Genomic DNA, 46,447 nt, shown 5'->3' with positions numbered 1-46,447 from the left:
GGTCAGGCGCTGATCGATCAGGTCGAGATCGTCTCGGAGGCGCGCGCCGTGGAGGCCTGTGGCGCCCTGGCCGCCAAGTACGGTCTGTACGCGGGGGGTTCGACGGGCAGCACCTATGCCGCCGTCCAGGACTACTTCGCTCGTGACCGTCCCGGCGCACACCGCCCCGGCGCACACCGCCCCGGCGCGCACTGTCCCCGGGTCGCCTTCATCGCCGCCGACCGCGGCCATGCCTACGCCCAGACCGTCTACGACCCCCTGTGGGCCCAGCAGCTGCGCGCGGAAGCGGTACCGCCCCCCGGCGTCGAAACCGTGGCCGTCAACTGAAGAAGCACCACCCCGTCTCCGGCGCCGGGTTCCGCCGGCCCTGGTCTTCACAAACCCCACCGTCGCGGGCCTCGCCAAGGCCCTGCAGGAGAACACACAGCGATGAGCAGCACCAACAGCACGAGCGTCGTCCTGGTCGACGCTTATCCGTCGAGTCACGCGCTGGCGTAGGCGTTCATGGACCGCGCTTCGTGACCCGGCGGGTCCGGGGACCTTGAGCCGCTCGCCTTCTCCCAGTCCCGGCTCCGTGAGAGCAGTGGTGTACGCGTGAAAGAGAGAGAACAGATGCAGCAGAGCAAGATACGGCTGAGCGGACAGCAGGCCGATCCGGAGTTCTTCCGCTTCGAGGAGCGGAGCGAACTGGACTACGAGCTCGTTCTGGACGTCATGCACGGCCGCAGGCTGGGAGTGATCTTCCGGGACGTCATACCGACGGCGGCGCGCAAGGAGCTGACCGAACGATTCTGGGCCAGCCCCGCCCGGCAGCATCGCGAGGGCGAGCCCTCGCACTACGTCGGCGCCTACCACTGGAACAAGGACGCCGACACCTATCTCGACGAGTCCGCCGAGGTCGCCGAGCACGTCCGCCAGGTGATCGACGCCCCGAACTCGCCCTGGCACGTGTTCCGCCAGGGCGTGGACGAGGCACTGCGGCAGGAGGGCGCGTCCCTGCGGGTGGCACAGATGAACGGCCGCTCGGCGTGCGCCGCGCTGATCCGCGCGTGGGACAAGGAGGGGGACTTCTCCCTCGACCCGCATGAGGACGAAGCGCAGTGCAAGGACCCCCGACAAAGCGGCTTCGAGATCCAGCGGGTCCTGGACCACCAGATCTGTGCGGTAAACATGTGCACCGAACACAGCGTCGGGGGACGGCTGGTGATTTGGAACATCCGCCCCGACGACGCGACCCGGCGCTCGCTCGGCATCGAGCTGACGGGGCTGCCCTACAAGGCCGAGGACCTGGCGGACTTCGAGGAACTGCGCCTGGACATCCGGGAGGGCGACGTCTACGCCTTCAACGGTGCTTTCGTGCACGCGGTGGACGCCAACACCGGCAACCGCACGACGGTGTCCTTCATCATGGGGTTCACCGATCCCCAGACGGTCGTGAGCTGGACCTGAAGCCGACCGGGCCGGCGGCGTGACCGACCGTCGCAGACGTCCAGGGCCCGCCTCTCCCCGAGCGTTCGCCGGCTCCGTGCGAGGCCGTCGATGCCCCGACGCGGGAGGCAGGCCCTGGCAACGCCCACGGTGCGGTCACACCGGACGGATATGTCCCCCTACGCCTATCAAGAGCTTCGCAAGTCCGCCGTCACATACTTCGCGGTGGAGTGCAATTTGGGTTGTCCGAGGTGAGGTGGTGCCTGCCATGGAGTGCTATGAACTGGACGCCCGCGATGGCGAGCTCAGAAGACTGCAGGAGGCTGTAGACAAGGCGGGCAACGGCCGGGGTGTGGTAGTCACCATCACCGGACCGATCGCCTGCGGCAAGACCGAACTGCTCGACGCGGCCGCTGCGAAGGGCGACGCCATCACGCTGCGTGCGGTCTGCTCCGCGGAGGAACGGGAGCTCCCGTACGCCCTGATCGGGCAGCTCATCGACAACCCGGCGCTCGACTCCCTGACGCCGGAGCTGGCCTGTATGACCTTCCCGGGCGAGCACCTGTCGCCGGAGGCCGAGAACCGGCTGCGCAGCGACCTCACCCGTGCCCTGCTGGCCCTCGCCGCCGAACGGCCGGTGCTGATCGGCATCGACGACGTGCACCACGCCGACACCGCCTCTTTGAACTGCCTGCTGCACCTGGCCCGGAGGGTCGGCTCGGCCCGGATCGCCATGATCCTCACCGAGTTGCGCCGGCTCACCCCGGCCCACCCACAGTTCCAGGCCGAGCTGCTCAGCCTGGGGCACCACCGCGAGATCGGGCTGCGCCCGCTCAGCCCGAAGCACACCGCCGAGCTGGCCCGCGCCGGCCTCGGTCCCGACGTCGACGAGGACGTGCTCACCGGGTTGTACCGGGCGACCGGCGGCAACCTGAACCTCAGCCGCGGGCTGATCAGCGACATGCGGGAGGCCTGGGCGACAGGGGAGACGGGCATCAACGCGGGCCGCGCGTACCGGCTGGCGTACCTCGGTTCCCTCTACCGCTGCGGCCCGGTCCCGCTGCGGGTCGCACGGGTGGCCGCCGTGCTGGGCCAGAGCGCCAACACCACCCTGGTGCGCTGGATCAGCGGGCTCAACGCGGACGTGGTGGGCGAGGCAACCGAGATTCTCACCGAAGGCGGCCTGCTGCACGACCTGCGGTTCCCGCACCCGGCGGCCCGTTCGGTCGTACTCAACGACATGTCCGCCCAGGAACTGCGCCGCCTGCACCGGTCCGCTCTGGAAGTGCTGGATGACGTACCTGTGGAAGTGGTCGCGCACCACCAGGCCGGCGCCGGTCTCATTCACGGCCCGAAGGCCGCAGAGATATTCGCCAAGGCCGGCCAGGAGCTGCATGTGCGCGGCGAGCTGGACGCCGCGTCCGACTATCTGCAACTGGCACACCGGGCCTCCGACGACGCCGCCACCCGGGCCGCGCTGCGGGTCGAGGCCGTGGCGATCGAGCGCCGCCGCAACCCGCTGGCCTCCAGCCGCCACCTCGACGAGCTGACCGTCGCCGCCCGTACCGGTCTGCTTGCCCCCGAGCACGCGGCGCTGATGATCCGCTGGCTGGCTGTCGGCGGGCGGTCCGGCGAGGCGGCCGAGGTGCTGGCCTCGCAGCGCCCACGTGCGGTCACCGACCAGGGCAGGGCCCATATGCGGGCAGCCGAGGTATCGCTCGCGCTGGTCAACCCGGGCGCGTCCGGCCCGGAGCGGCAGCCGCGTCCGCTCACGCCGGATGAGCTCGCGAACCTGCCGCAGGCGGCCCGGCTTGGTGCGATCGCCGATAACGCCGTCGTGTCGGCCCTGCGCGGTCGTCCCGAGCTTGCCGCGGCCGAGGCGGAGAACGTCCTGCAGCACGCCGACTCGGCGGCGGCCGGCACCACTGCCCTCGCCGCGCTGACGGCCTTGCTGTACGCGGAGAACACCGACACCGCTCAGCTCTGGGCCGACAAGCTCGGCTCCGAGACCGGGGTGTCGAACGAGGAGGAGGCGGGCTACGCGGGACCGCGCGCCGAGGCCGCGCTGCGTCGCGGCGACCTGGCCGCAGCGGTCGAGGCGGGCAGCACCGTTCTGGACCACCGGCGGCTGTCGTTGCTCGGCATCACCGCCGTGCTACCGCTGAGCAGCGCGGTAGCCGCCGCCATCCGGCTGGGCGAGACCGAGCGGGCGGAGAAGTGGCTCGCCGAGCCGCTGCCGGAGGCCGTCCAGGACAGTCTGTTCGGCCTGCACCTGCTCTCGGCGCGCGGCCAGTACAGCCTCGCGACGGGCCAGTACGAGTCGGCGTACACCGCGTTTCGCACCTGCGGGGAACGTATGCGGAACTGGGGCGTTGACGTGCCGGGTCTGTCCCTGTGGCGCGTCGACGCCGCCGAGGCGCTGCTGCACGGCCGGGACCGAGACGAGGGCCGACGGCTCATCGACGAGCAGCTCACCCGTGCGATGGGACCCCGTTCCCGCGCTTTGACGCTGCGGGTGCAGGCGGCGTACAGCCCGCCGACGAAGCGGGTCGACCTGCTCGATGAAGCGGCCGACCTGCTGCTCTCCTGCAACGATCAGTACGAGCGGGCGCGGGTGCTCGCCGACCTGAGCGAGGCGTTCAGCGCGCTCCGGCAGCACAGCCGGGCGCGGGGACCGCTTCGGCAGGCCCGGCACCTGGCCGCCCAGTGCGGCGCGATCCCGCTGCTGCGCCGACTCGGGGCCAAGCCCGGAGGCCCCGGCTGGCTCGAGGAACCCGGTCCGCGGATCGAGTTGCTCACCGACGCGGAGCGGCGGGTGGCGTCGATGGCCGCCGGCGGACAGACCAACCGCGTGATAGCCGACCAGCTCTTCGTCACGGCCAGCACGGTGGAGCAGCACCTCACGAACGTCTTCCGCAAGCTGGGAGTCAAGGGCCGCCAGCACCTGCCGACCGAACTCGTCGACGCGGAATAGCCGCGGAAGACACGGGGCCGCGCCGCTCGGAAGGGGGAACGGGCGGCGTGCGGTCAGGCGTTCCCGCGGCGGGCGACGACCTGGTAGATGTCGGTCCCGGCGAAGAGCGGCTCCTGCTCGCTGAGGACCGTGAAGCCCTGCCCGCGCAGCAGGGTGAGGACCTCGTCGAGCCTGCCGTCGATGTCGTGCACCTCGGTCACGAGCTGGCGGATGCGCGGCCAGTCGGCCGCGTCGATCCCGGCCATCACCTGCCGCTCGTTCTTCTCCACATCGATCTTGAGAAGGCCGATCGAGGTGATGCCCCGCTCGGCGATGACGTCGGAGAGGCGTACGACGGAGGTCTCGATCACCTGGCTGGTGTCCGGCAGCTCGGCCAGCATCCGGTCGGCGGCCTCGGCACTGTACCCGCCATTGATGGCGAGCCTGCGCAGCAGCTCCGTACGGGTCGCCGGATCCGGGTGGAAGCCCGACATCATCGTGGTATCCGTGTAGAACGTCATCTTGCTGCGGCCGGCCACGTCCGAGACCGCGCACTGCTCGAACCGGCCCGCGATGCCGTACCGCTCGGCGTTGGCCCTGAGCGCGGCGTACGGCACCGGCGCCGGCTCGAAGGCGTGCACCGTGACATCGGGGCACTCCAGGTGGGCGAAGAGCGAGAACATGCCGATGTTCGCGCCGACGTCGAAGACCACGTCACCCGCTCGCAGCTCAAGGCCGCGCCGCAAGTAGCACCGCTCGGCGAAGATCTCCTGGTAGAGGAACTGCGCCTCGCCCGGGTTGACGTGTGCGACGGTCTTGCCGTTCGGCAGCTTGATGGTCTGCACGGATGCGCTCACTCCGCTCCCCAGGTGACCCGCAGCTCGGCCGGGCTGAACAGGCCCAGGCCCTCGTTCATCGGCACATCGCCGGCCAGCCGCACGTCCGGGAAGCGCTCGAACAGGCGCAGCGCGGCGACCTTGATCAACACGCGGGCGAGGTGCTGCCCCGGGCACTTGTGGATGCCGTACCCGAAAGCGAAGTTGTGTTCGGGCTTGCGAGTGACGTCGAACGTGTCGGGGTCGGCGAAGGCGCCGGGGTCGCGGTTGGCCGTCGAGTAGAGCGGGATGACGTTGTCACCGGCGCGGATGATCTGGCCGTGCAACTCGACGTCCTCCACGCAGACCCGCGGCACGCCGAGCTGGTTGAGCGGCAGGTAGCGCAGCAGCTCCTCGACCGCCCCGTCGATCAGATCCGGGTTCTCCCGCAGAGCCGCCCGCTGCTCGGGATGGGAGAGCAGTGCGTACAGGCAGTAGCCGACCATCTGCTGCATCGAGTCGTGCCCGGCGAACAGCAGCGTGGCGAACACCCCGGTCGCCTCGTCGTCGCTGAGCAGGATCTCGTCCTCGCCGGCCTCGGCCAGCCGGTGCAGCAGCTTGTCGCCCGCCTGCTCCCGCTTGGCACGCACCAGTGCCAGCACGTGACCGAAGAATTCGTCGGTCAGTCTCTTGATGCTCTCGAGGTCGGTGCCGCCTTCCATGGCCCGCATCTGGCCCTCCAGTACGGGCCCTTCCTCCTCGTTCAGGCCGTAGAGGTCGTGGATGGCCAGGGAGGCGAGGCGCTTGGCGTACCCGGGAACCAGGTCGGTGCCGGGACCGGACGCCTCGATGTCGTCGAGGCAGGCGTCCGCCGCCTGGATGATGAACTCCTCCTGCTTGCGGGCGGCCCGCAGGGTGAAGTCCCGGGCGATCTTCTGCCGATAGCGGTTGTGCTCCGGCGAGTCCATCCCGGAGAACCAGCCCGGCCGCCGGTCGCCGAGCACCCCGGACGGCGCCGCCGAGCTGAACCGGGGGTCGTTGGTGACCAGCTTGACGTCCTCGGCCGCGGCCACGAGCCACTGCTTGACGCCGAAGAGTTCCTGCGAGCCGATCGTGCCGGTCTCCAGGATCGCGCGGTGCCCGTCCTGGATCGAGAAGGGGCAGCGTGCGGTGGGCGTGCTCTCTTGCTGAGCTTCGGTGCTCATCGGTGGTCCTTCCGGGTCAACTCGGCGGGGTCACGCCACCACACCCTCGATCTCGACCAGCAGATCGGTGCGCGCGATGTCGGTGTGCAGTACGGCGACCGTGGCCTCGCGGGAGAGGCGCTCGGCGCAGATCCGACGTACGGTCGAAATATCCTCGCGGTGGCGTACGTAGACCTTCAAATGGTCGACGTCGGCGAGGGTGTAGCCCCGGCGGAGCCCGTGCCGTCCCAGGTTCTCGGCACCGATCACCCGGGCGATGTTCTCAAGCGACACCTCGCATTGCGCGGCGACGTCGCCGTGGTGCACCGTCTCGTGACCGAGGATGCCGGCGGTCGCGGAGACGAAGAGCCGGCCGTCGTCCGTCCCCGGCGGTGAGAGCCAGGTGGCTCGGGCGAAGACCGGCGGACGGGGGCCGTACTGCTGCGGGTAGCGATGAGCCGTGAGCACAGCCGGGTTCTCTATGTTGACCCGGTCACCGGCGCGTGCGGCGATGAAGTAGGACGTGATGCCGCCGCCGTGGGTGCCGATCCCGGTCGCCGCCGGCATGGTCGCCGGGTCGATCCCGCGGGCGTCCAGCGCCTCGGCGCGGCCCACGCAGAAGTCCCGGTAGACCTCGAGGCCATCGGCGTTCGGCGTGTTGATTCCGCTGACGTAGTTCCAGGTGCGGGCCAGAGTGGGGTACCCCAGTGTCCCGATCAGGTCGAAGATTCCGGTGTAGACGGCCGCGGTGCCGGCCGCGTACCGGCCGCCCTCGGGCACCCGGGCGACGCCGAAGAGGTAGTCGGCCGTCCGAGCCCACGCGACGCCCCCGTGGCTGCCCGACTCTTCTCGCCCCTCCGCGTGCCACGCCTCGGCGAACGACTCGTCCTCGCGAGTCGTTGTGTGTACGGCCGTCCGGGGATAGCCATCGGCCAGTGAAACTCCGGTGTGTCCAGTGCCATGTTCGATGACGCCGAGAAGTGTCTCGTCGCCGTCGAGGTCGGACGCCCCGAGCTTCTCGAAGCAGCTGTACGGTGCCGTGACCGGCGGAGTCAATTGCCTCACCCTTCCCCGCCGTTGCCTGGCGCGTACCAGGAAGAAAATACGGGCGCGCCAGATCCCGCAACCCCCTATGAACGGGCACCCGGAGCTGCGAAATCTCCAGGGGGGACGTTGGGGGGTGATCGTTGTCAGCTGACTGCTAGCGTCGCCGATGTCCGCTCGTGACCTGCCTTGCGTGCCGGCGGGCGGAGGCCGGCAGGGGAGGTGTGCCGAGGCTGCGGCGACCGTATCGCCCACACCGGTGGCGGCGCGACCGGGCCGTCGGCCGAGGCCGGTCGCAGCGACGTGGGCCGGCGCCGGTGAGGACGAGGTCCCTGAGACCCCGCCGGGCCACGCTCACGAAAGAGAGGTGACATGCAGACCAAGGTTCTGTGCCAGCGTGACATCAAGCGGATCCTCTCGGTGGTCGGCCGCGACGTCATAATGGATCGGCTGATCAGCGAACTTCACAGGGGCTTCGCGCGGTTGGGCCGCGGCGAGACCGACGAGCCGCCACCGCGTACCGGCTTTGCCCGCGGCGGCGACGTTCCGGGCGTCATCGAGTTCATGCCGTACCGCGCGTCGGGTATCGGTGTGACGATGAAGACGGTCAGCTACAGTCCGCAGAACTTCGAGCGCTTCAATCTGCCGACCATCGTCGGGACCGTGTCGCGGCTCGACGACGACAGCGGAAGCATGGTCGCGCTCGCCGACGCCGGCACCATCACCGCCATGCGGACCGGCGCGGTCGCGGCCGTCGCCACCCGGCTGCTCGCCCGGCCGGGCAGCACCACCCTCGCCCTGATCGGCGCGGGCGCCCAGGCGGTCACCCAGGCACACGCCCTCAGCCGCGTCCTCCCGCTGGAACGCATCCTGATCAGTGACATCAAAGCCGAGCACGCGGAGTCGTTCGCCGGCCGGGTCGCGTTTCTCAAGCTGCCCGTCGAGGTCACCGACGCGGCGGCCGCGATGGCAACCGCGGACGTCCTGTGCACCGTCACCTCGGTACCGGTCGGCGGTGGGCCGGTGGTGTCGGCCGGACCGCGCCTGGCACATCTGCACGTCAATGGCATCGGCGCGGACGAGCAGGGCAAGACCGAGCTGCCCAGGGCGTTGCTTGACGACGCGTTCATCTGCGTCGACCACCCCGGGCAGGCCCGCGCCGAGGGTGAGTTCCAGCAGCTGCCCGATCGGGAGCTCGGCCCGTCGCTGGCCGACCTGTGCGCAGCGCCCGAGATCGCCGCTCCGCACCTGGAGAGCGTGAGTGTCTTCGACTCGACCGGCAGCGCGTTCGCCGACCACATCGCCCTCGACGTACTGCTCGGCTTCGCCGACGAGCTCGGCCTCGGCCGCAAGATGGCGATCGAGTCGACGCCCGAGGATGTCCTCGACCCGTACTCGCTGTAGTGGCGGCCGACCATCTCGCGCGCGTTTATCCACAGTGGAATCATTTGCCGCGGGCGGCCGGTTCAATCCTTTAACGGCGCCGTTACGGTATACCACCTCGAGTTCGACGCGTGCCAGGTTCCGTAGGTTGAAGTACCCGAATCCGCCAACGGCCCGATGCGTGACGATACCTTTAGAGCAATGATCGAACCGATCCGGCGAATTCGGAGACCCGCATGATCCAACCCGACGTCGTGACCGCCTTCACCAGCGGTGTCGCGGACATCAATCTCGATGAATCCGGCACCCCGCAGGCGGAGACGAAGGCCGCCACCTTCAAGTCCGCCAGCTCCTCCATCTACGACTTCGCCGCCGGTATGTCCGCGAAGGGCCAGCTGTGGAACTGGGGCGTGTACGATTCCGAGTTCGTCGCCGAGATCGAGGCCAGGCTACCCGGTTTCACCGAGTACGGCACCGACGGATTCAGCGAGCAGCTCTACTACCTGGCCCTGCGCGACCTTCCGAAGGGCTTGGAGAGCTGCGACGGCCAGGCGGTCCTGGAGGTCGGCTGCGGGATGGGGGAGGGGCTCAACTTCCTTTCCCGCCTCGTCCCCACCGCCCGGATGACCGGGCTGGACCTGGCACCGAAGGCGATCGCCAGCGCCACCGCCACGCTGTCCCGCGGCGATACCCTGCGGTTCGTTCAGGGCGATGCCGAGGAACTGCCCTTCGAGGACTCCTCGGTGGATGTGCTCGTCAACATCGAGAGCTCGCACACCTACCCGAATCTGGGACGTTTCCTGCAGGAAGCCGCGCGCGTGCTGCGCCCGGGTGGTGCGCTGTCGCACATCGACGTGTTCACGCGGCAGCGCCTCCAGGCGATGCGGCGGATCACAGCGGAAATACCCGAGCTGCAGTGGGTCAGCGATCACGACATCTCCGATCGAGTCCGTGCCGCGGTGCGCCGGCGGATGGCCCCGGGCAGTCACCTCCGCAGCACCCTGAACAAGCAACGGATGAACCGGCTTGCGCGTACCCTCGCCCTGCACAGCCAGATCACGGTGTTCGGCGGTACGTTCGCGGACTACCAGCCGCCTGCTTCGGTCAAAATGCTCAGCCGACTCGGCATCGTGCCGCCGATGGACAGCCTGCCGATGGAAAGCTACCGGCACCAGATCGCCGTCCGCGCGTGAGCCCGAATCCCCTATTCTGAAGATCTCCGCCCGAGTGTTTCTCCTGACGCTCGGCGGCCTTGACGGTCGCGCCCGGCGATATGGCGGCGCCATCGGCCGGCGCGAACGTCCAGGAGGTTTTCAACGATCCGGAACGGAGACGAAGAATGTCGACGACCGATCAGGGTGAGACCCCCAAGGCCTGCCCTTATCCTTTCGCCGAAATGCAGCGACTCGAGATCCACCCCGAGTACAACCGGCTACGGGACGCCGGTGAGCTCGGCCGGGTCCTGATGCCGTACGGCGGGGAGACCTGGCTGGCCACCAGCTGGGAGGACGTCGCCAAGGTGTTCGTGGACCCGCGGTTCAGCCGCAGCGCGACGCTCGGCAAGGACGTGCCCCGGGTCCTCCCGGCGATCCAGGACCAGCCCGTCATCATGCTGATGGACCCTCCGGAACACACCCGCCTGCGCCGGTTGGCGACCAAGGCGCTGACCAGCCGCCGGATGGAGGCCCTGCGCCCGCGCACCCAGGAGGTCGCCGACGATCTGATCGACAAAATGCTGGCCAAGGGCGCCCCGGCCGAGCTGATGGAGGACTTCGCCCTGCCTCTGCCGATCATCATGATCTGTGAGCTGCTGGGCGTGCCGGTCGAGGACCAGACCAAGTTCCGGACCTGGTCGGACCAGATGCTCTCGAACGGCGCCTACCCACAGGAAGTCGTGATGGCGGCCGGCCAGTCGCTCTACCTCTACCTCTCCGAGCTGATCGCGGAACGCCGCAAGCAGGACACCAACGACCTGCTCGGATCACTGGTGCGGGCCCGTGACAAGGACGACCGGCTCAGCGAGACGGAACTGGTCGGCTTCGCCGTCACGCTGCTGATAGCGGGATACGAGACCACCGCCAACGCGATCGGCAACAGCGTCTACACCCTGCTGACCCACCCGGAGAAACTCGCCGAGCTGCAAAGGGACCTCTCGCTGATCCCGAAGGCGGTCGACGAGTTGCTCCGGATCATCCCGATCGCCAAGCAGGCGAGCTGGGTCCGGATGGCGGTGGAGGACGTCGAGCTCAGCGGCACGATCGTCAAGGCCGGTGAGGCGGTGGCGATCCAGACGCATGCGGCCAACACCGACCCCAAGATCTACGACCATCCGGACGAGATCGACTTCCACCGGACGAGCAACCCGCATATGTCCCTCGGGCACGGCGCGCACCACTGCATGGGCGCTCAGCTCGTCCGGGTGGAGATGCAGACCGCGCTCGGCTCGCTCATCTCCCGCATCCCGGCGCTGCGGTTCGCGGTGCCGGAGCCGCAGATCAAGTTCCTGCGCGGGCGGCTGGTGCCCAGCATCGAAGCGCTGCCTCTGACATGGTGAGTGGCATGGCGCGATGGGAGCTGTGGATCGACCGGACCGAGTGCATCGGCTCGGCCGTCTGCGCGGCCAGCGCGGGCGCGTACTTCGAGATGCACGGGCACCAGTCGCGCGCCCGCGCGAGCGAGATCGACGCGGACGAGCACGTGATCGCGGTCGCGCAGGCCTGCCCGTCGGGGGCGATCCACGTCCGGGTCAAGGAGACCGGCGAACTGCTCGAACCCCAGGACTGAGGAATCGAACCCCAGGACTGAGGAAGCCGTCCGTGCAGCTTGTCGACATACGTCCGAGGGGCGGTCTTACAGAGGCCGCCCCTCGGACGTATGACGACGGCTCACGCCTCCAGGGTGGCGACGATCGACTGTGTCCATCCGTTCGGCCCGGCCGACTCGTGATGGTCGATGGTGAAACCGTTCTCTTTCAGCCGGTCCACCAGGCCGGTTCCGAATACCTCGGGGGCGAACTTCGGCTCCATGACCTTCATGAAGAGATCCATCGTCCACCCGTACTTTGTCCGGCGGTCCAGATCGACGATGACGAAGCGGCCTCCGGGCTTGAGCACTCGCACGGACTCGCGGATCGCGCTGAGTCGGCCCGCGGTCGGGACCTCATGCAGACCGAAGGCCGACATCACGGTGTCGAACGAATCGTCCGGGTAAGGCAAGGCGGCGACGTCACCCTCGACCAGGGTGACGTTATCGACCCCCCGCGAAGCCAACTTGCGGCGGCCTACCGCGGTCAGTTCGGGTGACAGATCGATGGAGGTGGCCTGTACCTTCGAATGCCTTTCGGCCAGCATTCGCGACGCGAATCCGGTCCCGCCGCACAATTCCAGTACGTTCTCGATGCGGCCGCCCTCGAGGAGGCGCATCAGTACGTCGTAAGGGTGGCCCTGTAGGCGCGGGTTGACAGCTTCGAGGAGCGGTCCGGTAAATCTGAACTTTAGGCGGTTACCCAATTCCAACATCACCTTAAATTATTCTTGCCCAACCGATATGTCGAGTGTCGGTAGACACGCCACGTGTGACACCCTCTTATTCGTCCCCGGTCCTCCATTTTGCCGAGAGCTGTTCCAGTAGTTCGGAGATGGCCTTGTGTTCCGCCGCGGTCATGTCGACGGCTTCTTTGTCCAGTTCGTTGATCTCTTCCAGAAGGGCATAAACGCCGGCCGCGTCAATATCGGAATCGAGCAACGCATCCAAGTGCGAGGCCAATTCGGCCGACGTCGGGTGCTCGAACAGAAGAGTGGACGGCAGGTCGAGTCCGGTGGCCTTCGACAGCCGGTTGCGTAGCCGAACGGCGCTGAGCGAGTCGAATCCCAAATCGAGGAAGGACGAGTCGTCGAGTATGACGCTGGGGTCGGTCATGCCCAGGACGCTCGCCACCTCCATATGAACGAGCTCCAGCATGGTGCGAGGCTCATCAGCATAGGAGGGCTCGTCATACTCACCGTCCTCCTCCGCGACCACGGGCGTCACAGCTGTGACATCCGGGGCGGCCGGGGCCAGCCAGTAGGACTCGTGCTGGAACGGATAGACCGGCAGATCCACCGCCCGGCCGCCGGACAGGACCTTCGTCCAGTCGATCGCTGTCCCGCCCGCATGCAGCTCCGCGATGGCCGTCATCAGACAAACGTCCTCTGGGGATCGCGGGCGTAGCACGGCGTGGAACGAGGCGTCGCCGCCCAGACACTCCATTCCGGCCGACGCCAGCGCCCCCGAAGGCCCTATCTCGACGAACGTGCCCACACCGTGTTCGGCCAGTTCGCGGACGGCGTCCTGGAAGCGGACGGGTTGCCGGACCTGGCGCAACCAATACTCCGGCGTGCCCATCTCATCCGGATCGATCAGATGCCCGGTCACCGTCGATACCACCGGCAGCGCCGGGGCACGGAACTTAAGGGATTCCAGTGCCGTACGGAACTCATCGAGCACCGCCTCCACATGGCGGGAGTGGAAGGCATGGCGGACCTTCAGCCTCCTGGCCTCCCGCCCGGACGCCGCCCAGGCGGCTTCGAAGGCTGCCACCGTGTCCGGCTCACCCGACACGACGACGGCCTCGGGGCTGTTGACCGCCGCCAGATCCAGCGCCGCACCGGTCTGCTCGAGGAACTCCCTCACCTCTTCCTCGCCTGCCCGCAGTGCGACCATGGCTCCCGGCGGTGTCGCCCGCAGCGCTCGCCCCCGGGCGACGATCAGAGTGGTGACGTCTTCGAGCGAGAGCATCCCGCTGGCGTACGCGGCGGTTGCCTCACCGATGGAGTGCCCGGCGACGAAGTCGGGGCGCACGCCCCAGTCCTCCAGCAGCCCGAACAGCGCGACCTCCATCGCGAAAATGCCCGCTTGCGCGTAGAGGGTGTCATCCACGAGCTCGGCCGTCGTCGAACCGCCGGCACCGAAGTAGACGTCCGTCAGCGAGTGGTCGAGGTGCTTGTCGAACCCGGCGCTCACCGTGTCCCAGGCGCGCGCGAAGGCGGGGGAGCTGTCGTACAGCTCCTTGCCCATTCCCAGCCGTTGAGTGCCTTGCCCGTCGAACAGGAAGGCTACGCGCCGGGACTTGGCGGTCGCGGTCGTGAGTCCGGGCCAAGAGGCGCCGTCCGCCAGCTTTGACAGCGCGCGCAGGAAGTCCTCCCGGCCGGATCCCACTGCGACTGCCCGGTAGGCGAAGTCCGATCGTGTGGTCGCCAGGGAGTATCCGATGTCCAGCGAGTTCCACTCCGAGTCGTCGGCGAGGGAGGTGTACAGTCGCCCGGCTTGCTCTCGCAGCGCTTTCGGGCTCTGCGCGGACAAGACCCACGGCAGCGGCCTGGGCACGTTCGTCGTGACTGGCGTAACTGACGTGACCGGCGTGACTGACGTGACCGGCGTGACTGACGGGGCAGGCGCCTGATACTGCTCCAGCACAACGTGCGCGTTGGTGCCGCTGAGCCCGAACGACGACACGCCGGCCCTGCGCAGCTTGGTGTCGTCCGGCCATGGCTGGTGCTCCGTCAGCAGCGCGACGCTTCCCGATGTCCAGTCCACATGAGGCGACGGGGCGTCCACGTGGAGCGTACGGGGGAGCGAACCGTGCCGCATCGCCTCCACCATCTTGATCACGCTGAGCACGCCCGACGCCGCCATGGTGTGGCCGATGTTCGACTTCAGCGAGCCGAGCCAGGCGGGCGTCGACCGTTCTTGCCCGTACGTCGCCAGAATGGCCTCTGCCTCGATCGGGTCGCCGAGTTTCGTGCCGGTGCCGTGCGCCTCCACCACATCCACGTCTGACGCGGTGAGACCGGCGCCGGCCAGTGCCTGCCGGATCACCCGCTGCTGGGAGGTGCCGTTCGGTGCGGTCAGCCCGTTCGACGCACCGTCGGAGTTCACCGCGCTGCCCCGGACGACGGCGAGAACCCGGTGCCCCAGCCGACGGGCATCGGAAAGTCGTTCCACCACCAGGACACCCACGCCCTCAGACCAGATCGTGCCGTCCGCCGATGCGGCGAACGACTTGCACCGGCCATCGGACGACAGGCCGCGCTGGCGGGAGAATTCCACGAACATCGCGGGCGAGGACATCACCGAGACCCCGCTCACCAGCGCCAGTGAGCACTCGCGCTGCCTCAACGCCTGGCTCGCGAGGTGCAGCGCCACCAGGGAGGAGGAGCAAGCGGTGTCCACGGTGACCCCCGGCCCCTCCAACCCGAGCGCGTATGACACCCGCCCTGACAGCAGACTGACCGAGCTACCGGTGATCCCGTTGTCGTGCTGCTGGTCGACGCCCACTCCGTAACCCTGTGCCGCGCCACCCACGTACACGCCCACATCGCGGCCGCGGAGGGACTTCGGATCGATCTGTGCGCGCTCGATCGCCTCCCAGGTGGTTTCCAGCAACAGCCGCTGCTGCGGATCCATGCCCAGCGCCTCACGCGGGCTTATACCGAAGAAGGGAGCGTCGAAGTCGGCCGCGGTGTCCAGGAAGCCGCCCTGCACGCAGTACGACTTACCAGGGGCGTCCGGGTCCGGATCGAACAGGCCCTCGACGTCCCAGCCACGGTCGGTGGGGAAACCGGAGATCGCGTCAGTACCGGACTCCACAAGGCGCCACAAACCCTCCGGCGAACTGACCCCGCCCGGCAGTCGGCACGCCATCGCCACGATGGCGATCGGCTCATTAGCCGACGGCTCACCCGCGACCGGTTCGGCCGGGCCGGTGTCCGCGCTCGGCGCCGGCGGATCGAGGCGTTGCTGTACGGGCGGGATATCGAGCTTGTCCAGCAGATGCGCGCCCAGAGCGTTCGCCGTCGGGTAGTCGAACACCATCGTGGCGGGAAGCTGCAACCCGGTTTCCGCCACGAGGCGATTACGGAGTTCGATCGCCGTCAGTGAATCCATACCCAGATCCTTGAACGACGTGTCCGTCGCGATCGCATCCGGCGAACTGTGGCCGAGTACGGAGGCGGCCTCTCCCAGCACGAGTTCGAGCATGATGCGGTGCTGCTCGACGCTCGTACGGCCGGTGAGACGGGCGCTCAGGGGCTGCGAGCCGACGTCGTCGCGTGCCACGGTCCTGGTCTGCGGACGCTTCACCGTCTGAAGTCCACGCAGCAGCGCGGGGACCTCGACGTCCCGTATCGGAGACATCGCCGCGGCGAACAGGACCGGCTCGCCGTGGCGTGACGCGCTGTCGAACAGCCGCATTCCATGCTCGGCGGTGATGGTTCGCATGCCGCTGCGCCGGATCCGATCGTGGTCCGTGTCGGTCAGTCCGGAGGTGAGGCCACTGGTGTCGTCCCACAGGCCCCAGGCGAGTGCGAGTGCGGGCAGGCCCTCGGCTCGGCGTTGTCCGGCCAGGGCGTCGAGGAAGGCGTTGGCCGCCGCGTAGTTGCCCTGCCCTGCGCCACCGATGACACCGGCGGCGGAGGAGTACATGACGAACGCTGCCAGGTCGGCGTCCCGGGTGAGTTCGTGCAGGTGCCAGGCGCCGTCGGCCTTGGGCCGCAGTACCGTGTCCAGCCGTTGCGCGGTCAGGGATTCCACCACCCCGTCGTCGAGTGCGCCGGCGGTGTGGATCACCGTGGTGAGGGGGTGTTCGGGGGATACGTCCGCCAGTGCCCGCGCCAGCGCGGGGCGGTCCGATACGTCGCACGCTGCTGTGTCGACGTGGGCGCCCAGCTCGGCGAGTTCGTTGAGCAATCCCTCGTCGGGGGTGGTGCGGGAGAGCAGCAGCAGATGGCGTGCGCCGTGTTCGGCTGCCAGGTGGCGGGCGAGGATGCCTGCCAGGACGCCGGAACCGCCGGTGATCAGGATGGTGCCGTTGGGGTCGGGCTTGCGGGGGATGGTGAGGACGATCTTGCCGATGTGGCGGGCGCGGCTCATCCAGCTGAACGCATCGCGGGCCTGACGGATGTCCCAAGTTTGTACGGGCAGTGGCTGTAGGGCGCCTTGTGCGAACAGGCTGAGGATTTCGGTGATGATTTCCCGCAGGCGGTCCGGGCCGGCGTCCATCAGGTCGAATGCCTGGTAGCTGGTGCCCGGCCGGTCGGCGGTGACCTGGTGTGGGTCGCGGATGTCGGTCTTGCCCATCTCGACGAACCGGCCGCCGCGGGGGAGCAGGTCGAGGGAGGCGTCGACGAAGTCGCCGCTGAGGGAGTTCAGGACGACATCGACGCCCTGGCCGTGTGTGTTGTTGAGGAAGGTTTCCTGGAAACTCAGCGTGCGGGAGTCGGCGATGCGGGTGTGTTCCAGACCGGCTTCGCGCAGGATGTGTTGTTTCCCGGTGCTGGCGGTCGCGTAGATCTGCGCGCCGAGGTGGCGGGCGATCTGGGTCGCTGCCATGCCCACTCCACCGGCTGCGGCGTGGATCAGCACGGACTCACCCGCACTCAGCCCGGCCAGATCCACCAACCCGTAATACGCGGTGGCGAACACAACCGGCACGGATGCCGCTGTAGTGAAGGACCAACCATCAGGAATCACACCCAGCATCCGACGATCAGCGATCGCGACCGGCCCGAATGAGCCTGCCACCACGCCGAAGACGCGGTCTCCCGGGGCCAGATCCTCTACATCGGGGCCGACCTCGAGTACGACGCCGGCCGCTTCGCCGCCCGTCGGCCGGTTGTCATTGACCATTCCGAGGGCCACGACGACGTCGCGGAAGTTCAGTCCTGCGGCGCGTACGTCTATGCGTACTTCGCCGGGTTGCAGGGGCTGTTCGGCGGTGTCGGTGGGTACGAGAGCGAGGTCTTGCAGGGTTCCGCTGCGGGGTTGTTCCAGCAGCCATGCACGGCTGTCGGGGATCGTCAGCGGGCTGTCTTCGGGGGTGTTGGTCCGGGCCAGTCGTGCTGCCTCGTACCGGCCGTCGTTGATCCGCAGCCGTGGCTCGTCCAAGCCGACGGTGGCGGCCAGTTGGTGGAGGGTGAGGGTGTCGTCGTCGCTTTCGACCAGGATGAACCGGCCGGGGTGTTCGGACTGGGCCGACCGTATCAACCCCGAGACGGCGGCGGAGGCCAGCCCGGTACCGGTCCGCACGACCAGGGTGCTGTCGGTGAAGCGTTCCCCGGTCAGCCAGGTCTGGACTGCCTGGAGGGCTTGGGCGGTCAGTGTGCGGGTCTGCGCCAGCGGGTCCGGCGGGTCCAGCGGGTTCAGCGGGTCCGGCGGGTTCTCGTTGCTGTCGGGGAGTGCGGTGAAGACCACCACCTCGGGTACCGGCATGTTGCCGTCCGCCAGGTCTTCGAACCTGCCCATGGCCAGGCTGGTCTCTTGGGGGGCCGGGATTTCCGTCCACGTCAGGGTGAGCAGGTCGTCCGTGGCGGAGCCGAGTGTGTCGGCGGTTACCGGCCGGGTGATGAGGGAGCCGATGGCGGCTACGGGCCGGCCGGTGTCGTCGGCGACCCGCACACTCCAGCCGTCTGCTTCCTGTATCACCACGACACGCAGCGTGGTCGGGCCAGTGGCGTGGATTTGGATGTCGTTCCAGGAGAACGGCAGCCCAACACCCTGCTCGGCGTCGGGTGTGTTCAGGGTGCAGGTGTGCAGGGCCGCATCGAGTAGGGCCGGGTGCACGGCATATCGTGCCGCCTCCTGCGCCTGTTCCTCGGCCAGAGCAACCTCGGCGAAGACAGTGTCCCCATCACGCCACGCGGCTTGCAGGCCTTGGAAGGCGGGACCGTACTCGTAGCCTTCTGCCATCAGCTGGTCGTAGAAGTCGGCCACGTTCACCGGCTGGGCCTGGGCTGGTGGCCAGGTGTCAGTCTCCGGCGGCGAGAGGGGTGTGTCAGAGGTGCTGATCGTGGCGGAAACGTGCCGGGTCCATGTGTCGGTGTGGTTCGCCTGGGAGAAGACGGTCACCGCGCGGTGTCCGGACTCGTCGGCCTCGGCGACCGATACGGACAGTTGCACACCGCCGGTCTGCGGGAGCAGGAGCGGGGTTTCGATCACCAGCTCGTCGACGACGTCGCACTCGACCTCGCCGGCGGCGCGGACGACCAGCTCAACAAATGCGGTACCGGGGAGCAGGACATTGCCCCGGACCGCGTGGTCAGCCAGCCATGTATGGGTGGCCAGTGATACCCGCCCGGTGAGCACCACACCGTCGGAGCCGGGCAGCGCCACCACCGTGCCCAGCAGTGGATGGCCCTCGGCAGACGCCCGGTCCACGCTCTTGAGCCAGTACCGCTGGTGCTGGAAGGCGTAGGTTGGAAGGTCCAGTACCCGGGCTGTGGTGGTGCCGAGGATCGCGGGCCAGTCGATGGTGACGCCGTGGGTATAGGCCTGTGCCAGGGCGGTGAGCATCCGGGCGGCGTCCCCGTCGTCACGGCGCAGTGTGGCAACCGTGACCGCATCGTCGTCCATGGCCTGTATCAACACCGGGCTGGCGCTGACCTCGACGAACACGGTGTTGCCCTGGGCCTGCAACTGGCTGATGGCGGGGTCGAACCCGACCGGTTCACGCAGGTTCCGGTACCAGTACTCCGCATCCAAGGGGCCTTCGACCCAGGTGCCGTCCACGGTCGACAGCCACGGCACCACCGGAGCCTGCGAACCGACACCGGCAGTGATGTGGAGCAGTTCGTCGCGGATCAGCTCGACGTGTGGAGTGTGCGAGGCGTAGTCGACGGTGATCCGCCGGACCCGCGCCCCTTGTGCCTCATGAACGGTGAGGACGCGGTCGACTGCTTCCGGGGTGCCCGCGATCACGGTGGAGGCGGGGCCGTTGTGGGCGGCGATCCAGGCCCCGTCGACCAGCTCGATCTCCTGTGCGGGCAAGGCGAGGGATGCCATCGCGCCCCGGCCTGCCAGCCCCCGGGCGATCGCCTGGCTGCGCAGTGTCACGATCCGGGCGGCGTCACGCAGCGACACCGCACCCGCCACACAGGCTGCGGCGATCTCGCCCTGGGAGTGGCCGATCACCGCGTCCGGCCGCACTCCGGCGGCCTGCCACACCGCAGCCAGGGAAACCATCACCGCCCAGGAAGCGGGCTGGACCACGTCGACCCGGTCCACGACTGCCGGATCATCGAGGACGGTGAACAGGTCCCAGTCCACGAACTCGCTCAACGCCGCCGCGCACTCGGCCATCCGCTCGGCGAAGACCACCGAGGAATCCCGCAGCGCACTGCCCATCCCCAGCCACTGCGCCCCCTGACCCGGGAAGACGAACACCACCCGGGGATCAGACATAGCGGTGCCGATGGTGGTGTCGTCTCCAAGGAGTACGGCACGGTGCTCGAACACCGACCGCGTCACCGCCAATGTCGATGCCACGGCAGGGATATCCACCCCGGGCGACGCCGCCAGGTAGGCGCGCAGCCGGTCTTCGTGTTCGGTCAGGGCGGAGTGGGTCTTGGCCGATATCACCAGCGGCAGCACATCCGAGGCCACCACCGGCGGCACAGCAGGCTGCGCCTCCTCCGTGGGCTGGGCGGCGGGTGCGCTCTCCAGGATGACGTGAGCGTTCGTACCGCTGACGCCGAAGGACGACACGCCTGCCCGATGGGGCCGGTCGGTGCCGGGCCAGGGCTGGTTTTCCGTCAGCAGCTGCACCGCGCCCGCCGACCAGTCCACATGCGTCGACGGCTCATCCACGTGCAGGGTGCGGGGAACCGTGTTGTGCTGCAGGGCCATCACCATCTTGATGACGCCCGACACACCCGAGGCAGCTTGTGTATGGCCGATGTTCGACTTCAGTGAGCCCAGCAGCAGCGGCTGCTCACGGTCCTGGCCGTAAGTGGCGATCAGTGCCTGGGCCTCGATGGGGTCGCCCAGCGTTGTGCCCGTGCCGTGCGCCTCGACCACATCCACATCGTGCGCCGCCAGGCCCGCGTTGCTGAGAGCCGCTTGGATCACCCGCTGCTGGGAGGGGCCGTTCGGCGCGGTCAGTCCGTTGGACGCACCGTCCTGGTTCACCGCCGAGCTACGGACCACCGCCAGTACCTGGTGGCCGTTGGCCTGGGCGTCGGAGAGCCGCTCTACCAGCAGCACGCCGACGCCTTCAGCCCATCCTGTGCCGTCCGCGGTGTCGGCGAAGGCTTTGCAGCGGCCGTCGGAGGCCAGGCCGCGCTGGCGGGAGAACTCCACGAAGCTTTGCGGCGTGGCCATCACGGTGACGCCGCCGACCAGGGCCAGCGAGCACTCACCCTGCCGCAGGGCATACCCGGCCTGATGCAACGCCACCAGCGATGACGAACAGGCCGTGTCGACGGTGATGGCGGGGCCTTCGAGGCCGAAGAAGTACGACACCCGGCCGGAGAGGACACTGGTCGCGCTGGCGGTGGCTGCGAAGCCGCCGAGGTCAGCACCGGCACCGTAGCCACCGGCGTAGGCGCCCATGAAGACACCGGTGTCGCTGCCGCGTACGGAACCGGGCTCGATCCCGGCCCGCTCGAACGCCTCCCAGGACACCTCCATGATCAGCCGCTGCTGCGGGTCCATCGCCAGTGCTTCGCGTGGGCTGATACCGAAGAATCCGGCGTCGAAGCCGGCTGCGCTGTCGAGGAAGCCGCCCTCTACGCAGTACGACTTCCCCGGCGCATCCGGGTCCGGATCGAACAGGCTTTCCGCGTCCCAGCCACGGTCAGTGGGGAAACCGGAAATCGCATCCGTACCCGACTCCACCAAGCGCCACAGATCCTCCGGCGACGACACCCCACCCGGCAGACGGCACGCCATGCCCACAATCGCCAACGGCTCGTCCTGCCCCACCGCCGACACCGGCCCGCGTACCGGTACGGGGTTCTCGCCGGTGAACAGCTCGCGCAGCCGGGCGGCCAGGATGGACGGGGTCGGATAGTCGAACACCAACGTGTTGGGCAGCCGTAGCCCGGTGGCTTTCGCCAGGCTGTTGCGTAGCTCCACCGCGGTCAGCGAATCGATGCCCAGATCCCTGAACACGGCGGCTGCGGGGACGGTACTGGCGTCAGCGTGCCCCAGGACCAGAGCGGCGCTGTCACGCACCATCTTCAGTAGTGCTTCTTCCTGCTCGGCCGGTGCCAGGGCCGCCAGCCACTGCGCTGACGAGTCGCCGGTAGAGGCGGCCCGCCGGGCGACCGAGCGATGCAACGAGCGGAGTAGCGCGGGGACTTCGGCGTCCCGGACCGGGTCCATCGGCGCGGCGACCAGAATCGGGTTGCTGTGGCGTGACGCGGTGTCGAACAGCCGCATTCCGTGCTCGGCGGTGATGGTTCGCAGGCCGCTGCGTCGGATTCGGTCGTGGTCGGTGCCGGTCAGTTTGGCGGTCAGGCCGCTGGTGTCTTCCCAGAGGCCCCAGGCGAGTGCGAGTGCGGGCAGGTCCTCGGCGCGGCGTTGTTCGGCGAGTGCGTCGAGGAAGGCGTTTGCCGCCGCGTAGTTGCCTTGCCCCGCACCGCCCATGACACCGGCGGCCGAGGAGTACATGATGAATGCGGCCAGGTCGGTGTTGCGGGTGAGTTCGTGCAGGTGCCAGGCGCCGTCGGCTTTGGGCCGCAGGACCGTGTCGAGCCGCTGCTGGGTAAGGGACTCCACGACACCGTCATCGAGCACGCCCGCGGTGTGAATCACGGCTGTCAGGGGGTGCTCCGGTGACACACCCGCCAGCACTTGGGCCAGCCCGGCACGGTCGGACACGTCACAGGCCGCTGTGTCGACCTGGGCGCCCAGTTCGCCGAGCTCGCTGATCAGGGCCTCGTCCGGGGTGCTGCGGGACAGCAGCAGGAGATGACGCACGCCGCGTTCGGTCACCAGGTGCCGGGCGAGAATCCCCGCCAGGACACCCGAGCCACCCGTGACCAGGACTGTGCCATCGGGATCCCACGTCTCATCAGTTGGGGGTTCAGGGGTGATTCGGGTCAGGCGTGGTACTTCGTAGCGGTTGTCGCTGATCCGCAGCCGTGGCTCGTCGAGTCCGACGGTGGCGGCCAGCTGGTCCGGGGTGAGGGTGTCGTCGTCGCTTTCCACCAGGATGAACCGGCCGGGGTGTTCGGACTGGGCCGACCGCATCAACCCCGACACGGCGGCGGCGGCCAAACCGGTCCCGGTCCGCACGACCAGGGTGCTGTCGGTGAAGCGTTCCTCGCCAAGCCACTCCTGGATTGTGTGGAGGACCTGGGCGGTCAGCTTTCGTGTTTGTTCCAGCGGGTCGTCGTTGCCGGGGAGTGCGGTGGAGACCACTACCTCGGGCACCGGTACGTCGCCGTCGGCCAGGTCTTCGAACCGGCTGACCGTCTGGCCGGTCTGCTGAGGGGCCGGGATTTCTGTCCAGGTCAGGGTGAGCAGGTCGTCGGCGTTGGTGGCAGGTTCGTAGACGGGGACGGTGCGCAGGGTGAGGGAGCGGGTGGACAGGACGGGGAGGCCTGTGCTGTCGGCGGCGTCCACGGACAGGGTGCCGTCATCGTGTGAGGTGAGGCGGACGCGCAGCTCGGTGGGGTTGCGGGCGTGCAGGGTCAGGCCCTGCCACACCGCGGGGGTTTCCTCACCGGCGGTGGTGAGGGCTGCGGTCAGGAGGGCAGGGTGCAGGGCGTATGTGGTGGCGTCGTGGGTGTCGTCCAGTGCGGCCTCGGCGAACACTTCGCTGCCGCGGCGCCACATCCCGCGCAGTGACGGTACTCGGGTCTCGACCGGCACCGCACCGACCGGCGGCCACACCCCACCGGCCTGCCAGCCGGACACCGTTCCGGTGGTGGTGGCGAGGGTTGCGGTGGCCAGGCGTGTCCAGGGCTCGCCGTCGCTGTACCGGGCATGGATACTGAGCCGGCGGCGGCCGGTCTCGTCGGGGTCGCTCACCCAGGTCTGTACCTCGACGGTGCCATCGTCGGGAAGCAGCGGCAGCGCTTCCACGGTGAGTTCCTCGACGTGGCCGCAGCCGGTCTCATCCGCCGCGGCCAGCGCCATCTCGGCGAACACCGCCGCGGGCAGAACCGTCTGGTCCCGCAGCCACAGATCACCGCTTTGGGAAACCCGGGCAGTGAACAGCACCCCACTGGTCTCGGCCAGACGCACCGCCGAGCCCAGCAGCGGATGACCACCCGCAACCGCCCGGTCCACACCCTCAAGCCAGTAGTGCTGGTGCTGGAACGCGTACGTCGGAAGATCCAGCACCCTCGCCGGGACATCGCCCAGCACCGCGGGCCAGTCGATGGTGACGCCGTTGACGTACAGGTGGGCCAGGGCGCTGATCGCGGCCTGTGCCTCGTGGTCACCGTGCAGCATCGCGACGCCGTCGACCAGGCGGGCCAGCGACCGGTCGGGTCCCACCTCGACGAACACCGCGTCACCGCATGAGGCGACCTGGTCCCCGAACCGGACCGGCTCACGAACCTGCCGCACCCAATAGTCGGGGGTGGTGACCTGCTCGCCCGCAGCCATGGTGAGACGGGGTGTGTGGTAGGTCAGGCGTTCGGCGACCGCCCGGAACTCCTCCAGCATGGGCTCCATGCGGGCGGAGTGGAACGCGTGGCTGGTCGCCAACCGCGTCCACTTCCCCAGCCCCGCCGCGGCCTGCAGCACCGCGGCCTCATCACCGGAGAGAACCACCGACGACGGCCCGTTGACCGCCGCGATCTCCACGCCCTCGCACAGGACCGCTTCTGCTTGTCCCTCGGAAACCGGAACAGCGACCATCACCCCACCCGCAGGCAGAGCCTGCATGAGGCGGGCCCGCGCCGACACCAACGTGCAGGCATCCTCCAGCGACCACAACCCGGCCACATACGCAGCCGCAACCTCACCCACCGAATGACCGATCACCGCGTCCGGTCGCACACCCCACGATTCCAGCAGCCCGAACAGGGCCACCTGCAAAGCGAACAGGGCGGGCTGGGCGTAACCGGTCTCGTTCACCTCCAGATCGGGCACATCCAGCAGGTCCCACACCTGCTGATGGATCCGCGCGAAGACCGGAAACGCTGCCGCCAGTTCCTCACCCATACCAGCACGCTGCGACCCCTGCCCCGGGAAGACAAACACCACCCGAGAATCCAACCCGGCGGTCCCGGTGACGGTGTCATCTCCAAGGAGTACGGCACGGTGCTCGAACACCGACCGCGTCACCGCCAGCGTCGATGCGACAGCCCGCACATCCACCCCGGGCGACGCCGCCAGATACGCACGCAACCGGTCCTCATACTCGACCAGAGCCGACTGCGTCCTGGCCGACACCACCAACGGCACCCACCCCGGTACCGGCCCGACCACCGTGGTGTCCGCAAGCTGTATCGGGGGTGCACTTTCCAGGATGACGTGAGCGTTGGTGCCACTGATCCCGAACGACGACACACCTGCCCGACGCGACCGACCGGTCTCCGGCCACGGCTGGTTCTCCGTCACCAACTCGACCGCACCCGCCGACCAGTCCACATGACGTGACGGCTCATCGACATGCAGCGTGGGCGGAACGAAACCGTGCTGCAGCGCCATCACCATCTTGATGACACCCGACACACCCGCAGCAGCCTGCGTATGACCCAGATTCGACTTCACCGAACCCAGCAGCAGAGGCTGCTCACGATCCTGACCATAGGTCGCCAGCAGCGCCTGTGCCTCGATCGGGTCACCCAGCGTCGTACCCGTGCCATGCGCCTCGACCACATCCACCTCAGCCGTGGTCAAACCCGCATTGGCCAGCGCCTGCCGGATCACCCGCTGTTGTGAGGGCCCATTCGGCGCGGTCAGCCCGTTGGACGCACCATCCTGGTTGACCGCCGATCCGCGCACCACCGCAAGCACCTGGTGGCCGTTGGCCTGGGCGTCGGAGAGCCGCTCTACCAGCAGGACGCCGACGCCTTCAGCCCATCCCGTGCCGTCCGCGGCGTCGGCGAACGCCTTGCACCGGCCGTCGGCTGACAGGCCGCCCTGGCGGGAGAACTCCACGAAAGTCTGCGGTGTGGCCATGACGGTGACGCCGCCGACCAGAGCCAGCGAGCACTCACCCTGCCGGAGGGCATACCCGGCCTGGTGCAGGGCGACCAGCGACGACGAACATGCTGTGTCGACTGTGAACGCGGGCCCCTCAAGACCGAAGAAGTACGACACCCGGCCAGACAGGACACTGACCGAACTGGCGGTGGCGCCGAAGCCGCCGAGGTCGGCACCGATGCCGTAGCCACCGGGGTACGCGCCCATGAAAACGCCGGTGTCGCTGCCGCGGAGGGAATTGGGCTCGATTCCGGCCCGTTCGAACGCCTCCCAGGACACCTCCAGGACCAGCCGCTGCTGCGGATCCATCGCCAACGCCTCACGCGGACTGATCCCGAAGAACGAGGCGTCGAAACTGGCCGCAGCATCCAGGAAGCCGCCCTCAGCACGGTGAGAGTTTCCGGTCGTGTCGAACAAGTTCTCCACGTCCCAGCCACGGTCGGTGGGGAAACCGGAGATCGCATCCGTACCCGACTCCAGAAGACGCCAGAGATCCTCCGGGGAGGAGACTCCACCGGGCAGGCGGCAGGCCATACCCACGATCGCCAATGGCTCGTCCTGCCCTACAGCCGAGGCGGTGCGTACCAATACAGGGTTCTCGCCGGTGAACAGCTCGTCCAACCGGGCAGCCAGGGCGGCCGGGGTGGGGTAGTCGAACACCAATGTGGCGGGCAGCCGCAGCCCGGTGGCCTTCGCCAGACCGTTCCGCAACTCCACCGCGGTCAGCGAATCGATGCCCAGATCCTTGAATGCCGCCGTCACCGGAATCGTGCTGGCGTCGGCATGTCCCAGAACCGTCGCGGCGCCATCAGACACCAGCTTCAGCAGTGCCTTCTCCCGCTCGGCCGGTGCCAGGGCGGCCAGCCACTGCACTCCACCAGCGGAAGCAGCCCGCCGAGCCATCGGGCGATGCAGCGACCTTAGCAACGCCGGGACTTCGGCCTCCCGGACCGGGTCCATCGCCACAGCGACCAGTACCGTTTCCCCACGATGCGACGCGGTGTCGAACAGGCGCATCCCGTGCTCGGCGGTGATGGTTCGCAGGCCGCTGCGTCGGATTCGGTCGTGGTCGGTGCCGGTCAGTTTGGCGGTCAGGCCGCTGGTGTCTTCCCAGAGGCCCCAGGCGAGTGCGAGTGCGGGCAGGCCCTCGGCGCGGCGTTGTTCGGCGAGCGCGTCGAGGAAGGCGTTTGCCGCCGCGTAGTTTCCTTGCCCCGCACCGCCCATGACACCGGCAGCCGAGGAATACATGACGAACGCGGCCAGGTCGGCATCACGGGTGAGTTCGTGCAGGTGCCAGGCACCATCGGCCTTGGGCCGCAACACCGTGTCGAGCCGCTGCGGGGAAAGGGACTCCACGACACCGTCATCGAGCACGCCCGCGGTGTGAATCACGGCTGTCAGGGGGTGCTCCGGTGACACACCCGCCAGCACCTGGGCCAGCCCGGCACGATCGGACACGTCACAGGCCGCTGTGTCGACCTGGGCGCCCAGTTCACCGAGTTCGCTGATCAGGGCTTCGTCCGGGGTGCTGCGGGACAGCAGCAGGAGGTGACGCACGCCGCGTTCGGCCGCCAGGTGTCGGGCGACGATCCCCGCCAGCACACCCGAGCCACCCGTGACCAGGACTGTGCCATCGGGATCCCACGTCTCATCAGTTGGGGGTCCAGGGGTGATTCGGGTCAGGCGTGGTACTTCGTACCGGCCGTCGCTGATCCGCAGCCGTGGCTCGTCGAGTCCGACGGTGGCGGCCAGCTGGTCCGGGGTGAGGCTGTCGTCGTCGCTTTCCACCAGGATGAACCGGCCGGGGTGTTCGGACTGGGCCGACCGCATCAACCCCGAGACCGCTGCCGCGGCCAAACCGGTCCCGGTCCGCACGACCAGCGTGCTGTCGCTGAAGCGCTCCCCGGCCAGCCACTCCTGGACTGTTTGCAGGACCTGGGCGGTCAACATGCGGGTCTGTGCCAGCGGGTCCGGCGAGTTCTCGCTGCTGTCGGGGAGTGCGGTGAAGACCACCACCTCGGGTACCGGCACATCACCGCCCGACGCCAGGTCTTCGAACCGGCTGACCGTCTGGCCGGTCTGCTGAGGGGCCGGGATTTCTGTCCAGGTCAGGGTGAGCAGGTCGTCGGCGTTGGTGGCCGGTTCGTAGACGGGAACAGCGCCCAGTGTGAGGGAGCGGGCGGTCAGGACGGGGAGGCCTGTGCTGTCGGCGGCGTCCACGGACAGGGTGCCGTCATCGTGTGAGGTGAGGCGGACGCGCAGCTCGGCGGGGTTGCGGGCGTGCAGGGTCAGGCCCTGCCACACCGCGGGGGCCTCCTCACCTACGGCGGTGAGGGCGGCAGTCATCAGGCCGGGATGAAGCAAAAACCTGGTGGCGTCGTGGGTATCGTCCAGTGCGGCCTCGGCGAACACTTCGCTGCCTCGGCGCCACACCCCGCGCAGTGACGGTACGCGGGTCTCGACCGGCACCGCACCGACCGGCGGCCACACCCCACCGGCCTGCCAGCCCGACACCCCGCCGGTGGTGGTGGTCAGGGTTGCGGTGGCCAGGCGTGTCCAGGGCTCGCCGTCGCTGTAACGGGCATGGATACTGAGCCGGCGGCGGCCAGCCTCGTCCGGTTCGCTCACCCAGGTCTGCACCTCGACGGCGCCATCGTCGGGAAGCAGCGGCAACGCTTCCACGGTGAGTTCCTCGACGAGGCCGCAGCCGGTCTCATCCGCCGCGGCCAGCGCCATCTCGGCAAACACCGCCGCAGGCAGAACCGTCTGGTCCCGCAGCCACAGATCACCGCTTTGGGAAACCCGGGCAGTGAACAGCACCCCACTGGTCTCGGCCAGACGCACCGCCGAACCCAGCAGCGGATGACCACCCGCAACCGCCCGGTCCACACCCTCAAGCCAATACCGCTGATGCTGGAACGCATACGTCGGAAGATCCAGCACCCGTGCCGGGACATTGCCCAGCACCGCGGGCCAGTCCACGGCGACCCCGCTGACATACAGGTGGGCCAGGGCGCTGATCGCGGCCTGTGCCTCATGGTCGCCGTGCAGCATGGCGATGCCGTCGACCAGGCGGGCCAGCGACCGGTCGGGTCCCACCTCGACGAACACCGCGTCACCGCATGAGGCGACCTGGTCCCCGAACCGGACCGGCTCACGAACCTGCCGCACCCAATAGTCGGGGGTGGTGACCTGCTCGCCCGCAGCCATGGTGACCCGAGGTGTGTGATAGGTCAGGCGTTCGGCGACCGCCCGGAACTCCTCCAGCATGGGTTCCATGCGGGCGGAGTGGAACGCGTGGCTGGTCGCCAACCGCGTCCACTTCCCCAGCCCCGCCGCGGCCTGCAGCACAGCGGCCTCATCACCGGAGAGAACCACCGACGACGGCCCGTTGACCGCAGCGATCTCCACACCATCGCACAGGACCGCTTCTACTTCTTCCTCGGAGACCGGGACAGCAACCATCACCCCACCCGCAGGCAGAGCCTGCATCAGGCGGGCCCGCGCCGACACCAGCGTGCAGGCATCCTCCAGCGACCACAACCCGGACACGTATCCGGCGGCGAGTTCGCCGACAGAGTGGCCGACCACCGCATCCGGGCGCACACCCCACGACTCCAGCAGCCCGAACAGGGCCACCTGCAATGCGAACAGGGCGGGCTGGGCGTAACCGGTCTCGTTCACCTCCAGATCGGGCACATCCAGCAGATCCCACACCTGCTGATGGATCCGCGCGAAGACCGGAAACGCTGCGGCCAGTTCCTCACCCATACCAGCCCGCTGCGACCCCTGCCCCGGGAAAACAAACACGACTGGGGGGTCGGTCACCGCGGTCCCGGTGACAGTACCGTCACCCAGCAGGACCGCACGGTGTTCGAACACCGACCGTGTCACCGCCAGCGTTGACGCGACAGCCCGCACATCCACCCCGGGCGACGCCGCCAGGTAGGCGCGCAACCGGTCCTCATACTCAGTCAAAGCCGACTGCGTCTTGGCGGAAATCACCAGAGGCAGCGGCAGGGGCAGAGGCAGAGGCACCAGCTCCGAGCCCACCACCGGCGCATCCACGGGCTGCGCGTCGTCTACAGCCTGCGTGGGTGCGCTCTCGAGGATGATGTGGGCGTTGGTGCCACTGACTCCAAAGGAAGACACGCCTGCCCGGCGAGGCCGGTCGGTGTCCGGCCACGGCTGGTTTTCCGTCACCAGCTCGACCGCACCCGCTGTCCAGTCCACGTGCGATGACGGTTCATCGACGTGCAGGGTGCGGGGCACCAGAGCATGCTGCAGGGCCATCACCATTTTGATGACACCCGATACGCCCGCCGCGGCCTGGGTATGACCGATGTTCGATTTCAGCGATCCGAGCAGCAGAGGCTGCTCACGGTCCTGGCCATAGGTGGCGATCACGGCTTGGGCTTCGATCGGGTCGCCCAGTGTCGTGCCTGTACCGTGGCCCTCGACCACGTCCACCTCGGCTGTGGTCAAACCGGCGTTGCTGAGCGCGGTCTGGATCACTCGCTGCTGGGAGGGGCCGTTCGGCGCGGTCAGACCGTTGGACGCACCGTCCTGGTTGACCGCCGAGCTACGGACCACCGCCAGCACCTGGTGGCCCTTGGCTTGAGCATCCGACAAACGCTCCACCAACAGCACACCGATGCCCTCGGAGAATCCGGCACCGTCCGCGCTGTCCGCGAAGGCTTTGCTGCGGCCGTCGGTGGCCAAGCCGCGCTGCCGGGCGAATTCGGTGAAGACATCCGGCGTGGCCATCACGGTGACACCGCCGACCAGGGCCAGGGAACATTCCCCCTGCCGCAGGGCATACCCCGCCTGGTGCAACGCCACCAGCGACGACGAACACGCCGTGTCCACCGTGATGGCGGGGCCTTCGAGACCGAAGAAGTACGACACCCGGCCGGAGAGCACACTGGGACCGGACGTGGTGCCATAGCCCTCGAGGTCAGCACCGGCACCGGTACCGTAGCCTCCGGGGTAAGCGCCTATGAAGACGCCGGTGTCACTGCCGCGGAGGGACCCGGGTTCGATCCCGGCCCGTTCGAACGCCTCCCAGGACACCTCAAGCACCAGTCGCTGCTGCGGGTCCATCGCCAACGCCTCACGCGGACTGATCCCGAAGAACGGGGCGTCGAAACCGCCTGCGGCATCCAGGAAGCCGCCCTGCACGCAGTACGACTTCCCGGACGCGTCCGGATCAGGGTCGTACAGGTTCTCGACGTCCCAGCCACGGTCGGTGGGGAAACCGGAAATCGCATCCGTACCCGACTCCACCAAGCGCCACAGATCCTCCGGCGACGACACCCCACCCGGCAGACGGCACGCCATACCCACAATCGCCAACGGCTCGGTGCCAGCGGCGGTAAGTGCGTCCAGTTTGGCGCGGGTCGTGTGCAACTCTGCAGTCGCCCAGCGAAGATACTCCACCACTTTGTCTTGCTCGGACATGGCGCTATCTCCTTGCGTGACCGATTGCTGCGTATGCCTTGGATACGCGTACGGAGGGGGTGGCAGAGACAACGTGCAACGTCGACTCGACCGAGGAAAGAAGACTCTGAATCCTCGCGGGGTCGAATAGGGATCCGTCGAATACGACAGTGCCGTGCAGGGCACTGTCATCGTCGAAGAGCCAGATGGCGAGTTCGCCGTCCCCGACCCCCAGATCGGCCTCGGCCACCCCGAAGCGCCCGCTGGTGATGCCAGGCAGGACGAGATCGGAGGTCAGCGAGCTGATCAGCTGGAACTGCACCAGCGGCGGGGGAAGTTCAGATGACGTGGTCTGTATCGCCGCATAGGGGAGGTCCTGATGCGCGTGGGCACCCAGAACTGCCGTCTGGACGCGTCGCAGGACCTCGCGGAACGTCGGATCGTCGGAGAGATCGACACGGAGGGCGGCAACCTTGGCGAAGAAGCCGATCAGGTGGTCGATCTCGGGCCGGCCACGATTGGCGAAAGGAGTCGCCACCAGAATGTCGTCCAGGCCTGACAACCCGGCCGCGGCCAGCGTGAAGGCTCCGAGCATGGTCTCGTAAAGGGTCACGCCCTCTGCCTGCGCGAGCCTCCGCGCCGCGGATGTCGCGTCCGGGGAAACCGTCCACTCGAGGGATTTTCCGATCGGATCCGCAAGCTTTCGCGGCCTGTCGGTGGGCAGTTCCAGTGCGACAGCGTCCTTGAGGTGCTCTCGCCAATAGGCGTCGTGTTCCTCGCGGGTGGGCCCGGACAGGGCCTCGTGCTCCCAGAGGGTGAAATCCGAGTATGTCGTGCCGACTTCCGCCAGTCCGGCGGCTGGACCACCGGCCAATTCGGTGTACAGGGCGGACAGCTCGCGGACCAGAATATCGAAGGACCAGCCGTCGCCCGCGATGTGGTGCAACATCAGGACAAGGATGTGGTCGTCTTGCTCCAGCCGTAGCAGAACGGCGCGGAGCAGAATTCCGTCGACCAGGTCGAAGGGACGTTCAAGTTCGTTCTTGACGATATCCGCTGCCGCTGCTTCACGGTCGGTCGTGTCTTTCCCGGTCACCTCGACGAAATCGGCCCTCACCGGCGCGGGCTCGCGGACGATCTGCACGAAGCCGTCGCCGTCCCCGCCCCCGCCCCCGTCGCCGTGGACGCCCCCGTCGCCGTCGTCGCGGAAGCCTGTTCGCAGTGGCTCGTGACGCGCGACGATCCGGGTCAGGGCGCTGTCGAGTACGCCGCGGTCGATCTTCCCGCGTAGCCGGAATCCGTACGGGCAGACGGGGAATGCCCCCAGTTCGAGCAGCGAATCACTCATCCCGAGCATCTGCTGCTGGGCCAGCGAGAGCGGTGCGGGCGCGGTCCGGGGCGAAGGCACGAGCGGGGGCACGAGCGCGGGCACGTCCCGCGACGACATCGACCCGATGGCCTGGGCGAGCAAAGCGGGAGTCCGGGCGTCGAACAGCGTACGAAGCGGTAGATCGCAGCCCAACTCGGCGCGGATACGCGAGACGGCGCGGGAGGCGAGCAGCGAGTGGCCGCCGAGAGCGAAGAAATCGTCGTGCACGCCGACGGTTTGCACCGCGAGCACGTCGGCGTAGATCCCGCAAACCGTGGATTCGGTCGCGTTACGCGGGGAGGTCGGCAAGGTGGAGGCCGGTGACCAGCTTTCCGGGGTGGGGAGCGCACGCCGGTCGGTCTTTCCGCTTGTCGTCAGCGGCAGCTTGTCCAGGACGATGAACGCGGACGGCACCATGTAGGAGGGAAGCCGCGCCTCGACATGACCCCGCAATTCGACGGCGAGGTCCCCGGCATCCGAGTGCGGTACCACGTAGGCGACCAGTCGTTTGTCGCCCCGGTCGTCTTCTCGGACGGTCACCGCGGCCTGAGTTATGGCCGCGTGTTCGGACAGGATTGTCTCGATCTCGCCGAGTTCGATCCGGATGCCCCGGATTTTGACCTGGTCATCGATTCTCCCGAGAAACTCCAGATTTCCGTCCGGCAGCCGCCGGGCCAGATCGCCGGAGAGGTACATCCGCGGCTCCGAGCCGGTACCTTCGGTGATGAATCGTTGCTGGGTCAGTTCGGGCCGGGCCAGGTAGCCGCGGGCGAGACCGATCCCCGATATGCAGACCTGCGCCGGTACGCCGTCGGGCACGGGACGAAGCGCGTCGTCGAGAAGGTGGATGCGCGAGTTGTCGATCGGCTTCCCGATAGGGGCCGTGGCCGGCCAGGCAGAGACATCCTCGGGAAGCGTGTAACCCGTGACGAGCTGGCTCTCCGCCGGGCCATAGTGGTTGTGCACCCGCAGCTGCGGGCGGTGCAGGCACACCTCTCGCAGCTTGCTGTCCAACACGAGCGCCTCGCCGCCCTGGCAGAGGTGTCGCAATGTCGACAAGCCGGTGCCGTGCGGGTCGACGTGCTCGACCAGCGCGCGCAGCACCGTGGTGGGTGCGTAGATGCGCGTGATACGGCTGTCGTCGATCCATTGCGCGAGTCGCGCGGGGTCCAGCCGTATGTCGTCGGGGGGAATGACAAGCGTGCCCCCGAGCAGCGCGGAGAAGATTTCCTGAACCGAGTAGTCGAAGGTCGCGGTGATGAACTGGGCAGTGCGGCTGGCCGATTCGCGACCCATCGTGCGTTCCTGCCACAGCAGCAGGTTCACGACGCAGATGCCGGGCATGAGCACGGCCTTGGGGCGGCCCGTGGAACCGGAGGTGTAAATCGCATAGGCCAGGCTGTTGCGGTCGGTCGTCACATCGGGCGGGCTTGCGGGCTGATCTTCGAGGCCGGGGTCGTCCGGGAGAATGATGTCGCGGACATCGGAGAATCGAGTCCGGTATGTCTCCTGTGCGATGACCGTGGATATGCTGGAATCGGCCAACACGAAACGGGTACGCTCGATGGGATGCTCGGGGTCGATAGGCACATAGGCCGCGCCTGCTTTGAGGATGCCGAGTATTCCCACGATCATATCGGCGCCTCGGTCGACGCAAAGACCGACGAGTTCACCGGGGCGAACGCCTTTGTCTCGCAGCAGATGCGCCATCTTATTGGCCCGTCCACCGAGTTCGGCATAGGTCAGTGTGACCCGTTCGTCGACGACGGCGATCGCATCGGGGTTTCGTGCTGCCGCGTCCGCCAGCAATTCCGGCAGCGAATCGAATGGCAGAGCTCGGTCTGTTTCGTTCGATTCTACCGTCGGTAGGTCGGTGTCGACTTCCGACGCGAGTGAAATCTGCGAGATCGGATCGTCCGGGTTGTCGAGCACACTGTGCAGGACGAGCGTGAACTGATCCAGCATTCGTTTTATGCGGGGCTCGTCGAACAGTGCTCGGCTGTACCAGACATCGCCCGTCAACCTGTCGCCGACGGGATCCTCGTAGACATGAAACTCCAGGTCCATGCGGGTGAAGAACTGGTTCATATCGAAAGGCTCGACCGCGATTCCCGGCAGCGAAAACGTGCTCGACACCAGCGGCATGAGCTGGAAGAGCACCTGCACGACCGGGTTCGCCGACAGGTCGCGCTGCGGTGCGATCTTCTCGACGAGGAGGTCGAAAGGCAGCTCGGCGTTGGCGAACGCACCCATGGCGTTCGTACGGGTCCGCAGGAGGAGCTCGCGGAAGGTCGGATCGCCTGACAGATCGCCGCGCAGCACCACCGTGTTCACGAACATTCCGATCAGCCCCTCCACCTCCGCATGATTGCGGTTGGCGATCGGGGTACCGACCAGGACGTCATCGGTGCGCGCGTAGCGGGACAGCACCACCTGGAAGGCGGCCAGCAGCGACATGAACAGCGTGGTGCCCGTCGACCGGCTCAGCTCCTTGGCCGCGGTCACCAATTCCGTCGGCGGGCACCACGCCACCATGCCCGCGTCCGAACTGCCGACCGGCGGCCGCGGCCGATCGGCCGGCAACCCCAGCACCATCGGGGCATCCCGCAGGTTCTCCTGCCAGTAGTCCAGCCGCTTTTGAAGCTTGGTGCCCGACAGCGCCTTGCGTTCCCACTGGGCGAAGTCCGCGTACTGCGACGGGAGCGCGGGCAGATCGGCCTCCGCACCGCGAAGCAGCGCCGCGTACTGCGCCGAGAGCTCCATCCGCAGGATGGCCAGCGACCAGCCGTCGCCGGCGATGTGGTGCACCGTGAGCGCCAGCACGTGGTCATCGTCGGCGAGTCGTACCAACAACGCTCTCATCACAGGACCGGCGTGCAGGTCGAATGGCTCGGCCGTCTCCTGCCGGACCAACTCTCTGGCGTGGTCCTCGTCCCGAGCGTCCAGTTCTCGCAGGCGCACGACATCCGCAGGCTGGATCCGCTGGAGCGGCTCGCCGTCCTCCGCGTCGAATACGGTTCGAAGCGCCTCATGACGGCTTGCGACGAGGCGGAGCGCGCGCCCGAGGATCGTGGTGTCCAGGGCGCCCCGCAGCCGCTGCACGAATGGCAGATTATAGGAATTGCTATCGGGCGCGAGCTGCTGCATGAGCCACAGGCGCTGCTGCGAGAAAGAAGCCGGAAGCGGCCCGTTCCGATCCGCGCGACCGATGCCGCGCTCATCAAGTCTGCGACGATGACGCTGCGTTCGCGAAACAGCAAAAGCGGGTTTAACCGGCCTTGGGCGGGGACTGTCGGAAGCCATTCACCTCTCCTGGAAAGGCGTTCATCATCTGCGGTCGGAAACGGCCTTCCCAAACAAATCCAATGGAGGTTTCCGGGTCCTCCCCGTGACCTATGTACATCTTTTTGTGGCGCGGCTGGACTGCGCTGTAATAGATGGCCCGAAGGGCCGAGCGTGACTTGATGCAAGAAGACACCTCATGTCGCAGTCCACGCAACCCCCTAGGCGTCCTGCCTGCTGAATCGCGCACAGAGCGGTGATCAACATAGGGGGTGGAGGGGTATGGAGAACTTCTCCGCGAGGCTGCTATCGTTCGGGTGGGATTGTCGGTGGTGCATCGCTGGTGGCTGATTACAGTCGGTTTAGAGGCATCAGAACACCGTACTTCGCCGGAAGGTGTATTAATGTCACGCGCGGAACTAGTGCGGCCTATTTATGATCTGCTTCGCGCGAATGCTGAACGCCTCGGCGACAAAATAGCGTACGTGGACTCCCGGCTCGCACTGACGCATGCCGAATTGGCCACGCGGACCGGACGGATCGCCGGGCACCTGGTGGACATGGGTGTGGACCGGGGCGACCGAGTCGCAATCCTGCTGGGGAACCGCGTCGAGAACATCGAAAGCTATCTGGCGATCCTCCGGGCCAGCGCGGTTGCCGTACCGCTCAACCCGGACGCGACCGAGGCCGAGGTCGCCCACTTCCTGTCGGACAGCGGCGCCGTAGCCGTCATCACTGACTCCGCCCATCTCGACGACGTGCGTCGCACGGCCCCTGGTATGACCGTCGTTCTGGTAGGCGAGGAACGAATTCCCCCAGGAGTGCGGTCATTCGCCGAGCTGGCCACCGCCGAGCCCCTCCGGCCGGCGCGCGACGACCTGGGGCTCGATGAAGCAGCCTGGATGCTCTACACCTCCGGCACCACAGGCACCCCGAAGGGTGTCCTGTCGACCCAGGGCAGCGGCCTCTGGTCCGCGGCGTATTGCGATATCCCCGCCTGGGAACTGACCGAGAACGACGTTCTGCTCTGGCCCGCGCCGCTGTTCCACAGCCTCGCCCTCCACCTGTGTGTCCTGGCCACCACCGCCGTCGGCGCCACCGCGCGGATCATGAACGGCTTTGTGGCGAGCGAGGTGCTCGAAGAGCTCACGGAGCATCCGTGCACCGTGCTCGTCGGCGTGCCGACGATGTTCCGCTATCTCCTGGGAGCCGCCGACACGTTCGAACCGCGGACATCGTCGCTGAAAATGGGCCTGGTCGCCGGCTCCGTCGCGCCGGCATCCCTCATCGAGGACTTCGAGGACGTCTTCGGCGTACCGCTGCTCGACACCTACGGCTGCACCGAGACCAGCGGATCCCTCACCGTGAACTGGCTCAGCGGACAACGGATCCCCGGTTCGTGCGGCCTCCCCGTCCCGGGGCTGTCCCTGCGCTTCGTCGACCCCATCAGCGGCGCCGACGTCGCGGACGGCGAAGAGGGCGAGCTGTGGGCCAGCGGGCCGAGCATCATGATCGGCTACCACGAGCAGCCCGAAGCCACGGCCGAGGTGCTTTCGGATGGGTGGTACCGCACCGGTGACCTGGCCCGCCGCAGCGAGACGGGACACGTCACCATCACCGGCCGGATCAAGGAACTCATCATCCGCAGTGGTGAGAACATCCACCCGCACGAGATCGAGGCCGTGGCGCTCGACGTGCCCGGGGTCAAGGACGCGGCAGCGGCAGGCAAGCAGCACCCCGTACTCGGCGAGGTTCCCGTGCTGTACGTCGTGCCGGAAACGGACGGTGTCGACGCCGACATGGTGCTCGACGTGTGCCGCGAACGGTTGTCGTACTTCAAGGTGCCAGAGGAGATCTACCGGGTCGACGCCATCCCGCGGACCGCCTCCGGCAAGGTGAAACGCGCCTCCCTCACGGAGAAACCGGCCGAATTGCTCGCCGGAGCGAGCGGCGGCGAAACCCTGCACCAGCTGGAGTGGATTTCCCTCGAACCGCCGAAACAGGCCTCCCCGGACGGCCATGTGGTCGTACGAGTCGACTCCCTGCCGTCCGACGACGCCGACCTGGTCGGCGCGGTCCGCGATCTCGCGCAGTCCTGGCTCGCCGACAAGCGGCATGCCGATTCGACACTTGTCTTCGTCACCCGCCGTGCCGTGCACACTGGCCCCTCCGACATCCCGGTCCCCGAGCACGCGGCGGCATGGGACGCGATCCGCGGGGAACAGACGGAGAACCCCGGCGTCTTCGTCGTCATCGACGTCGACGATGCCGAACCCGACGACACCCTCCTGCCAGCTCTCGCCGAGCTCGGCGAACCACAGATCGCGCTGCGTGACGGCAATCCGCTCGTCCCGCGACTGGCCCACGCGAACACCCCGGACAGCGGCTCGCTCACGATCCCCGGGGACCGTGCGTGGCTGCTGGAGCACTCCCGCAGCGGAACCCTGCGAGACCTCGCCCTGGTACCCACCGATACAGCCGAGCGGCCCTTGCGCCCCGGCGAGGTGCGGATAGCCGTGCGCGCCGCGGGTTTGAACTTCCGGGATGTTCTCATCGCTCTGGGTACGTACCCAGGTGAGGGCCTGATGGGGGGCGAGGCCGCGGGCGTGGTGCTCGAGGTCGGCCCGGAAGTACACGACCTGACCCCGGGCGACCGGGTCTTCGGCCTTGTGGGAAGTGCGTTCGGGGCGGTCGCGATCACCGATCGCCGTCTGCTCGGTGCGATACCCGATGCATGGTCGTTCGCGACGGCGGCGTCCATCCCCATCGTGTTCGCCACCGCCTACTACGGGCTGGTGGACCTGGCCGGGCTGAGTGCGGGTGAGTCCGTCCTGATCCACGCCGCCGCGGGTGGTGTCGGCATGGCAGCGACCCAGATCGCCCGCCACCTCGGCGCGCGGATCCACGCGACCGCCAGTTCGGGCAAGCAGCACATCCTGCGTGAGGCGGGCCTGGAGGACAGCCGGATCGCGGACTCCCGCACACTTGCTTTCCGGGAAGCGTTCCTGAACACCACCGACGGCCAGGGTGTCGACGTCGTCCTCAACTCTCTCAGCGGTGACTTCGTCGACGCCTCCCTCGACCTGCTGCCCCGCGGCGGCCGGTTCCTGGAAATGGGCAAGACCGACATCCGCGACGCGGAGCGGATCACCGCGGACCGGCCTGGTACCACCTATCAAGCGTTCGACCTGCTGGACGCCGGCCCGGACCGGCTGCGGGAGATCATCGCCGAGCTGCTCGCCCTGTTCGCACAGGGTGTGCTGCGGCCGCTGCCCGTCCTGACCTGGGATATCCGCAAGGCACGCGATGCGTTCAGCTGGATGAGCCGCGCCCGCCACACCGGCAAGATCACCTTCACCATCCCCCGGCAACTCGACCCCGGCGGCACGGTCCTGATCGCCGACGGGTCAGGCGTCCCGACGGGAACCGTCGCCCGGCATCTAGTGGCCGAACAGGGCGTGCGTCATCTGCTGCTGCTGTCCCGCAGCACGCCGGACGAAGCACTGATCAACGAGCTGACCGAGTCTGGCGCGCAGGTCGGCACGGCGGTCTGCGACGTGTCGGATCGTGCCGGTCTGGCCCGGGTACTGGCCGGTGTATCCCCCGAACACCCCCTGACCGCGGTGATCCACACCGGCGGTCCCGCCGTTGCCCACGAGAGCCACCAGCTGCACCACCTCACGAAAGGCCTCGACCTCGCCGCCTTCGTCGTCTTCAGCCAAGACGCGCCTGCCTCCGTGGCCGCCCTCGCCCGGCGCCGCCGCGCCGAAGGCCTGCCGACCACGGCAATCGCCTGGGGCATACCCGAAGCCGAAGCGGTCGTGGTCAGGGGATCCCTGCTGGGCCGCGCAATGGCTTCCGCCGACTCGGCTCACATTGTCACCCGTCTGAACACTGTCGGTCTGCGAGCACTGGCCGCGGCCGACACGCTTCCACCGCTCCTCCAGAACTTGGTCGGTGCGCAAACCGACAACACCGAACAGCAACAAGCATGGTCACGGCAGTTCCTAGCCGCAGAGGCTGCCAGAGAACAGGCGTTGCGCGATCTGGTCCGCAGCAGCGTCATGGACATTCTGGGCCTCTCCGCGGCCGATCGGTACGCCCCTGACAAGACGTTCCGCGAGATGGGCATCGACTCGCTGACCTCGGTGGAACTGCGCAACAGCCTGGCCAAGGCAACGGGTCTGCGGCTGCCCGCCACGATGGTGTTCGACTATCCGACCCCGGCCGTGCTCGTCGCCCGGTTGGGGGAGTTGTTCACGGGCGAGAGCCCTGCCCCGGAGCGCCCGGTGTCGGCGGTGGGGCAAGGCGAGCCGTTGGCGATTGTGGGTATGGCGTGCCGCTTGCCGGGTGGGGTGTCGTCGCCGGAGGATCTGTGGCGCTTGGTGGAGTCGGGTACGGATGCGATTTCCGGTTTCCCCACCGACCGTGGCTGGGACGTCGAGGGCCTGTTCGACCCTGATCCGGACGCGTCCGGGAAGTCGTACTGCGTGCGGGGTGGCTTCCTGGATGCCGTGGCTGGCTTTGATGCCTCGTTCTTCGGGATCAGTCCGCGTGAGGCGTTGGCGATGGATCCGCAGCAGCGGCTGCTGTTGGAGGTGTCCTGGGAGGCGTTCGAGCGGGCCGGTATCGAGCCCGGTTCCCTGCGAGGCAGCGACACCGGTGTCTTCATGGGTGGTTTCCCCGGTGGTTACGGCGCCGGCGCCGACCTTGAGGGTTTCGGGGCGACGGCTGGTGCGGCGAGTGTGTTGTCTGGCCGGGTGTCGTACTTCTTCGGTCTTGAGGGCCCCGCCATCACGGTGGACACGGCGTGTTCGTCGTCGTTGGTGGCGTTGCATCAGGCGGGGTATGCCCTGCGGCAGGGTGAGTGTTCGCTGGCCCTGGTCGGTGGTGTCACGGTTATGGCGACGCCGCAAAGCTTCGTGGAGTTCTCGAGGCAGCGTGGCCTGTCAGCCGATGGCCGGTGTAAAGCCTTCGCCGACGCCGCGGATGGTACGGGGTGGGCTGAGGGTGTCGGTGTGCTGTTGGTGGAGCGTTTGTCGGATGCTCAGGCCAAGGGTCATCAGGTGTTGGCGGTGGTGCGGGGTTCGGCGGTCAACCAGGACGGTGCGTCGAACGGCCTGTCCGCGCCGAATGGTCCTTCGCAGCAGCGGGTGATCCGGTCCGCTCTCAGCAATGCGGGGTTGACCACGGCTGAGGTGGATGTGGTCGAGGCGCATGGCACGGGTACGGCGCTGGGTGATCCGATCGAGGCCCAGGCGGTGCTCGCCACTTACGGCCAGGACCGTGAGCAGCCGTTGTTGCTGGGCTCGTTGAAGTCGAACATCGGTCATGCTCAGGCTGCTGCGGGTGTGTCGGGTGTCATCAAGATGGTGATGGCGTTGCAGCACGGTCTGGTGCCGCGGACGTTGCATGTGGATGAGCCGTCGCGGCATGTGGACTGGTCGGCGGGTGCGGTTGAGCTGGTGGCGGAGAGCCAGCCGTGGCCGGAGACCGGCCGGACGCGTCGGGCGGGTGTGTCGGCTTTCGGGGTCAGCGGTACGAACGCTCACGTCATCCTTGAGAGTGCGCCCGCCGCCCAGCCTGTGGAGGAGGCGCAGCCGGTTGTGACGCCGGTGGTGGCGTCGGATGTGCTGCCGTTGGTGGTATCAGCCAAGACTCAGTCCGCTCTGGCCGAGGTTGAGGGCCGGTTGCGTGCGTATCTGGCGGCCTCGCCTGGGGTGGATGTGCGGGGTGTGGGGTCGACGTTGGCGGTGACGCGGTCGGTGTTCGAGCACCGTGCCGTGCTGCTGGGCGATGACAGCGTTACCGGTACTGCTGTGTCTGATCCTCGGGTGGTGTTTGTTTTCCCGGGGCAGGGGTGGCAGTGGCTGGGGATGGGTAGTGCGCTGCGGGGTTCGTCGGTGGTGTTCGCCGAGCGGATGGCCGAGTGTGCGGCGGCGTTGAGTGAGTTCGTGGACTGGGATCTGTTCACGGTTCTGGATGATCCGGCGGTGGTGGACCGGGTTGATGTGGTCCAGCCTGCTTCCTGGGCGGTGATGGTTTCGCTGGCTGCGGTGTGGCAGGCGGCCGGTGTGCGGCCGGATGCGGTGATTGGTCATTCGCAGGGTGAGATTGCTGCGGCGTGTGTGGCGGGTGCAGTGTCGTTGCGGGATGCGGCGGGGATTGTGGCGTTGCGCAGTCAGGTGATCGGGCGGGGTCTGGCGGGCCGGGGTGCGATGGCATCGGTGGCGTTGCCCGCGCAGGAGATCGAGCTGGTCGATGGGGCGTGGATCGCGGCCCGTAATGGTCCGGCGTCCACGGTGATTGCGGGTGGGCCGGAGGCGGTGGACCGTGTGCTGGCGGTTCATGAGGGACAGGGGGTGCGGGTGCGGCGGATCACTGTTGACTATGCCTCGCACACCCCGCATGTCGAGCTGATCCGTGACGAACTGCTCGACATCACTGCCGGTGTCGGTTCGCAGGCTCCGGTGGTGCCGTGGCTGTCGACGGTCGATGGCACGTGGGTCGAAGGCCCGCTCGATGTGGAGTACTGGTATCGGAACCTGCGTGAGCCGGTCGGGTTCGATGCTGCCGTCGGCGAGTTGCAGGCCCGGGGTGACACCGTGTTCGTCGAGGTCAGCGCCAGCCCGGTGTTGATGCAGGCGATGGACGACGATGTCGTCTCTGTTGCCACGCTGCGCCGTGACGACGGGGACGCCGTCCGGATGCTCACTGCCCTGGCGCAGGCCTATGTCCAGGGCGTGACTGTCGACTGGTCTGCGGTGCTGGGCAATGTCCCGGCCCGGGTGCTGGACCTTCCGACCTACGCTTTCGAGCACCAGCGGTACTGGCTCAAGAGCGTGGACCGGGCGTCTGCCGAGGGTCATCCACTGCTGGGTGTGGCGGTGGAGTTGCCGGACTCCGATGGTGTGCTGTTGACCGGGCGGGTATCACTGGCCACCCATACATGGCTGGCTGATCACGCGGTCCGGGGAAGTGTGCTGCTTCCCGGTACCGGGTTTGTTGAGCTGGTCGTCCGCGCCGCCGGCGAGGTCGAGTGCGACGTCATCGACGAACTGGTGATCGAAACCCCGCTCCTGCTCCCGCAGACCGGCGGTGTGCAACTGTCCGTATCGGTCGGCGAGGCCGATGAGTCCGGGCACCGCGCGGTGACCGTCTTTTCTCGGGCGGATAGCGCCGATACCTGGACTCGCCACGTTTCGGCCACGATCAGCACCTCTGACTCGACGGTCTCGCAACCGGAGCTTGCTGCTTGGCCTCCCGCAGAGGCACAGCCGGTGGACTTGGGTGATTTCTACGACCAACTGACTGGGGCCGGTTACGAGTACGGTCCCGCTTTCCAGGGACTGCGGAGTGCGTGGCGTGACGGGGACACCGTCTTCGCCGAGGTTGCTCTGGCTGAGGAGCAGGCGCAGGAGGCGGCGCGGTTCGCGGTGCATCCGGCGCTGTTGGACGCTGCCTTGCACGCCAGCATTCTGAACACACTCGACACCCCCGAGCAGGGTGTACGGCTGCCGTTCTCCTGGAACCACGTCCAGGTCCATGCCACTGGCTCGGCCACGCTGCGTGTCGCGGTGGCACCGACAGTGGACGGCTGGGGTGTGCGGGTCGCTGATGACATCGGCCGGCCGGTGGCTACCGTGGGCTCGCTCGTGACGCGGGCGGTGACGGCCGATGCGCTCGGTTCCGCTGCCGATGACCTGCTCGCCTTGACGTGGACGGAGATCCCGGTCCCTCAGGAGACCGGCCTGACGGTCGGCCGGTTCGAGGATCTGGTGTCGGGCGGTGATGTGCCGGTGCCCGAGGTGGTGGTCTTCACCGCACGCCCCGACAGCAGCGAGAACCCGCTGGACCCGCTGGACCCGCTGGCGCAGACCCGCACACTGACCGCCCAGGCCCTCCAGGCAGTCCAGACGTGGCTTGGCGGGGAACGTTTCATCGACAGCACGCTGGTTGTTCGGACCGGTACTGGGGTGGCCGCTGCCGGGGTGTCGGGGTTGATGCGTTCGGTGCAGTCGGAGCATCCGGGCCGGTTCATCCTGGTCGAAAGTGACGACGACGCCCTCACCCTGGACCAGTTGGCCGCCACCGTGGGGCTCGATGAGCCGCGGCTGCGGGTCTGCGACGGACGGTTCGAGGTACCGCGGCTGGCGCGGGCGAATACGCCGGAGAGCAGCCCGCTGACGATCCCCGACAGTCGTGGATGGCTGCTGGAACAACCCCGCAGCGGAACCCTGCAAGACCTCGCCTTGGTACCCACCGACAGCGCCGAACAGCCCCTGCAACCCGGCGAAGTACGCATAGACGTACGCGCCGCAGGCCTGAACTTCCGCGACGTCGTCGTGGCCCTCGGAATGGTCGACGACAAACGCCTGGCAGGCGGTGAGGCCGCGGGCGTGGTGCTCGAGGTCGGCCCGGAGGTTCAGGATCTGGCCCCGGGAGACCGAGTGTTCGGTCTTGTGGGCGGCGGATTCGGGCCGGTTGTGATCGCTGATCGTCGGATGCTGGGTGTGATTCCTGATGGTTGGTCCTTCACCACAGCGGCATCCGTGCCGGTTGTGTTCGCCACCGCGTATTACGGGTTGGTGGATCTGGCCGGGCTGAGTGTGGGTGAGTCCGTGCTGATCCACGCCGCAGCGGGTGGAGTGGGCATGGCAGCGACCCAGATCGCCCGCCACCTCGGCGCGCAGATCTACGCGACCGCCAGCACCGGGAAACAACACATCCTGCGCGAAGCCGGTCTGGAGCACACCCGCATCGCCGACTCCCGCACGCTGAGTTTCCAGGAAACCTTCCTCAACAACACACACGGCCGGGGTGTCGATGTCGTCCTGAACTCCCTCAGCGGCGACTTCGTCGATGCTTCGCTTGATCTGCTGCCTCGTGGTGGCCGGTTCGTGGAGATGGGCAAGACCGACATCCGTGACCCGCACCAGGTCACCGCCGAGCGGCCGGGTACCAGCTACCAGGCGTTCGACCTGATGGATGCCGGTCCGGACCGGCTGCGGGAGATCATTGCCGAGTTGCTCACCCTGTTCGCCCAGGGTGTACTGCTGCCCCTGCCGGTGCAGGCCTGGGACATCCGTCAGGCCCGTGATGCGTTCAGCTGGATGAGCCGCGCCCGCCACATCGGCAAGATCGTCCTCACCATCCCCCGCAAGCCCGACCCCAACGGCACCATCCTGATCACCGGCGGTTCCGGCGTCCTGGCAGGCATCCTCGCCCGCCACCTGGCAGCCGAACACGGCGCACGCCATCTGCTGCTGCTCTCCCGCACCACTCCCGACGAGGGATTGCTCAACGAACTCGCCGAGCTGGGCGCCCACGTCGACACAGCAGCGTGCGACGTATCGGACCGCCCCGCGCTGACGCGGGCACTGGCGGACGTATCCCCCGAACACCCCCTCACCGCGGTGATCCACACCGCGGGCGTGCTCGATGACGGTGTGGTGGAGTCCCTGACCGCGCAGCGGCTGGACACGGTGTTGCGGCCCAAGGCCGATGGTGCGTGGCACCTGCATGAGCTCACCCGTGATGCCGACCTGGCCGCGTTCGTCATGTATTCCTCGGCTGCTGGTGTGCTCGGTAGTGCGGGGCAGGGTAATTACGCGGCGGCGAACGCCTTTGTGGATGCTTTGGCTGAGCAGCGTTGTGTTGAGGGTCTGCCTGCGTTGGCGGTGGCGTGGGGTTTGTGGGAGGACGCCAGTGGCCTGACCGCTGGAATGTCCGATACGGATCGTGACCGGATTCGGCGTGGTGGGCTGCGGGCTATCTCCGCCGGGCGTGGGGTGGGCTTGCTCGATGCCGCGTCACGTCACGGTGAGCCTGTTCTGCTCGCTGCGGCGATGGAGCCTGTGCGTGATGTCGAGGTTCCGGCGTTGCTGCGTTTGTTGCATCGCCCGGTTGCCCGGCGGGCTGCCGCTACCGGTGATTCGTCGGTGCCGTGGCTGACCCGCTTGGCGCCTGCGGAGCGGGAGAAGGCACTGCTGAAGCTGGTGTGTGACAGTGCCGCCGTGGTTCTGGGACATGCCGATGCTCGCACGATTCCGGCGACTGGTGCGTTCAGGGATCTGGGCGTGGATTCGCTGACTGCGGTGGAGTTGCGGAACAGTCTGGCGAAGGCGACGGGGTTGCGGTTGCCCGCCACGTTGGTGTTCGACTACCCGACCCCGACGGCCTTGGCCGTCCGGCTGGGGGAGTTGTTCGTTGGGGAGACTCCTGTTCCGGTACGCGGGCCGGTGTCGGTGGTGGGGCAGGACGAGCCGTTGGCGATTGTGGGTATGGCGTGCCGTCTGCCGGGTGGGGTGTCGTCGCCGGAGGATCTGTGGCGTCTTGTGGAGTCGGGTACGGATGCGATCTCCGGTTTCCCCACCGACCGTGGCTGGGACGTGGAGAACTTGTTCGACACGGCCGGAAAATCTCACCGTGCTGAGGGCGGCTTCCTGGATGCTGCGGCCAGTTTCGACGCCTCGTTCTTCGGGATCAGTCCGCGTGAGGCGTTGGCGATGGATCCGCAGCAGCGACTGGTGCTTGAGGTGTCCTGGGAGGCGTTCGAGCGGGCCGGGATCGAGCCGGGTTCCCTCCGTGGTACTGATACCGGTGTTTTCATGGGTGCGTACCCCGGTGG

At 67.9% G+C, this 46,447-nt stretch carries 12 protein-coding genes and 4 pseudogenes; 8 read left to right on the top strand and 8 right to left on the bottom strand.

Annotated elements, in window-relative coordinates; all coding sequences use genetic code 11:
- The 3 genes and pseudogenes from J2Z30_RS48270 to J2Z30_RS48260 form a co-directional block, all read left to right on the top strand.
- Positions 1-327, top strand: a pseudogene (locus tag J2Z30_RS48270) (hypothetical protein); the annotation flags it as partial.
- 285 nt (positions 328-612) lie between these two features.
- On the top strand, positions 613-1,449 hold the full coding sequence (locus tag J2Z30_RS48265; RefSeq protein ID WP_044578202.1) for a 2OG-Fe(II)-dependent halogenase WelO5 family protein: 837 nt from the start codon (positions 613-615) through the stop codon (positions 1,447-1,449).
- Positions 1,450-1,696: 247 nt separating this feature from the next.
- Positions 1,697-4,402: a helix-turn-helix transcriptional regulator gene (locus J2Z30_RS48260; RefSeq protein ID WP_044578204.1), complete on the top strand. Its 2,706-nt coding sequence runs from the start codon at positions 1,697-1,699 to the stop codon at positions 4,400-4,402.
- Positions 4,403-4,455: 53 nt separating this feature from the next.
- Here the strand turns inward: J2Z30_RS48260 and J2Z30_RS48255 are convergent, their stop codons facing one another.
- Genes J2Z30_RS48255 through J2Z30_RS48245 form a run of 3 tightly spaced genes read right to left on the bottom strand, consistent with a single transcriptional unit; the run spans position 4,456 to position 7,436 of the window.
- The gene (locus tag J2Z30_RS48255; RefSeq protein ID WP_044578207.1) at positions 4,456-5,238 is read right to left on the bottom strand and encodes an FkbM family methyltransferase; all 783 of its coding nucleotides are present in this window, start codon (positions 5,236-5,238) and stop codon (positions 4,456-4,458) included.
- Positions 5,235-6,401: a C9 hydroxylase cytochrome P450 gene (locus tag J2Z30_RS48250; protein ID WP_044578210.1), complete on the bottom strand. Its 1,167-nt coding sequence runs from the start codon at positions 6,399-6,401 to the stop codon at positions 5,235-5,237. The genes J2Z30_RS48255 and J2Z30_RS48250 overlap by 4 nt, the downstream gene beginning before the upstream one ends.
- A gap of 30 nt (positions 6,402-6,431) precedes the next feature.
- Entirely contained in the window at positions 6,432-7,436 is a 1,005-nt protein-coding gene (locus tag J2Z30_RS48245; RefSeq protein ID WP_044578214.1) for an FkbO/Hyg5 family chorismatase, read from the bottom strand.
- Between the two features lie 360 nt (positions 7,437-7,796).
- On the opposite strand from J2Z30_RS48245, the gene J2Z30_RS48240 reads away from it, so the two are divergent.
- The 4 genes from J2Z30_RS48240 (at position 7,797) to J2Z30_RS48225 (ending at position 11,591) form a co-directional block, all read left to right on the top strand.
- Positions 7,797-8,828, top strand: a complete 1,032-nt coding sequence (locus J2Z30_RS48240) for an ornithine cyclodeaminase family protein (protein ID WP_044578217.1) — start codon at positions 7,797-7,799, stop codon at positions 8,826-8,828.
- Between the two features lie 233 nt (positions 8,829-9,061).
- Positions 9,062-10,000 carry a class I SAM-dependent methyltransferase gene (locus tag J2Z30_RS48235; protein ID WP_308280289.1) on the top strand — a complete coding sequence of 313 codons (939 nt, stop codon included), beginning with the start codon at positions 9,062-9,064 and terminating at the stop codon, positions 9,998-10,000.
- A gap of 203 nt (positions 10,001-10,203) precedes the next feature.
- The gene (locus J2Z30_RS48230; protein WP_209469165.1) at positions 10,204-11,361 is read left to right on the top strand and encodes a cytochrome P450; all 1,158 of its coding nucleotides are present in this window, start codon (positions 10,204-10,206) and stop codon (positions 11,359-11,361) included.
- Positions 11,362-11,366: 5 nt separating this feature from the next.
- On the top strand, positions 11,367-11,591 hold the full coding sequence (locus J2Z30_RS48225) for a ferredoxin (protein ID WP_044578226.1): 225 nt from the start codon (positions 11,367-11,369) through the stop codon (positions 11,589-11,591).
- Positions 11,592-11,692: 101 nt separating this feature from the next.
- On the opposite strand, the gene J2Z30_RS48220 is transcribed toward J2Z30_RS48225, so the two are convergent.
- The 5 genes and pseudogenes from J2Z30_RS48220 to J2Z30_RS48210 form a co-directional block, all read right to left on the bottom strand.
- Positions 11,693-12,229 (bottom strand): class I SAM-dependent methyltransferase, encoded by a 537-nt coding sequence (locus J2Z30_RS48220; RefSeq protein ID WP_052701686.1) that lies wholly within the window; start codon positions 12,227-12,229, stop codon positions 11,693-11,695.
- Positions 12,230-12,392: 163 nt separating this feature from the next.
- Positions 12,393-13,838, bottom strand: a pseudogene (locus J2Z30_RS52220) (acyltransferase domain-containing protein); the annotation flags it as partial.
- 158 nt (positions 13,839-13,996) lie between these two features.
- A pseudogene (locus tag J2Z30_RS48215) lies at positions 13,997-28,073 on the bottom strand (SDR family NAD(P)-dependent oxidoreductase); the annotation flags it as partial.
- Positions 28,074-28,316: 243 nt separating this feature from the next.
- Positions 28,317-31,259 (bottom strand): annotated as a pseudogene (locus J2Z30_RS52215) (type I polyketide synthase); the annotation flags it as partial.
- Positions 31,192-35,838, bottom strand: coding sequence for a non-ribosomal peptide synthetase (locus J2Z30_RS48210; RefSeq protein ID WP_044578230.1), 4,647 nt, complete (start codon positions 35,836-35,838; stop codon positions 31,192-31,194). The gene J2Z30_RS48210 and the pseudogene J2Z30_RS52215, both read right to left, overlap by 68 nt.
- A gap of 383 nt (positions 35,839-36,221) precedes the next feature.
- Here J2Z30_RS48210 and J2Z30_RS48205 point away from each other — a divergent pair.
- Positions 36,222-46,447: type I polyketide synthase (locus J2Z30_RS48205; protein ID WP_209469163.1), on the top strand; the 10,226-nt coding region annotated here is incomplete at its 3' end.

Origin of the sequence: Streptomyces iranensis (genome assembly GCF_017874715.1) — a bacterium.
GTDB lineage: Bacteria > Actinomycetota > Actinomycetes > Streptomycetales > Streptomycetaceae > Streptomyces > Streptomyces iranensis.
Note: the sequence above shows the minus strand (reverse complement) of the source record. Positions and strands in the feature narration are given on the sequence as shown.

Coding starts and splice junctions, on each gene's coding strand:
- J2Z30_RS48210 (WP_044578230.1), bottom strand. CDS start 35,838: ATGGCTTCCGACAGTCCCCGCCCAAGGCCGGTTAAACCCGCTTTTGCT.
- J2Z30_RS48265 (WP_044578202.1), top strand. CDS start 613: ATGCAGCAGAGCAAGATACGGCTGAGCGGACAGCAGGCCGATCCGGAG.
- J2Z30_RS48220 (WP_052701686.1), bottom strand. CDS start 12,229: ATGCGCCTCCTCGAGGGCGGCCGCATCGAGAACGTACTGGAATTGTGC.
- J2Z30_RS48250 (WP_044578210.1), bottom strand. CDS start 6,401: ATGAGCACCGAAGCTCAGCAAGAGAGCACGCCCACCGCACGCTGCCCC.
- J2Z30_RS48225 (WP_044578226.1), top strand. CDS start 11,367: ATGGCGCGATGGGAGCTGTGGATCGACCGGACCGAGTGCATCGGCTCG.
- J2Z30_RS48230 (WP_209469165.1), top strand. CDS start 10,204: ATGCAGCGACTCGAGATCCACCCCGAGTACAACCGGCTACGGGACGCC.
- J2Z30_RS48240 (WP_044578217.1), top strand. CDS start 7,797: ATGCAGACCAAGGTTCTGTGCCAGCGTGACATCAAGCGGATCCTCTCG.
- J2Z30_RS48260 (WP_044578204.1), top strand. CDS start 1,697: ATGGAGTGCTATGAACTGGACGCCCGCGATGGCGAGCTCAGAAGACTG.